Raw genomic sequence first — 57,671 nt, 5'->3', positions numbered from 1 at the left:
CCCGACAGCGGCTACAGCAGGGCCGCGTGAACGAGGACCCGATCTACTCGGTCGAGACGGCTATCGACGAACACGGCGCGTCCCCGATCCGACGCCAGATACCATCGTTCCGCACGAATGGCCGCGTCAAATCTCCGGCAGTCCCGATACCGTCCGCGATCTGTTGGACCAGATGACCGGCCAAACCGGCGTCGAGGAAGTCATCGTGCAGAACCAGTTCGCGAACCCGGAGGACGAACTCCGGTCACACGAACTGCTCGCGGACGCGGTCGGGTTGACACCGCGATAACCGTGAAACGCGGCTCACGAAAATCGGGTAAATCGCGGCTCGCCCCACTACATGTCGAATATGAATCGAAGCACGGCCCCGAGGGCGAGGGTGAGTATCCCGAGAATCGTCGCGATGGGGGGAATCGGGATGAGCAACAGGACGATACCGGCGAGGATCACCGTCGAAGAGAGTCGAACCATATCGTCGGATACCAGCGACCAGCGGATAGGAGTTGTGGCGGAACGCCTGCCCCCATCACTGCGCCGTCCATCCGCCGTCCACGGTGAGACAGCTTCCGGTGACGAACGAGGCGGCGTCGCTGGCGAGAAAGAGGACCGGTGCGGCGATTTCCTCGGGTTCCGCGAAGCGGTCGATCGGGGTTCGGTCGATGATCGACTGGCGGAGTCGGTCGTTCGCTTCGAGTCCCTCGGTGAGGTCGGTGCTGACGTAGCCCGGGGCGACGGCGTTCACTCGGACGGTCGGTGCCCAGTCGAGCGCGAGGCTTCGCGTGAGTCCGACGAGGCCGTGCTTCGACGCGACGTACGGATGCTGGCGCGGGAGGCCGACCATCCCGCCGACGCTGGCGACGTTGATGACGCTCCCGCCCGACTCGTGTAACCGTTCCGCAGCGTGTTTCGAACAGAGGAACGCACCGCGGAGGTTGACGTCCATCACCGAATCGAAGGCGTCTGCAGAGACGTCCTCCGGCTTTCCGAGCGCGTCGTCCGGATTGAACCCGGCGTTGTTCACGACGATATCGGCACCGCCGAGTTCCGACTCCACGCGGTCGAACAGTGTCGTAATGTCGTCCTCGTCGGCGACATCGACGGGCGATGCCAGCGAATCCGCGCCACGGTCTCGAACGTCCTCGACGGCGGCATCGACGGCGTCCTCACTACGGGACGTGGGGACGACGGCCGCACCGGCGTCGGCGAACGCCTGCGCGATGGCGAGTCCGATACCCCGCGTTCCGCCGGTCACGACCGCGACTTCCCCTTCCAAATCGAATAGTTCGTTCGGCATCGTGTGAAAACAGGACGACAAACCGGATTAACTTTGTGTGGAATATACGTCTCCATCGACGTTCACTCACTTCAGCGAGCGAAGACAGGGATTATCCACGACGATCTACACTTCCGAGTGGACGCCTCGACTCCCGTATTCGCAATCATCTATTTGGGATGTGTCATGTTTAGTTCTTCCTAAGTTATACAAAAAGACAAAGAAATACTCTTTTTATGCTATGGTTCAACGGTAGTACCGATAGAGAGGACCAAACCAATGAGTATCCGTGACCAACGAACGACCTCCGTATCCCTGAATCCCCTTACCGGCGAGTTTCAGCCGATAGCCTTACTCCAACTGCTTTTGATACCGCTCCTCTTCGTCGCGGTTCTTCTTCGCGTGCCGAACGCACCCGAACAGTACGGATCGTTTCATATCGACATGCTCTATCTCTACCTCGCTCCGGTTTTGTTGCTCATGTACAGTTATTACAACCGGGACCGGAACTTGTGGCTACACGTCGCACAAGTGTCCGTACTGATACTGCTGACGTTCGTCCTCCTGCGACAACACAACAAGTACATTCCGCCGGATGGGCGGACCTTCCAGGTCGCGTTCGTCTACATACTGTACGTTCTGTACCCGATTCTCGGCCATCGCTTCGTGGAGTTCGTCCGAAGTCGGGCGCTGTTCATCGGCGCGTATTCGGTGTTGCTCGGGGTGTATTTCTATCACGTCAACGAGATGAGTGCCGGGTCGACGAAGGCATCGTTCGTCGTGTACGTGGCGCTCGTCTTCGGACTGAGCCTCTTTTTCCTGCCGAGATACGTCAATCGTGACGTCTTCCTGTGGGCCGTATCGCTCATCTCCGGATTCGTCGCCTTGGTGGGTCTTCCGGCGTACGTGGTCGGGAACTACCAACTGTCGTGGCTGCAAATCCAACTGTATCACGCGACGTTCGACCTCCCGCTCTTCGGGCAAACCCATTTCCTCCAGTCGATATTCTCGAACCCGAACACCACCGGAATCGTCGCCTTCGCGGGTGCGTTCGGAGCGCTCGTGTTGGCGAGCGATTCCGTACGACAAAGGCGGTACGTCGCGGCCTCGATGGCGATACCGCTATTGGTGTTGAACGTCCTCGCCCTCGTCCTCTCTTACTCCCGGTCGTCGTGGCTCGCGTTCGGCCTGGCATCGGTCATCTACGTCGGATACCTGGCTTTCGACCGTCGGAGTCTCCCGTTCACCGTCGTCGGTTTGGGAGCGATGACGGTCCTGTTCATCGGTGGAATCTTCCTGTCGATAGTGCCGATAGACACGAACGGTCGATTCGTCCTCTGGAAAGCGGGCGTTCAGGCCGTCTACCACGCTCCATCAGCGTTCGGATACGGGGTCGTCAACACGCACGACGTCATTGCCCCGTTCATCTCCGTCGAGAGGATTCGCGGACACTCGCCGCACAACTCCTACGTCGAGATATTCCTCCAGGTCGGTGTGGTTGGCGGCCTCGCGTACCTCACACTCGTCGGGGGAAGTATCCTCGAAGGAATCGTCCGTCGGGACAGCGTCGACGTTGCGATGCTCGCGTTCGCGTTCGGATTCGCGGTCCATCAGATGTTCGAAGCATATTCGCTGTTCAACGTCGCGATTGGCTCGATACTCTCGGCGCTCGTGTTCGGCTATCTCATCTGCGGCTACCTCGACTGATCGAATTCAAACTACGACATTGTTTATCCGATACTTCTTCGAAATCCACAGCAAATTCGGATTGGCAAAAATATTAGAATAGCCGGAATATTGCGACCCACAGGAACAGGGAGACGAGTACCGAAAGTAGGAATGCGGTCCAGAAGCCAGCGAATTCTGGGAGTTCTAACTTGGGGTCTGCGATCGCCATCTATAGTATCACTTCACGTCTGTAGATCCATTTATTGTGGGGTTAACATGGACAGTCATTAAGTAGACAGACGGCACGTTCGATCCACACCGGAGTTTTAATCGAACACGTAATCAGTATATCATTGTGTATCGTCGTCGAACTAACGGGAAACGACAGAAACCGAATCGCCTATGTTCTTTGCGAAATATCCCACCGTTAATGGTCGATACCTCCCTCGTAATCGCATTTGTAACTGGTATTCTGCAGGGAATTTTCGAATGGCTGCCGATATCGAGCGAGGGCAACATCACGCTGTTCCTCCGTGCGATGGGAAAACAGCCGAAAGCGGCCGTTCAGTTTTCGCTCTTTCTGCACCTCGGAACGGCTATCGCGGCGACCGTGTACTATCGCGACGAGGTTCAACGCGTTCTCGAATCGCTTCCGACGTGGCGTCCTCGTTCGGCGTTCGATGAGCAACAAGCCGAACTGTCGTTCATCGTCGTCGCGATGCTCGCGTCGGGTATCGTCGGTATCCTCGCGTACGTAACCCTCGATGCGGTCGTCTCTGACCTCGCTGGCGGCGGATTTGTGGCGCTCATCGGCGTCCTGCTGATTGGAACTGGTATCCTGCTTCGAACCGCCGACCAGTTCGAACTGGGGAACCGGGAAACGCCAACGCTGCAGGATGCGGTGCTCGTCGGGAGTATGCAAGGCCTGTCCATCCTTCCGGGCGTTTCCCGGTCGGGGACGACCGCCGGAACGCTCCTCTTCCGGGGATACGACGGCGTGAACGCGTTTCGCCTCTCGTTTCTGCTGAGCATTCCGGCGGCGGCGGGTGCCGGGATGTTGGTCGTCCTCAAAACGGGAGCACTCCCGACCGTTTCACTGAAAGCGGCGGTCATCGCCATCGGAACCAGCGCCGTTATCGGGTATATTACCATCGACGCCCTGCTACGGGTCGTCAACGGGTGTCCTTCTGGGCCGTGTGCGTCGGTATCGGAACGCTCGCGGTCCTCGGTGGCGTGTTCCTCTTTACCCTGTGATTCTCAAATTCCGATTATCGTATATCCGAGTCCGCACACGCCGAGAATGATTCCGATGGCTATCAACGCTTCATCCCTCGTCATCGTTTCGTTGTAGTATATCGGTTCATCCAAGATAGCATTTATGTAATATTCAGATCACGATGGGTCGTCCGACGGTCCACTCGTTTCCACGTCCCTAGAAAACGAGGAGACCAATGAAGAGAACCCACAAAACGATCGACAAGGCCACTGCGAGGAGGTACCCCTTCCAGAACGGGTAACACTCCGACGACCGAGTGGTATCCACGTTCGCGTTCATGTCTTAATTACGAGGAACGGTGACGATCACTATTGTAATGATTCCTCTACGAATGTGTAGGGAAAGATTACCGAGTCCATCCGCCTCTCGTTTCGTGACGCTGACAAAACCGTCGGGAGGCGAACCGCCCAACCGTAACGAAGAATAACATATGAATATCTATCAAACTATTACCTTATTTATTATAATAGATTCAAAAATGATTACAAGCGTTAATTGGACGTAGCATTTATGACTTTGTAATACCTACGTCAGTTAAATAATGCCCTCCGGATTTCGTTATCGTTTCACGAGTATCACGGGAACGATCCTCTTCGTCTCTGCTGCGGTCATCGTCGCCAATAGCTCCTCGATACAGGGGTTCGTAACGACTACGTTCCCGATAATCGACCAGCTTCAGGCGGTACAACTGCCGCCGAGGCAGATCGGTATCGCCGGGCTTCTCACGGTCTTCGTCGTTAGGCGTGCCTTGCCCCGATGTACAAGCCGCGTCCGCGGCGAATACTCGACACCCTGTTCGTCACCGAAAAACGGCTCCTCATCGCGGTTCTCGGACTCGCGACGATAGGGTACTTCGACTATACGTACCGACTCCCGCGCTCGACGCTCATCATCGTCGCCGCGTTTCTCTGCGTTCTCCTCCCGCTTCTGTTCGTTACCATCCGCCGCCGACCGGCCATCAAAACCGACTGTCCCATCGTCATCGGGGACGACATCCGCTACATTCGGGACGTTCTCACCGTTATCAACACACCCGTGTTGGGGTACGTTTCGCCGTTGAGCGGGGCCGAAATCACGGACCGGGAACGTGAGCAAGTCGCCCCGGACGGCGGCACGGAACAACCGTTGGCGGGCGTGGAACGCCTCGGCGGACTCTCCCGGTTGGAGGACGTCCTGCTCGAAAACAGCGTCGATACCGCCATCCTGGCGTTCTCGACCACCGACCGAGCCGAGTTCTTCGGCGCGCTCGACACGTGTTACAAACACGGCGTCACCGCGAAGGCACCCCGTAGACAGATAGACAGCGTTCTCACCAAGGCGGAGGCGACGGAAGACGACGAACTCATCGAAATCGCGCTCGAACCGTGGGACTGGCAGGATTACCTCCTGAAGCGGTCGTTCGACGTGCTGTTCGCAGCCAGCAGTCTCCTCCTGTTCGCGCCGCTCCTCGGCCTCATCGCGCTGGCGGTCAAACTCGACAGTTCCGGTCCCGTGTTCTACAGCCAAGCACGAACCGCGGAGTTCGGCGGCACGTTCCAGGTGTACAAGTTCCGGAGTATGGTTACCGACGCGGAAGCCGGAACGGGGGCCAAATTAAGCGAAGAGGACAAGGGGGAAGTCGACCCTCGCGTCACGCGTGTGGGGAAAATCCTCCGACGGACTCACTTGGACGAGATTCCACAACTGTGGTCGATTCTGGCGGGAGATATGAGTGTCGTCGGTCCACGTCCGGAGCGACCTGAACTGGACTCCGACATCGAAACGGGCGTCGTCGAATGGAGAAAACGATGGTTCATCAAGCCCGGTTTGACCGGTCTCGCACAGATCAGCGATGCCACTGGACACGAACCGGCCAAGAAACTCCGATACGACATCGAGTACATCCGTCGGCAGTCGTTCTGGTTCGACGTACAAATCGTGGTTCGACAGCTATGGGGAGTGGTCAGGGACGTCGGAGACCTCGTCAGTGGCGAAGACGAACAGTAGTTCGACGACACGTCGTCACTTCTCGTGTCGTTTCCACGAGTGTTTTTCACCGGTCCTTGTCCAGTGCAGTCTTTTTCGCGTGAACTCCGCATCGGCACTGTTTGCGTGAACTCCGCACGGTTACGACGGCGTCACCCCCTTCTCGTTCGTCGCAGGTCGCTCGTCGTTCGTCGATGACTCCCCGTCCCTCCGGGCGCGGCACGCGCTCGTTTTCCGGATGGAGGAACGCACGATTCAGTGGACGAAGGAAGCGTATCTCGAAAAAGACGGGTCGAAAAGGGTTGTTGGTTATCTCGCTCGGTTCACAGTCGCCAACAGGAGGAGCGCCGCGAAGCCCGCATACACCAAGCCGGAATCGGGGCGGGTGACCGCGAGCGCGATGAACCCGACCACACCGAGGAGGGAACACAGATACACGCCGACTGTTACCGCCGCCCGGATCCTTCGGGGAATTACCTCGTCCAACAGTGTCGGCGTTCCGATTCCCCGTGTCAGCAACAGCAGTCCGAGACCGAGATAGAGGGTCGTCTGCCCGCCGGAAACCGGAAGGAGGACGATCAGACAGAGACCCATCAATACCGCAGCGGCCGCGACACCCGTCGCGAGTCGAGCGGTCGGAAGCCGGGTTGTACTCGCAGCGAATCGATCGACGACCGTGGCGTCCCGAAGTCGCGATAGCGGAACGACGTACAGCGATTCGGTGGCGACCCATCCGAGGGCCAACATCGTCGCGGAGAGGAGGAACCCGTACTCGCGCATGGTCACCCAGTCCGGGAGCACCCACGTGAGTATTTGGAACGACTTTCGATACGATTTTTCGAACGACGACAAGAAGGCCAACTCGGAATCCGCCTTCGACGGCATGACCTCGTCAAATCGGTCACGCTGGCTCGCCATGGTCGGCCCGGTCGGTTCGTCACCGTACTGGAGTCGTTCCACGTCGTAGACGGACCGTTCGACGTGATACTCCCAGACTATCTTTCGGTCCGGGGTGACCTCGATGGCTCGGTCGTTGAGCGTGTCGCCGATGAGCGTGTTTCCGTTCGGAAGTCGGTCCGCATCGCGCGGCCAGAGGAGGTCGCCTCGATACCCCCAAGTAAGCTTCCACTCGCCGTCCGACCGCTGGTACTCGACGATCCGGTTGTTCTCGCTGTCCGCGACGAGCACCGTCAGCGGGTCACGCGTGAGGACGAGCGGATTGTGTTGCTCGTAGAGAATGTCGTAATCGTCCTCGTGTCCCAGCGTCCAGTCCGTCTTCTTCGTTTTTTTATCGACCTGAATGACTCGGTCGTAGTTGCGAGGGCTGAGAACGACGACGTACCGTTGTTACCCAGCGCGATGTTGTTCAAGTGGGTCTTGCCGCCACCCGCGCTCTTCGGGTAGTGATTCGCGAATTTGTACTCCCAGGTCGTCCGGTTCGTCCGGGAATTGTAGATATACGCACGGTTGTTATACTTATCAGCGATCGCATAGCGGTGGCCACCCAGATAGTCGATATCGTGCGTATCGTGCGGCACGTCGAACTTTTCCAGTTCGGTGCCGTTACGCCAATTCATCAGTACGGCAACGCGCTGGAACTCGTTCGGGCCGGTTTGTTCACCCGCGACGAACAGAATTCGATCCCGTCCGATCGGATCGATATCCATGTATCGGCGATACTTGTCGTGCTTCCAGATGAGCCGTTTCGTATCTGTTTGGACGGCCACGAGTTTACCGGCGTGTTTGTAGACGTGCGTCGACCCTCCCTGCGTGGAAATGAACGTGACGTTCTGTGCGTTCTTCCGTAACTCCCCGTCCGTTGCGAGCGCCTTGTTCGTCGTGAGGGCCGTAAACGCAACCGGGACCAAGAGGGCGACGATCAACAGAACGGCGACGATACGAAGCGTATTTTTCGTTGAGACTGGCATCCCGTACGATCTCATGGGTATTCATTACAACACCGATTGAAGTAGTTTTCTCCAAGAAAACTGGAATTGTGTTAAACATGCGTGTCACGAGACACAATATCGGATAATTAAATTGAGACTGGAATATAGAATCGGGAGAGACGGTTCCCCCGCAATAACGGTGACGACGCTGAACGTCCGAGATTCGAAAAAAGCGTTCGTCAGTAACTGATTCCGACAGCGAAACGAACCCCGTTCGGGATCACCAGGTGAGACCCTCGTAGACGATACCCTCGCGGCGCTGAACGATACGACGGCCGTCCACGACGACCTGATCCCGCATCGAATCGAACTCGTCGTCCAACGCGGCGAACTCGTCCCAATCGGTAACGACGAGCGCCCCGTCGGCCCCATCGAGCGCCGTCCGTGCGGAATCGACGTACTCGATGTCGGGGAAGTGTTCGCGCATGTTTTCGGTCGCCACGGGGTCGTACGCCACGACTGTCGCGCCACCGTCCTGTAACCCTTCGATGATCGGAATCGCACGGGAGTTACGAACGTCGTCGGTTCCCGGCTTGAACGCGAGTCCGAGCACCGCAATCTGCTTGCCCTGAAGCGGGACGTGGTCTTCGAGCAGTTCGAGCAACCGCTTGGGCTGTTTCTCGTTCACTTCGATGGCCGCTTCGACGAGGGACGGTTCGTATCCCTTCTCGTGAGCGGCGGCGACCAACGCGGCCGTGTCCTTCGGGAAACAGCTTCCACCCCATCCGACGCCGCTGCGAAGGAATCGCTCGCCGATACGGTCGTCCAAACCGATGGCGTCCATGACCTCGTAGGCGTCGACGTCGTACTCCTTGCAGATGTTTCCGAGTTCGTTGACGAGGCTGACCTTCGTGGCGAGGAACGCGTTGTTCGCGTACTTGATCATCTCCGCCTCGCGGATGCCGGTCTCGACCACGGCGGGTTCGGACGATTCGATAAGGGGTTCGAAAACCGCCGACAACCGTTCGTTCGCACGTTCGTTCTCCGTTCCGAGAACCACTTTGTCCGGGGCGAGGAAATCATCCACCGCACTTCCCTCACGGAGGAATTCGGGGTTCATCGCCACGTCGAAGTCCTTCCCTCGGGTCTTGCCCGAGCGTCCTCGATGATGGACCCGAGTACGTCCTCGGTCGTTCCGGGAACGACGGTACTCTTGACGGGAGGACGAGGTGGTAGTCCTCTTTCGACTCCAACGCCTCGCCGAGCGAACGCGCTCCCGCCTCGATGATCGACGTGTCGATACTACCGTCCGGACGGGACGGGGTCGGTAGCGCGAGGAACGTCGCGTCGGTTTCGCGGACTGCACCGTAGTCCGTCGTCGCCGTGAGTCGGGTTCCACCGTGCTCGGCGACGAGGTCGTCCAATCCGGGTTCGTGGATGGGGGCCTGTCCCTCGTTGAGTTGTTCGACGATGTCCTCGTCGATGTCGATGTTGGTGACCGAGTGTCCGAGGTCGGCGAAACAGGCGGCGACGGTCGTTCCCACGTAGCCACTCCCGACGATGCTAAGTTTCATTAGAAGCGTTACTAATCCCTGCACCCTTGAAGCTTCGTATACGAATCAGTCTGAAAGTATTTAAGCCTGGAATCCCGCTTCAAAAGTATGAAAGCTGTAGTCCTGGCAGCTGGCAAGGGTACCCGTCTTCGACCCCTCACGAACGACAAGCCGAAGGGCTTGGTCGAGGTGAACGGCAAGCCAATCGTCACTCACTGTTTCGAGCGACTCGCCGAACTCGGCGCCGAGGAGTTCATCGTCGTCGTCGGCTATCGCAAAGAAGACATCATCAGCTACTACGACGACGAGTTCGAAGGGATTCCGATCACCTACACCCATCAGCGGGAACAGAAGGGTCTCGCCCACGCGTTGTTGACCGTCGAGGAACACATCGACGACGACTTCATGCTGATTCTGGGCGACAACATCTTCGAAGCGAACCTCGAAGACGTGGTTCGTCGGCAGCAGGAGGACCGAGCGGATGCCGCGTTCCTCACCGAAGAAGTGCCGTACGAGGACGCCAGCCGATTCGGCGTCTGTGACACCAACGACTACGGCGAAATCACGGACGTCGTGGAGAAGCCCGAAGACCCACCGTCGAACCTCGTGATGACCGGGTTCTACACGTTCACCCCGGCGATTTTCCACGCCTGCCATCTCGTACAGCCGTCGAACCGCGGCGAGTACGAGATCAGCGAGGCCATCGATTTGCTGATTCAGAGTGGTCGCACCATCGATGCGATTCGCATGGATGGATGGCGCATCGACGTCGGCTATCCCGAGGACCGCGACGAGGCGGAAAAGCGCCTCTCGGACGAAGAAGTGGTCAGTTCGTCCGCGTAGGTCGCTTCGTACCGTCGTCGCTACAGTAACCAGCCTTCGGTCCGTGGAATCGGCACCGTGACACAATTATGAAACCCATCCGACAGTAGAAACGGATTTAAAACAGGGACCTTCATACAAAGGTGAATGGTCCAAACACCAGCCTCGAAAACCGTCCTCGTCACCGGCGGTGCGGGATTCGTCGGCAGCCATCTCGTCGATGCGCTCGTTCGGGAGAACGAGGTCCGAATCCTCGATGACTTCAGCACCGGGAAGCGCTCCAACGTAAACGACGATGCGACGCTCATCGAAGGCGATATCCGCGATTCCGAGACCCTCCGACGTGCAACGGAAGATGTCGACCTGATATTCCACGAAGCGGGTGTCGTGAGCGTCCAGCAGTCCGTCGAGAATCCGATACAGGCGAACGAAGTCGAACTCGACGCGACGCTCGCGCTGCTCGAACGCGCGCGCGAACTCGACGCCCGCGTCGTCCTTGCTTCGAGTTGTGCGATTTACGGACAACCGACCGAGATTCCGGTTTCGGAGGACGAACCGTTCTCCCCCTCGTCACCCTACGGCTTGCAGAAATCCGCGCTCGACCACTACGCCCGCCTCTACGAGGAACTGTACGGGTTGGAGACCGTCGCGCTCAGGTATTTCAACATCTACGGCCCTCGCCAATCGAGCGGGGATTACAGCGGCGTCATCAGCATTTTCAAGCGCCAAGCGACGAACGGCGAACCGATCACCGTCGACGGAGACGGCGAGCAAACGCGCGATTTCGTCCACGTGGACGACGTCGTACGAGCCAACCTGCTGGCCGCGACGACCGACCACGTCGGCGAAGCGTACAACGTCGGCACCGGCGCGAGCGTCACGATAAAGGAACTCGCCGAGACGATTCGGGACGTCTCCGGGTCGTCGTCCGACGTCGTCCACACGGACCCCCGACAGGGGGACATAGAGGAGAGCAAAGCGGATATTTCGAAGGCGAGAGATAAACTCGGCTACGAACCGACGATTCCGCTGGACGAAGGGATATCGTCCTTGCTCTGAAGTCGGGGACGTGCGCTAAGCTACCGGTTTGTTTTTCTTTATTTGGTGCCGCTATCGATTCGTTCTCAACCGAAAATTCCGTGTCTCGGATGTTCTCGTATCGTTTTACCGTGTAAGCACGTTGTTCACCCGACGAATCGTCGCGGTAAGCGTTGGAGTCGATACGATAACCGTTCCCGGACTCTGGGCGCCCATGAACACATACCCGAGGAGGAGTGCGAACATTCCCGATCGTAATCCGATTCCGAACAAACTGAAGGACGCAAAGGCCTGCATGATGAGAATGGTGATTACAGCACCCCCAACCGACCACCATCCGTTGTGTCCCGCCCTCACCGACTGTGCTGCCGCATAGAGACACAGGCCGAGGTACGAGATGTATCCGACGATACCACCCATCAACGCTGCGCGGAGGTAGGAGTTGTGCGTTCCCTTTCCAACGTGCTCGGACGGGAGATGGGGTGCGAGGAGTTGCACCGTATCAACCGCTCCGTACCCACGGAGAGGATGCTGGACAACCAAGTTCGCCACCGTCTGCCAGATTTCTCCACGTCCGGTGAGGTTGATGACCGCCGTTATCGGCGTCCAGTGGATGAGAACGGCCAGTGGGAACCCGACTGCGACGACCGTAATCCCAGAGACAACGGAGAGCGTAGCCAGCTTTTCTCCTGTCACCCGGTAACAGAAATACACGGCGGCAGCGCCAGCAAGCCCAAGCCAGGCGGCGCGTGACTGCGTCACGTAGACGCCGAACGCGTTCACCGCGAGGACTGCGAGGGAGCCCTGACGGTAATCGTCTATAGTTTCCCCTAGCGACAGCGGAAGTGCTATCGTCGTAAGGAAGCTAAGCATTCTCGGATTCGCGAAGATGCTTTGCATCACGTGGACCTTGCTGCCAGCGGAACCCGGGATCAGTGCAAACGTCATCGGCCATGCGAGGACGTGTGTGCCGAGAAGACCGATATCTCCAACGAGCATCGTCGGAAGACCGATCATCACCAATAGCGCGGTGATCCGAGTAACGATGTATCTCGCGTCACGGACATGAACGAGATTGGGGATGATGAAGAGCAAACTGATCGTTCCACTGAGGTATGCACACGTTCGGATGAATTCCGTTACCGTCGGCGTGATTATGAGATCGGCGATGAAGAAAACGCTGAAAAGTAAGATAGTTCCCAGAGCGTATCGATCGTATTGGAAATTCACCATCTCATTTTTCACCGCAACAACCACGATAACAGCGATACTACCGATGACAGCTAGATAACCGACCAACGTCGGAATACCATTGACCTGCGTACTGAGGAGGGATAGAAACAATATTATTTTGATATATTTGCCTATTCCAATACTTTTTGACCTTTTCTGAGGAGGTATCGTATTTGGAGAGTTATTTGGAGTTTTGTATTTCATATTGTGTTATATATTTGGCGATGAGTTGTTTGCATTTATTCTCAAGCAGGTGCCTTAGGCCGTCCTTCATATCCGAACACTCAAGTCACTATTATAGTAGTTGAGGCCGTAATCTTCCGCAATAATATTGCAAATTATTACTATCCTACTGTGTCTATACGGTAGATCTCGTATGTGCTGACCAAAAATTTACATAAGTGGCAGCCCTCAAAGACGATCGGTTGATATTCATATATTGACATAACATTAGTAACTATGATCTCCGAATAACAACAATATATTGGTATTTAATCTATTTTATCAAGTTCTTCCGCTCACTATGGATTGTCCCGGATCACTGTCCGAAAAACGGTGATTGCGTAGGAATAATAGTCAGATCCGCTCGTGGAAGCGAGGCGGGTAGATTCGGTCCGGTAAGCGGTCAATGCAAATCCAGTCACGACTGCATAAAGAAATGAGCGAAGCCCGTATCCGAAAATCGTGCCTGCATTGAATACCTGCATGACCACAATAGCAATAAATAACGCGAAATAGGTTGCCTGGACTGGTGTTACGGCCGCCTTCCAACTCCGGATACCTGCAACGATTGTCAATCCCAAGTACGACACCCCCCCGATGAATCCCGTCATTGCGAACATCCGAAGATATGAATTGTGGATTCCACGCCCTGCGGTGCGAGAGCTTGTCATATAGGGTTGAATCAACTCTTTTGTGTTTACTGCCCCCCATCCAACGAAAGGAGAGTCACTAACTGCGCGCCACGTCGAACGCCACAGTTCGATTCTTCCGGTGAACCGAATCGATCCAAGCGGACCGACAGATGGGATAAATCCAAACTCCGATAAGAGCACTGTCGCGAGACAAGCGAGGCCCACGAGGGTACAAAGCGTCATTAAACGGCGTCCACCGACGTAGTACGCAGCAAGAATACCAAGTCCTGCTGCAAGCGAGAGAATCGCAGTCCGAGACGCAGATAAGATAGATCCGATAACAAGGAGACCAGTAATTAATGAGAACCATGCATTACGAGTACGGAAATAGTGTGCGATAGAAATAAAAGCTCCAATCACACAGACCGCACCCATCAGATTTGAACCATCTAATATTCCTGCGATTGGGTCGATTTTGCCAATAATTGGCAGGGGAGTTGGGAAATACCATCCGGGATGATGTCCTGCGATCGTGAAGTAGGTTCCTGTCGCCCAGATCACGATGGCTACAAGACACAAGACTGCCGAAATTACTGACAACACGTATTCGAATGACCTCTGATCAATAATTGTGGGGAGTACACAGACAACCAAAAAAGAGAATCCGATAAAGACCGCCGTTCGAATACCACTCCAGAAGCTCGGATTAAGTGCGAACGCTGCGATAAATGCGAGCCAGATTGCCCCCAAAAATCCAAGGGAGACACGATCTATTGATTTCCAGTCAGGGTGAGCTAAGAGATACCGAAGAATAATCCCCGCAGTGGGGATCGTTACTGCAATATATCCTATTAGCCTCGGGATTCGAACAGTATGGGTGAGCACGCTCGACACAACAAGTAGTGAGAAGAGAATGACAATTGTGTTATTAGATTCCTTTGCTCGGAGGGAGATCATTGATAGAAGATGATTTTGAGGAGAACCACATAACTTCCACGGCTTACTTCGACTGTTACATCCCTAACGTCACAACTATACCACATTAGTTTATACGTGGTACGTAATGGGTACCCTCCTGATCGCCGCTGCAGCACTAGGATTTGTTTCGCAAGCCTATCTCCTACTAAAGGAAATCAAATCAAAATCGCGTCTACAAAACGTAACAACCGGCTTGATCGCTATTTTTTGCCTCGGTATCATCGCTGTCGAGAAGTTTTCTATGGATCTAATAAAGCCATTCCTTGTCCTGATTCTATTACTTATAGTTATACTCTCCGTAGTGGGATACTGGATTCCTCAATTAAGCGAAACGCCATAGCGTATGGTGTCAATTAGATTGGACAGCTATCGGTTTCGATATCTCATGTTTAGCTCTACGAACCAGCCGAATATGCATATCTCGAACCGACACGTCAACTCCGAAGCGCTCAGCAAGCCCAACACCCGCACAAAGATACATTACCCAAATCACCATCTGACGGTGGCGGATCGCGGCACCGACGTTTCCTTCCATTAACCCGTAAAAGAGGGTGAGGAGTGCGAATGCAGCGATAAGTGGGATCGCTACCTGAGGACGTGCCTTTATCAACGTCTTCGCGCCGACAAGTCCAGCGATGAATAACCCGAGATTGAGAATCCCAACCGCCATCGGAGCTAGGTAGGTCCACGATTTGACCATCCACGGGAACGGGCTAAAAAGAAAATACGCAATTCCGATTGGAGCAAACCACGCGGCAGTGAACAGATCGCTGGGGATAATCCCGACGAGATATGCGCTTCCTCCGCGAGCCCGCTTAGCGCGTCTAGGAGCGATCGCAAAGGAAAGGATCTTTTGACCGGCGATAAGGGCAATACCGGTAGACAACGAACCGAAGAGTGCGGATGCTAGACGCTCATGTTTAAAACTGACGCCTACGTCATAATATGTTTCTATATAGGAATAGATTTTAATTCCCCATGCAATGAAAATGGCGAAGGCATAGACGAATAGATTCTCTGGTCGGAAAAGTGTGACCAGCACAAAGCACAGCATGATGAGATATCGTGGGTCACCACGGGAAGCGTCAGTCGGGACGACAAAGAGATACACGATAGCAGTGATCAGCAGCAGTACCGGACCCTCCCGTATCAAGCTAGTTTGGACTAAGAGGAATGTTGGGAAGACCGCGATGGGAAGGGTTGCATAAACTGCTGCGCGCCTGTCGTAAAGTTCCGTTGCGATCTCGTAAACAAACCAGACGGGGAGGCATCCAATGGCTGCGACGAAAAGATGCGAATATACGTCAGATGGACCGGGGAGCCAATAAAATAACGAAAGCATCGATCCCCAGTAGTGGTATACGTTCGTTAAATCTATGTGCGTGAGGGGAATCCGTCCATCGGCGATGCGGTGGGCTGTGATCCTAAACCCGACTGCGTCGTGCTTGCTATAGGTATTCAGTCCGAATAGGGACACTGGAATAGCAAAGAGACGAAAAATAAATGCGAGCAGCGTCATTTGAATTGACGTTCGGAATGGCCGCATTTTCTCAATCAGCATCTGAAGAACATTCTATGAGGGGGAATCATTAAGTCTTCCATGTATTACTCTATTGTGTTTGTGACTCCATACCATAATATTCTTCCTAAGTAACAATATCGATCAACGGTGCAAAGGAAGACTATAGCCGAATAGCTAGACGACTCCATATGTATAAGATAACCTCTCGATGGATAATTCTCACAGAAAATTCTCGCTATATTCCGGATCCGTGAGACTGGGATATTTATAGAATGCAAGTCAACGGCCAGTGATGGTTGCACTGAGCTCCCTCGTGGTGGTCGTGTTTGCTGTATCGCTACTGGGACTATTGCACACGTACTTTCTCTACCCCGCCCTCCTGTCCCTGCTGGCTGTTCGCAAGTCGAACAGCGTTCGGGATGACGCGCGGTCGGAGTGGCCGTCCGTCACGCTCGTGGTCGCGGCGTACAACGAGGAGGACGTCATCGAAGAGAAGATCGAGAACAGTTTGAAGCTAGAGTACCCCGCCGACAAGTTCCGAATCGTCGTTTTTTCGGACGAGTCGTCCGACCGAACGGACGAAATCGTCGTTCCTACGAAGACGACGGCATCGAACTGCAACGGATCGAAGGCCGAGTTGGGAAAACCGAGTGTCAGAACCAGGTCACCGCCGACGTCGAGTCGGATATCGTCGTGTACTCCGACGCGAACAGCATGTACGAACCGGACGCGATCAAGAACCTGATTCGTGGGTTCGAACCCGGCGTCGGGTGTGTCGTCGGTGAACTTCGATACCAAGACGAAGGTGGTGTCGAAGGCGAGTCCTTCTACTGGCGCTACGAACAGATCATCAAAAAGCTCGAATCGAAGGTCAACACCCTCGTGACGGGCAACGGATCGATTTACGCCGTTCGTCGATCCTCGTACGTACCACTCCCACGGGATGCGATCAGCGATTTCGCGGAACCGCTAGCCGTCATCAGCAACGATGAGAGTGTGAAGTACGCCACGGGCGCGGTAGCATGGGAGAAGACGGGAGATTCCGTCGAGAGCGAACGTTCGCGTCGTGTTCGGATCGTGACGCGGTGCTGGAACACCGTTTCCGATTATTTGAACCTGCTGAACCCCATCCGCTATCCGATGTTCTCGTTCCAACTGGTGTCACACAAGATTCTCCGCTGGCTCTCCCCGGTACTGCTGCTGTTCGTCTTCGTGTCGAACGTAGCGTTGGTGCTGCTCTCGTCGAGCGTGCTCTTTCCCGCACTCCTGTTCCTCCAAGTCCTGTTTTACCTGTTCGCGCTCGTCGGAATGGTCGGTGAGAGCACCGATGTTAGTATGCCAGTTCTCTTTCACGTTCCCTACTACTTCCTCGTCTCCAATTACGGCATGCTATTGGGTCTCTCCAACTTCCTGTTCGGGGAGAATATCATCACGTGGGAGACGGTCGAACGGAGCGCGGACTAGACAGACAATAATATTTTCCCGTTTGGATATTTTAATTCTCGTGAAATAGTATGAAGATATGCGGCTCGAATAAAGTACAGTATGCCCCCAAGCGTTGCTCTCGTCACTCTGGATACTCTCCGATTGGACGCATTCGAAGACCATTTCGATTGGCTCGACGGACTGCGGTTCTCGAACGGTTACTCCACGTCTCATTGGACGATTCCAGCACACGGATCGCTGTTTACTGGTAAATATCCGAGCGAGATAGGCGTTCACAGCAAGTCACCCTCTCTCGACTGTCCCGAGACCGTCCTCGCTGAGCGATTGGCGGACGAAGGGTACAAAACACGGATGTGGAGCGCGAACCCGAACATGATGTTTTGGGAGGGATGGGAGCGTGGATTCGACGAAGTGGTCGACCCGGGAACCCTCAATCCGAACCACACGGACGTCATCGACTGGACCGAGTTCCTCAACAGCGTGGAGACACACAGTTGGACGAAGTATCCGAAAGCGGTCTGGCACGCCATTCAAGCGGACTGTTCGACGGTTGCAGCCTTCGAGCAAGGATATCGACGAATGACGAAGTCGGATGCCGATGGCGGTGGACGGGACGTTCTGGAGCGAATTCGGGAGACCGATATCGGGAGCAAAGAATTCGCGTTCATCAACCTCATGGAAGCGCATGCACCGTATCATCCGCCCGAATCCTCGGAAGCACCGATAAACGTGGTTATCGGGGATGCGTTCGCCGATTCCGTGACGAATCCGAACGAGATTCGGAAAGCGTACGACACATCTGCCGCCTACCTATCGGAAATCTACGAGCAGATATTCGACGAGTTGATGGACGAGTTCGATTACGTGATCACCGTGTCGGACCACGGCGAGATGTTGGGCGAACAAGGGATGTGGAATCACGGCTACGGATTGTACGAGGAACTCGTTCACGTTCCAATCGTCATAAGCGGTGAAGACGTGGAATCACGCGTCGAAGACGCAACGGTTAGCCTGTTGGATGTCTACCAAACCATCGTCGAGTTGGCTGGTTGTGACGCTGATTCACGGGGACAATCGTTGCTGGATGACCTTCGCTCACGGGACTATCTGACCGAGTACCACGGATTTCTGGACCGTCACCGGGAACAGTTCGAGCGAAAGGGCGTCTCGACAGAGGTCTTCGACGAACACGACACGCCCCTGAACGGCGTCGCCACGAAGTCCGGTTTTTACGGATATCAAACGATGGACGGGTTCCAATCCCACGGTACTGCGGATCGAGACGACCCCGAAGCGCTATTGGCGGAATTACTTGATCACCGAGAGGTTCGATCGGTCGAAAACAGTTCCCTGGACGTCACTGACGATGTCCAAGAGCGATTAGAGCGACTGGGATACGCGTGAGGTAGACGATCCGTCCCCGGTCACGTCGTTGAACGTACTCTCCAGAGAACTCGTCACCTGAGCGACGGAAAACCGTGACTCGCAGTACTCCCGACTCTTCTGTCGCATCTCGTCCCGGCCGTCCTTTTCCAGCCACGTGGAGATACTTTCGGCGAGGTCGTCCGGGGACGGACTATCACAGAGGAGTTCTTCGTCGAGCGGACCGATGACTTCCGGGGTTCCGCCGACAGGCGTTCCGATCACGGGCGTTCCAGAGCTAAGCGCTTCGAGACTCGACAGTCCGAATCCCTCCAACTCCAACGTCGGCATCACGAAGTAGTTTGCTGCTTGGTAGTATTTCGGGAGTTCATCCTCCGCAACGAACCCGAGCAACCGAACGTTGTCCGTGAGTCCTTTCTCTTCGACCATCCGTTCGAGTTTGTCCTTCAGATACCCCTTCCCGCCGATCAGGAGCAGTGCGTCCGGGTGGTCCTCGACGACGGTTTCCATCGCTCGCACGAGGTTTTCCAATCCCATTCTTGCCACCAACCGGCGAACCGTCAACAGAATCGGCCGGTCGAGGGGGAGGCCCAACTCCTCGCGGGCGGGCGTCGGGTCCGGGGCGAATTCGAATCTGTCGGTGTCCACGGCCAGCGGAATCTCACGTACAGATCCGGGGTTGTCGTAGAGGTCGTACATCTCCTTCGTCATGAACTGACTCCGGGTAATCAGATCGTCGGAATTCTGAACGGCGACGTTTTCGAGCAGTTTGAACCCTTGGTTCGCCACTCGAACCAGTGGCGTTTTCCATCCGTACTTTCCCCGTTCCGCTTCGACCTCGATCTCCCGAGGAATCGGCGCGTGAAATACGTTGACGAACGGGATATCGAGCGACGACATCCGGAATCCGACGGCTTGGAAGGAATTGTGGATGTATGCGACGTCGAAGTCGTATCTCTCGTCCAAGTTTCCGATCGTTTTCGGAACCCGAGCGAACGTGAAGAGCGGATACAGTTGATAAATGGAGGAGTCTTTCGGTGGACTGTCGTATCGATACAGTTCGTAGCCGTCCCTGCTCTCGTGTTCAGGAGATTCGTCGTCCAACCGTCTACTGAGAACGACGACGTTGTGTCCTCGTTCCGAGAGCCCCTCCACCTCGGTCAGGAGGGACTTAGCGATACCACCTGTGCGATCCGGCCAGAAATAATCCGAAAGCACTAAAATATTCATGTTAGTTCGTTGTTTCTCCGATGGGAGGAGCCGTTCGGTGGAACTCGACGAGATGTCGGGGATCGATAGCGGCGATTTTTCCGTTCACGGTGGATTACTCAAACCATCCAGTCTTAGCTCTTTTGTCTTTTCACCTCCGTTTATGTTATAATAAAATATATGATGGTAATATCGGAGAGGATATCTGATTGTTACGTGTACTAGACTAAATATAATTGTTTTCAATACCACTCAAAGCATTAAACGATATATGGCATGGCTGAATAGAGACAATCATGTATAGCCCTTCTCAGCTTTGGCGGGGACTAAAGAGTCCCAACCTATTCCTCCGCGAGGCGAATCGACAATATCACCGACGACTGAACAAGCGGGAGTACAATACGGACGGAGTGGACGTGATCGACGAGGACTGGGATAACCTACTGATTCTCGACGCGTGCCGATACGATATGTTCGAGGACGGTTCGACCCTCCCTGGACGACTGGAATCCCGATACTCCCGCGGATCGACGACGGTCGAATTCCTACGAGCGAACTTCTCTGATCGAGAGATGGAGGACACCGTGTACGTGACTGCCAATCCGCAATTGTACCGGAACTACGAGGACGTGAATCCGAACTTCCATGCAGTGGAGAACATCTGGTTGGAATCCGGATGGGACGACGAGTTCCAAACTGTGCTCCCCGAAACGACGACCGAGTATGCGCTGGAAGCCGCGGAGAAGTACCCCGACAAACGCTTGATCGTCCACTATATCCAACCGCATTACCCGTTCATCACCGACGCCACGTCGTTCGATAAGGGATATCTCGACAATCCCGACTCGGACACGAGGGACTTTTGGGGCCGAAAGATGGAATCCGAGTTGGACGTCTCGAAAGGGTCGATCTGGCACGCCTACACCGGTAATCTGCTTCGCTCTCTCCCTCACGTCTCCCGACTGATGGACGCTCTCGCCGGGAAAACGGTCGTGACGGCGGACCACGGCAACATGGTGGGAGAACGCGCGTTCCCGTTCCCGATACGAGAATGGGGACACCCGCGTGGAATCTATACCGAAGAACTGGTCAAAGTCCCATGGTTAGTCCACGAGAACGGGCCTCGAAAGGAGATCACCGCTGACGGGTCGGAACAGGGGATGGAAGACGTCGACGACGATGTCGTCTCGGACCGTCTTGAGCAACTCGGATACGTGGAGTAAATCAACAGTGGGAACGCATGGCGAGTTACGACCACCGTCCGCCGAAATCGAACACACACGCCCGATGAGAACCGCTCCCGCCGGGTAGCCAGTAATATCAATCAACACCAACATGCGTAAATCACTCACTGGACTCGCATCGGTCGCGTTCGTCGGCGGTCTGTTCGGACGCGGTCTTCGCTACGCCCTCAACATCGTCATCGCGAACGGCCTCGGGACCGGGGCGCTCGGATACTTCGCCTTCGGAATGGTCGTGATGAAGGCCGGTGGCGTCCTCGCCCGGTTGGGATTGGACAATGCGGCACAGAAGTTCGTCCCGAAGTACGTCACGGACGGAGACGATAGCGCGCTCTCGGGCACCGCCCTGTTCTGTCTCGCGCTGCCGTTTCTCGTCGGCGGGGTTCTCGCCGGAGGCGTGTTTTTGCTCGACTATCGGTTCGACCATCTCTTCGGGGTGGCGCTCGAACCGACGAGCCTGTTCACCCTCGGAATCCCGTTCTTCGGGACGATGATGGTCGGAATCGCGCTGACGAAGGGATTGAAGGAGACGAAGTATCAGGTGTACATCCGCGATATCGGCCAGTCGGTCGTCGCGATACTCCTCGTCGGATTCGGCGCGTACGTCGTCCACGATCTCACCGCCGTCATCTACGGCTACGTGTTCTCGTTCGTCGTCGGTACCGCACTCGTCCTCTACTTTCTGGTGGACGAGGACGTCATCTCGTTCGCCACGCGACCGAGCGTCGACGGGAAGCGGGTGCTCGGGTTCGCCCTGCCGCTCACCTTGGCCGCGGTCATCCAGTACCTCCTCACGTGGACCGACATCCTGATGCTCGGCGTCTTTCTGCCGCCGAGCGACGTCGGCGCGTATCAGGCCGCGTATCAGACGTCCGTGCTGTTGCTCGTCGTGTTGCAGGCGGTCAACTCCATCTTCCCGTCGATGATTTCGGACCTGTACGAACGGGACCGGTGGGAACACCTCCAACAGATTTTCGAATCGATCACCAAGTGGATAACGTACATCACGGTCCTCGGGTGTCTCTTCGTCGCCATCTACGCGAAGGAAATCCTCGGACTGTTCGGCGTCTCGTCGCACGAGGCACAGATGGCGCTCATCGTACTCTGTATCGGTCAGACCGCCGCCGCGAGTACCGGTCCATCGGGATATCTACTCATCATGACGAACCACGAACGCCTCCAACTCTACAACACGACCGTCGTTGCCCTGCTGAACTTCGTACTGAACTACTTCCTCATCAACCAGTTCGGAATCGTCGGTGCGGCGCTCGCCACGACCACCTCGTTCGTCCTGTTGAACATCCTCCGGATCTCGGAGATTTACCACTTCCTCGGCGTCCAACCGTACTCCCTCAAGTACTGGAAGGGTGCCGTCGCACTCGTCTGCACGGTTCCGATCCTCGTCTTCGGAAGTCGCCTTCCGGTGCTGGAACTCGGACGGATTTTCACCGGCGGAATCATCGCGCTTCCCGTCTTCTTCGCGGTGATTTGGCTCCTCGGCTTCGAGGAGGGCGACCTTGTCGTCTTCGATAAGATTTGACCCCGCGTCGGCATCCGAACTCCTCGGTTTCCACCCTCCTCACTCTTCTCCGCTAACCGAACGATATAAGACCATACTTTACGGTGACTAAAAATAGCACTCCACAAATGCAACTTACTGATAAACGCGTCCTCGTTACCGGAGGTGCGGGATTCATCGGTTCGAACCTCGCAAACAGCCTCGCTGAAGAAAACGACGTCGTCGTCGTCGACGACGGCTACCTCGGAACGCCCGAAAACCTCGACGACGGTGTCGAATTCCACGAACGGAGCGTCCTCGAAGACGACCTTCCGACGGACGTGGACGTGGTGTTCCACATCGCCGCCCTCTCCTCGTACAAGATGCACGAGGAGAACCCGACGAAAGGCGCGCGGGTGAACGTCGAGGGCTTCGTCAATACCGTCGAACAGGCGCGGGACGACGGGTGTGACACGGTCGTGTACGCCTCCACCTCGTCCATCTACGGGAACAGGACGGAACCGTCGCCCGTCACCATGGACGTGACCGTCAACACTGGCTACGAAGCGTCCAAACTCGCGCGCGAGAAGTACGCGGAGTACTTCGCGAACCACTACGACATGAACATGGCCGGAATGCGGTTCTTTTCCGTGTACCAGGGTTACGGCGGTGCGGAAGAACACAAGGAGAACTACGCGAACGTCATCGCGCAGTTTGCCGACGACATGGCGGACGGCGAGCGCCCCGTTCTGTTCGGAGACGGGACGCAGACGCGCGACTTCACTCACGTGGACGACATCGTCCGCGGCCTCGTCCTCGCGGCGGAGAACCAACTCACCGGCGTCTACAACCTCGGAACCGGCGAGCAGGTCTCGTTCAACGACCTCGTCGAACTGCTCAACGATGCGCTCGGAACCGATATCGAACCCGAGTACGTCGAGAATCCGATCCCGGATTCGGTGTACGTCCACGATACGATGGCGGACTACTCCGAAATTCACGCGGAAACGGGCTGGGAGCCGGAAACCGATCTCGCCGAAGGGGTGCAATCCGTCTGCGAGCAGTATCGATAGCCTATCCCACCCGAATATCGATACCCGCTTGCTGAACCGGCGGAACCGCCGCGACGTTTCGGCGCGTTTCCCCCGTTTCGAATCCGATATCCGACGCTTCGTCGCAGTTGTTCTCCGTACGTTCGCGTTTGTTTCGTTTCCGAGAAGTGACCGGTCGGCGTCGTCGGGCGAAACCCTCGTTACGTCGATAAAAACGGAATGGCTGCGAACGAACGATGGCGTGGGTTGATGTACGGATTCCGTGACGCCCCCGTGAGGGAGTTCCGACTCCCGTAACATCATGAAAGCACTGAAACACACGCTCGTCGTCCTGCTCGCTACCGGCCTACTCGTCGCCGGGATGGCTGGAACGACCGTCGGACAGGCACCGTCGGCGAACGGAGCACAGACGGGAACGTTCATGCAGACCGGACAGCTTTCGGGGTCGCAACTCGATTCGATGTCCTGTAGCGAACTTGACTCGACCTACGAGCGAAGCCTGGACCGGATCAAATCGAGCGACCTACCGTCCCAGAAAAAGCAGAGCCTCGAACAGCGGGCGACGACGCTCCACAAGATGTACAGCTTCAAGAAAGGTTGTTAGACGACTCCGTTTTTCCGGATTCACACCCACCCCAGAGCGGTTAAGCGACTCCCCGCCGAGTCACCCAGTATGTGGCCGTGGGGACATCTGGCGGTGGGGTATCTGGCCTACTCGGGGGTCCGACGGATGCGGACGGACCGTCCACCGACCGGCCTCGAAGTGGTCGTGCTCGCCGTCGGAACGCAGTTTCCTGACATCGTGGACAAACCGCTCGCGTGGTGGTTCGGCGTCCTCCCGACCGGGCGGTCGCTCGCACACTCGCTGGTGACCGCGAGTCTGGTGCTCGCCGTCGCATACTGGGTCTGTCGCCGGACGAAAACCCGGAACCTCTGGGCGGCGTTCGCCGTCGGCTACCTCTCACACCCGTTCGCCGACGTGCTCCAACCCGTACTGGCGGGTCAGTACGGACAGGCCTCGTTCCTCCTGTGGCCAGCACTCTCGCTCCCGCAGGCACACCCCGTGGCACTTTCGACGGGTGGCGTGTCCAGCGACTTCGTGCTCGAACTGCCGTTCGTCGTCGCCGCCATCGCCCTGTGGCTGGCGGACGGTGCTCCCGGCGTCAACCAGTTCCTCCCGTCCACCGTGAGCCTGCACCGTGAGCAGTAGTCCGTCGACCCAAATCTTTAGTTACCTCGTCGTAGTACATCGTTCTTCCACGGACGAACGTCGCCGGGAACGAACCGTCGAGCGACGTTCACGGTGCGAAATCGACGCGACGACTCGATACGAACGGAGCCAATAATGGACAGGTCCGACCTCAGACTGCTCGTTCCACGGCGAATACGGCGCGTTCCCGCCGACCTCGCGGTCGTCGTGGCGCTCGTGTTCCTCACCGCCGTCGTGGTCCTCGCCGGACGCGGGTTCTGGACGCTCGCACGGTGGGGAATCGGCTTTTGCTTCCTGTTTTTCCTGCCGGGATACGCCGTGATTGCGGCCCTGTTTCCGGAATCCACCGGGAGCGACGACGATTCGAGCGACGGTATCATCCCACGGCGAATCGATGGCGTCGAGCGCTTCGTCCTGTCCATCGCGGCCAGTTTGGCCGTCGTCCCGCTCATCGGTTACCTCGTCAGCTATTCGCCGTGGGGACTGGACGTCGTGCCCGGCCTCGTGAGCATCGGCGGGTTCACGGTCGGTTGTGCCATCGTCGCCGCCGTTCGTCGCCGGTCGGTTCCGAAATCCGAGCGGTTCTCGGTGCCGTTCGGAACGGTCTACGAAACGGTCTCGACCGGGAGAACGTGGACGCGACCGTTGAACCTCGTTCTCGTCGTGAGCCTCCTCGTCGCCTCGGCGGGAATCGTCTATACGACGACGACGCCCCGCCCCGACGAGCGGTTCACCGAACTCTACATCGGCACGAAAAATGGGACGAACGAGACAGTCACGGACGCGTATCCGCGGAACTTCACCGCGGGGGAGTCACAATCTCTCCGAGTCGGTATCGGGAACCACGAGTACGAACGGACGAACTACACGGTCGTCGTCCTGCTACAGCGGGTGAACGGTAACGAGGGAGCGCGCGGCGGTGGGTCACGCGTCATCGCCCAACGGCAACTCGACCGGTTTCACGTCTCCGTCGCGGGCGGGAAAACGGACGTGGAAAACCGCACCATCTCGCCGACGATGACCGGCGAGCGATTGCGACTCCAGTTCCTCCTGTATCGCGGTGCGCCGCCAGCGTCACCAGCGCCGAAGAACGCCTACCGACGGACGCATCTCTGGATAAACGTCACCGGTTGATCACGCTCCTACGACGTTTTTCGACGGACGAGGGATTCGACGGCGTCCCGAACCGAACGGGTCGGCCTCCATCCCAGTTCCGCTTCGGCGGTGGACGTATCCACGGGGAATTCCGTGGCAAGCGTCTCGTTGCCGCGCGGGTTCTCGACCAGTTCGATGTCGGGGGCGGTACCCGTTTCGTCCGCGACCGTCTCCTGCACGAGTTCGGCTATTTCGTGCACCCCCATCTGTTCTCCACTCGCGATTTCGTACCCTTCCGTGCCTGTTCGTCCCGTCGCACGCTCCGCCAGCAACCGCTCCACGCTCCGGCGGTACGCGTCCCCGACGTCGTGGACGTGAACGTAATCTCGCGCTTGCGTTCCGGGTTCGTAGACGGGAATCGAGTCGCCGGAGATCGCCCGATCCACGAAGAAATTGATGACCGTCGGTTTGGAGATTCGGTTTCCGTCAACCACGTGTTCACCGTACACGTTCGATTTCAGGAAGAGGTGGGCCGGAAACGCGTCCGGAGCGAACGTCTCGACGGCACGCACCCCGATAACCTTCGTTCTGCCGTACCAGTTCATCGGCGTCCGTGGCGACTCGACGGTTATCGGGAACTCCTCCGGCGTTCCGAGCACGGCCATACTGAACGGAAAGACGAGCGCCGTTTCGTGCCGTCGGCAGAACCACGCGACGTGGTTCGTCCCCTGTACGTTGACCTCGTAGGCGAGCGTCGGATTCTCCTCGCAGTTTTGTACGCCGCTTACCGCCGCGAGGTGGACGACCACGTCGGCACCGTCGAGGGCCGTATCCACTTGTGATCTGTCCCGGACATCGACGGTCGTATCGACGCCGTTCGTATCGACGCCGTACCCGTCCCACCCGTGGTACGTGAGCGCGCGAACCTCCCATCCCGGATGGGCCGTTCGGAGCGTTTCGACCACCCGGCTCCCGACGTACCCTGCAGCGCCGGTGACCGCAACCGTCGCCGACTCGTGATTCTCGGTCATCGGCTTTCACTCGCCCCGCCGAACGAGGGTTCGAACGGTGTCCCGCATCGAATGGCTCGGTTCCCATCCCAGTTCCCGCTCCGCGGCGGAAATGTCCACCGAGACCTCCGCGACGAGCGTCTCGTCGCGCGACGGATTCTCGATCAGTTCGATGTCGGGTCCCTCTCGGTCTCGTCCGCGACCGACTCCCGAACCAATTCGGCCAGTTCCATCACCGTCCACTCCTCGTCGCTCGCTATCTCGTACTTCGAAACCCCGGTTCCCCCGTTTTCGAGGTCGGTCAACAACCGCTCGGTGCTCCGCCGATACGCTTCCGCCACGTCCATCACGTGGACGAAGTTTCGCGCTTGGGTCCCCGGTTCGTAGACCGTCAGCGGTTCGTCGGCGAACGCGCGCCCGACGAAGAAATCGACGACCATCCCGCGTGAGATACGACGGCCCCCCACCGCGTGCTCGCCGTACACGTTGGCTTTGAGGAAGAGGTGTGCGGGAAACGATCCGGCCGCGAGCGATTCGATGGTTCGTTCCCCGACCAGTTTCGTCTCGCCGTACCAGTTCATCGGCCGCCGCGTCGCGTCCACGGTTATCGGGAACTCCTCGGGGTCGCCGAGGACGGCCATACTGAACGGGAACACCAGTCCGGCACCCGAGTCGTGGCAGAACCACGCGACGTTGGTCGTCCCGTGAACGTTCGACTCCAGCGCGAACTCGGCGTCGTCCCGGCACGAGTCCACGTCGCTCGGACGGCGAGATGGATCACGACGTCCGACCCGGCCAACGCCGATTCGAGTCGCTCCCGGTGTCGAACGTCGAGATACTCCACCTCGATATCCCCGATTCGATGAACCTCGCCGCGATAGAAGTTGTCGAACGCGCGGAGTTCCCACTCGGGATGATGGTCCCGAAGCGTCGTCACGACGCGACTGCCGACGTAGCCACCCGCGCCCGTGATGCTGACCGTCGGATTCCCCTCGGAGTCCGACTTTCCGGCGTCCGCGCTCATCGTCCCACCGCGTAGTCCTCGGGGAAGTTCCGGACGGTTTCGACCACGCGGTCTATTTCGTCGTCGGTCAGGTTCGGGTGGTTCGGCAGGCCGATGACGTTCCCGGCGACCGCTTCGACGGCCGGAAGCGACTGGTCGTACTCGTGTTCGTGTTCGTTTTCCGACCACGGAAACTCACCGTTGAACCCGCGATGTTCGCGGAACACGGGTTGTTCGTACAGCGGTTTCGTGTATCGATGGCGCGTTTCGACGCCCGCCGCCCTCAATTCCCGCCAGACATCCTTTCCCGACATGTCGATATCATCCGTCTGCACCTCGAACGGTGCCCAGAAGTACGCGTGGTCCACGTATTCCCGAATCGTCGCCGGGCGGAGCCATTCCAGCCGCGAGTTCGTCGCGCAGGCGCTCCGAAATTCGAGTGCGTCGGGCGTTGAGTTCGGGCAGGCGCTCGACCTGTGCGACGCCGAGCGCGCCGTTGAGTTCGCTCATCCGATAGTTGTAGCCGAGCATCTCGTGTTCGTCCCGCGACTGCATCCCGTGACTTCGCAGCAGACGAAGCCGTTCCGCGAGGTCGGCGTCGTCGGTCGTGACGACCCCACCCTCGCCGGTCGTGATGTTCTTCGTCGCGTAGAACGAGAAACAGCCCGCGTCACCGATACTGCCCACGACGTCCCCCTTGTAGCGAGCGCCGTGTGCCTGCGCGGCGTCCTCGACCACTGCGAGGTCGTACTCCTCGGCGAGTTCGAGCAGGTCGTCCATCTCCGCCGGATGGCCGTACAGGTGGACCGGAAGCAGTGCCCGCGTTCGGTCGCTGATGTGGCGTTCCACGTCCGCCGGGTCCAGCGTGTAGATGTCACGCTCGATGTCGGCAAACACGGGCACTCCGCCTTGGTGGACTACGGCCGTCGCCGTGGAACCGAACGTCAAACTCGGCACGACGACCTCGTCACCGGGTTCCAGTCCGAGCGCGTTCAGCGTCAATTGAATCGCGGCGGTCCCGCTGTTCATCGCGACCGCGTGGTCGGTTCCGACGTAGTCGGCCCACGCTTCCTCGAAAGATGCTACGAACGGCCCTTGTAGAAACCGACCGGATTCGAGCACCTGTTCGATGTTCTCCCGTTCTTTCTCCCCCAGGATTGGCTCCGCAACCGAAATCTTCCCCCCCATTCTGCGTCAGTTGTCAACGACGATGAACATTACCCTTGCGGCGGAACAGCTATCCGGCGGTCAGTACGGTTCGAACTGCGGACGAGCCATCTCGGTACCGTCCGGATAGCGAATCGTCCACGGCGGCACGTCCTCGTCCACGTACGACAGTGCGCCCACGACGGCCCCCTCGCCGAGCGTCACGTCGGGCATGACGACCGACCCCGAACCGACGAACACCTCGTCCTCGATGCGTATCGTCCCTTGAACCCGGTCCTTTTCGTCGGCCGGGACACCGGAACTCATGTGCGAGGTGAACTTCGGGTACCCGGTCACGAGGACGCAGTTGTACGTGACGACGGAGTTCCTCCCCATGTAGAACTCTCCGCCGCCGATGAGTTTCGTCCCGGAGTGGAGACACGAGTTGTCGCCGATGTACGTCCCGTCACCGGCGTTCACCAGCACGAAGTCGTCTATCTCCACGTTCTCCCCCAGTTCGAGATTGTCGGTGTTGACGAGTCGCGCCCACTCGAACACCTTGTCACGTGATTCGATGTCGTCGGCCATCTCCGCCCGCTACGACGGTTCGTCGCTTAACGGTTTGGCAGATTCCGGATCTTTCTGTCGGGCGTGAATTTTGGAATTACCGCACCGAAATAGTTAGATAATTGTCAATGGTTATGGGCCGGTGCGTGGTTGGTGGTGAACGATGATTCCTCGGGTAGTCTATCTCGTCCTCTTCGTCGGGGTGCTCGGTGTGGGTTTTGAACGCTACCGAACCCGCTTCGAGCGATACGAACTCGGAGCGGCGCTGCTCGGCGCGTTCGTCATCCTCGTCGTCGCAGTCGCACCGCAAATCGGTACGCTCCTGCGCGGTGTGGGTGCCGCGGAACTGGTGGCCGTTCTCGCCCTAGTCGTCACGCTCGGTTTCGCCGTCCTGCTTCGGCGCAGGAGCGTCCGGACCGAGCGGAAGTTCAACTCGCTGATTCGAGAGCGGGCGATTCGGGACGTTTCCGACGACCCGGACGAGAATTCGATCTACGTCGTCATTCCGGCCTACAACGAGGCGGAAACGGTCGGCGCGGTGGTCGAATCGCTTCCCGAATCGCTCTTCGACCACGACATCGTCCCGCTCGTCGTTTCGGACGGGTCGATGGACGGCACCGCCCGCGCGGCCCGCAGCGCGGGCGCGTTGGTGGTCGAACACACGGTCAACACGGGACAGTGTGGCGCGCTGAAAACCGGCTTCGAAATCGCCAGACGACGACGGGCGGACATCGTCGTCGGGATGGACGCGGACGGTCAGCACCGCGGCGACGAGGTGGAACGCCTCGTCGCTCCCGTCCTCGCCGACGAGGCGGATTACGTCATCGGATCACGCTATCTCGGAACCGACTCCTCCGAAAACGGGCCGGTTCGTCGCGGCGGCATCTGGGCGTTCACGACGCTCATCAACGTCCTCACGAAGTCCTCCATCACCGACTCAACCAACGGCTTTCGGGCGGTCACCATCGATACCCTCGACCGGATTTCGTGGGTCGAAGAGCGCTTCTGTGCGGTAGAGTTGTTGGTCGAAGTACGGAAAAACGGGTTTCGATTGGAGGAGGTACCGGTGACTGTCGAACGGCGGCAGGCGAGCACGACGAAGAAACCGAAACTCGGGTACGGCATCGGCATCGCCCGAACGCTCGTGGGGTCGTATCTCCGATGATTTCCGGAGGAACGTGATTCATGAACGAGGAAGAACCCGACGCGAGAGAACTCGACGAGGGAAGACACAGCGACGAGCACCGCGACGAGGAGAGGGATACCGATGAATCCGCCGACGACACGGATTCGCGGTGGAGCGCCGTCGTCACGGTCCTGAAGGTGCTGGTGTCCGTCGGGTCGTTCGGGTACCTGCTGTGGAAGTTCCCCGTCGAACAGGCCTTCGAAACGATGTTCCAGATGAAAGCAATCTATCTCGTGTTGCTCGTCCCGGTCGTCGTGCTCCCCGTCTTCCTCACGTCTCGGTCGTTGCAGTTGCTGTACGAGGAGTACGAGAAGATACGGTTCCTACCGATATTCAAGGTCGATACGGTGGATTTCGTCGTCAACTCGTTTCTGCCGACGCGACTCGGGACGCTCGCCACGACGCCGCTCATCCTGAACAAGTACACAGGAATCAAACTACGGCGGGCGTTCGTCATCAAGGGCGTCCAACTGCAGATGATCGCCGCGATAAACGGCCTCGTCGCACTGGCCGGGTTGTTCCTGCTGGTTCAGTACCTCGAACGCGGACTGGCCCTCGTCTTGCTCGTCAGCGCCGGGGCGTACCTCTCGATTCCCGTCGGCGTGTTCCTGCTGGCGTGGGTCGACCTCCCGTCGTTCATCTCCGACCGCGCGCCGAAACTGTTGTCGTCGGCCGCCGAGATGCAACACGACATCCTTTCGCCGAACAAGGTCAAGTCGGCGGGGTTGCTGTTTCTGTCGTTCGTCGTGCTCTCGGGAATTCGGTTCGGCGTCATCAGCACGAGTCAGGGGTTGGAACTGTCGCCGCTGCTCTACCTGCTCATTCCGACGCTGGTGTACTCCGTCACCGTGCTCCCCATCTCGATCGGCGGCATCGGAATCACGGAGGTGACAGGGACGACGGTACTCGTGGCGTTGGGAGTTCCACCCGGGGTGGCCGCGAGCGTCGTCGTCCACGAACAGGATTTTCGCCGCCTACTTGCCGCTCGTGCTCCTCTACGTCTACGCGAATTACGTTATCCACTCGGACGTGAGCGTCTAATCCAACGGAAACGAGCGTGTACCGACGCCCTAGCGTTTTGTACCGAACCGTCGTCGTCCGTGGTATGGTTCAGTGGGGGGAGGACGGCGGTAGTGAAATCGACGGCGATAGTGACGGCGGAAACGAATTCGTGCTCGTCAATCCGGCGAAGACGCCGCGGCCGGAGACGAAGATGCTGACCCAGCAGTTGGCCGACGACGCAACCGGGTCTCCGTCGTCATCCCGAAGGAAGCCGAGGACAGGATGGAGACGGTGGACGACGCGGACTACGTGTTCTACGACGCGTGGTTCGTTCCTGGCGTCCGGTATCCGATCCCGTTGCCGTCGTTTTTCACCCAACTGTTCTCGCTGATCGGCCGGGCCGACGTGGCGTTCGTGACCAGCTACATCTACCTGCCGTGTCTCGTCACGACACTCTTCGCCGCCCTGCTCCGCACTCCCTGTATCGTCAGCGTGGACGTGCTCGTCGGTGTTCGCTGGTCGTACGGACAGTCCGTCGTCGATTCCATCGCGGCGATATACACCCACACCGTCGGACGGTGTACGTTCGCACTCAGCGACCACCTCGTCGTCCCGGGCGAGTACATGCGAACGGGACTGACGCGGTTCGCACCGGCCGAAAAGATCACCGTGATTCCGAACGGCATCGACGTGGACCATTTCACGGCCACCGAGGATGCGGCCGACGGCCGCGAGCGGAAGCGAGCGAGCGTGGGCGAACGGGAGGATGCGGGCAGGCGAGCAGGCGTGAACGAACAGGATGCGGATGGGCGAGCGAACAGGGGTGGGAACGTGGACGCAACCGAACGAAGGTGAGTGGACGAACGCACGCGGACGAACGGGTAAACCTGCTGTTCGTCGGACGGTTGGCCCCCGTGAAAAACATCCCGCTGCTCCTTCGAAGCGTGAAGCGATTACGGGACGAGACGGGTACCGACTACGACCTCACCATCGTCGGTGGCGGCGAGGAGCGCGAACGATACGAGACGCTGGCGGAGGAGTTGGAGTTGAGCGACGTCGTCCGATTCGAGGGCTTTCGGTCGAACGTCCGGGAGTACTACCGCGAGGCCGACGTGCTCGTGCTCACGTCGGTTTCGGAGGGGTTTCCGACGGTATTGATGGAAGCACAGGCCTGTGGACTGCCCGTCGTCACCACCGATGTCGGCGGCGCACGCGAAATCGTCGCCGCCGGAAGCGTCGTCTCGCGGGACGAACCGGGTGAAGTCGCCGAAGCGATCACGTCCGTCGTCACCAGCGATTCCGAGGAACTTCGATCGACGGCGAGACGACACGTCGAACAGCAGTACTCGCAGACGGAATTGTATGTTCGATACAGAGACATATTTCAAGAACAGATCGGTAGTAATTAGATAAATCGGAGCCTGAACGCGGTCTCGGGCATGGGCACAACCGATAAGTTAGTGTGAGTGGTTTGACAATCGGGAGAGAAAATATGACAACACTGAGTAGCAAGCGAGTGCTCATTACCGGTGGGTGTGGTTCGATCGGTTCGGCACTGGTTCGACGGGTGTTGCAGGATGGCCCGGAACTGGTTCGTGTCATCGACAACGACGAGGGACGACTCCACTGGATGGAGACGAAACTCGGACGTCAGTATCCACGCCAACTGAAAACGTCGTACAAGGACGTGCGTGAGTTCCACGAGATGGTGGAAGCGATGGACGGTATCGACGTCGTCTTTCACACCGCGGCGCTCAAACACGTCGGAATCGTGGAACGGGACCCGTTTCAGGCGGTCAAGACGAACGTAGAGGGAACCGAGAACGTGGTTCACGCCGCGATGGAAACGGATGTGGAAGCCGTCATCGCCGTCAGTACGGACAAGGCATCGAACCCCGTCTCGGCGATGGGCGCGACGAAGTTGCTCTCCGAACGACTGACCGTCGCAGCGAACGAGAACAGTCGAGACACCCGATTCGGCTGTGTCCGGTTCGGAAACGTGCTCGGGACACGTGGCTCGGTGGTCCCGGTGTTCATCGAACAGATTCGGGCGGGCGGACCGATCACCGTCACCGACGCCGAAATGACGCGGTTCGTCATGCGACCGGAGGACGCGGCCGAGTTCGTCGTGGAAACCTACGGAGCGACCGACGGCGGCGAAGTCGCCGTCCGCAAGATGCCCGCGTTCAAACTGGGGACGTTGGCAGATGCGCTTCGGGAGAAGTACGCGACCCAATTCGGTCATCGACCGGAGGAAATCCCGACGAGAATCGTCGGTTCCGGGCCGACCGAGCGCTACCACGAGAAACTCGTCTCGGAGGACGAGGTGAAACACGCGGTCGAGGAGGACACCCGCTTCGTCCTCTACCCGAACGAGGGATCGATGCCCGACGATGACGCGGGACGTTCGCTCGCGGGCGAGTACACGTCCGAGGACGCGCGAGAGCTCTCGAAAACGGAACTGCTGGCGATGCTCGACGGGATGGATGGAAAGCTACAGACGGTCGGAGCACCCGTGGAACGTCGGTCGTAAGTATCGACGGCGTATTTCTATCCGAGACGCCCGTTCAATCGTAGATGACGACGCCGCCGTTCGCATACACGCGGTCGCGGTGGCGGTCCAACCCGACCTCGGGATCGTACGTGAGCGACCACCTGCCTTTCATCTTGCCGTACAGTCGATACACGCGAGCCTTCTCACGGTAGGCGACGTAGTCCCTGTCGGGAAACGCCGTGTCGTTCATCAAGTTCTCGTCCGCGGCCACGTACACCCGTTGGTCGCCCGGATTTCGTAGGTTCACGGTCTCCTGTGCGTAGTACTGATCGGTGGCGATTTGTGCGGGGACGTGCGAACTGAAGCGCTTCGCGGCGACCTCCTCGGCCGTGAGATACTGTCGGTCGCTCTGCGGACTGTCGGGGACGACCAGCGGCGAAACGAGCTGTGACATCAGCAACAACACGAGGACGGCGGCCGCGAGCGTTCGTCGTCGCCGCCCGGTTGCGTATCGCGTGAGGAGGGTTATCGAGACGAGGACGCACAACAACAGTTCCACGTAGAAGTACATCCGTGACGGGTTCACTGCGGAGACGCTCACGGAACCGACTCCGGTGAGTACGATACAGACCGCGATACCGGCCAGCAGCGTCCACTCGTCGTCCGACTCCGCTTTGCGGGCCAGCAGGAGCCAAGCGATTCCGGCGAGGGGAACCAACGACAGCCCGTACGCCCGACGAAGCAGGAAGTACAGCGGCCCGGCCGCGACCGGTCTCGCCGCCTTCGGAACGGCGTGAACCGTCGTCACGGACGCGACTTGGAGTGCCAACAACAGTCGGCCGATGACGCCCGTGATGAAGTCCGTGATGACGGTGAGTTGGACGAGGACGAGCACGCCCGAGAGGAGCGTGAGGACGAACAGGGTCGAGGGCGTCGTCGCCCGACGAACCGGCCGGTCCCGCCAATCACCCGATTTGAGCAGGATGAGCGCGCCGCTGCCGACGACCGCTCCGAAGACGAGGAGCGTCGTGATCTTGTGCGTGTACACCAGCGTGACGGCGAAGAGGAACGCCAGCGCGAGGTCGCGTCCGCGCTTGTGCTGGAGATACTGCCCGAGGACGTAGAGGAACGGGAGCCACAACCCGACGGCGAGCGTCTGTGCCAGTGATCACGGCGTACATGACGGAAGTCGCACCGACCGTGACCAACAGCGCTGCGTAGATTCCGGCGCGGTCGGTCCACAGTCGGCGCGCGATGACGTAGGCGAGGAGCGGGAAGAAAATCCCGAAGACGTAGGCGTACACGTCCAAAATTCGGAGGTCCCCCACGCCCAGTATCTTCCCGGTCAGCGCACCCGACAGCAGAAACGTGGGCGCTTTCCCGTAGAACTGAAAGTCGAGCCCTGCAACCCGCCCCGTCTCCATCAGGGAGACCATGACCGTGGCGAACTTGTCTGGGTCCATCCCGAGGTAGCTACTGGGAAACGAAACGATGGAGGCGCGGTAGTACACGCCCAGAGCAACTATCGCCGCGAGAAGGGGCCGGATCGCCGGGAACGACGGCCGTGACGGGGCCCAAACCGCGTACGCGGCCAACGACAGAACGACGATTCCGACACCGGCTTGGAGGTACGGTGACAGTCGGCCGCCGAAATACGACACGAGCGTCGCCGACCAACAGCACCCAGCACGCGACGATGACGACGACTTTGAGCACGTCTCCTGGGTGACGGGCAACGGCGGAACGAGGATTCATCGACAGTCCGTTCAGTACGCGACGGAGACACTTACGAATCTATCGGCCCGCACGGGGAATTCGTGTGGGTTCGAGACGTGTTCGGATCGGAAAAATTCGGCACGACACGCACCCACCGCAAGCATTTTCGATTCATCCGGACAGTGAAACTTTCAGCGAACCTATTTGACTATCGATACGCCGATTAGGGAGACAGATGAAGATCGGACTGCTGAATCCGACGGTGCTGGTCAGACCGGACCCGCAACTGCTCGCGCCGCGGTTGGCGGCGGCGGGACACGACGTGGTGTTCTACCATCCGGAGAAGGGTCGCGGAAACCCGCCCGAGGGACCAAACATCACGGTGAAATACTATCCGGCGCGGTTCGTCCCGGAACTGCGCTACACCCTTCCGACGCCGGGATTCTATCGCCTGCTGAAGGAGGATATTCCAGACGCTGGACGAACTCGTCATCGGCGATTATCTCTACCCGGTCTGTTCGGTTGGCGCGCTTCTTGGCCGTCGATTCGGCGTCGATACCACCGTCGTCGTGAGCAACCTCGTCGGCGTCAAGTGGTTCTACGGAAATTGGTTCGTGGACTGGGTGGCGAAACTGTACACCCATTCGGTCGGGCGACTGACGTTCGCGGCCGCGGATCACGTCGTCGGACAGGGTGAGTACGTCCGCGACGGACTGGTTCGGTTCGCGTCCGAGGGAAAGACGTCGGTCATCCCGACGGGAATCGACCTCGATCACTATTCGCCGGACGCGACGGAACCGGCCGATTTCGACCGCGAGGATGTCGTCGAACTCGTCTACGTCGGTCGCCTCGACCCGGTGAAAGGCGTCGATAACCTGCTGGAAGCCGTGGCCGAACTGGACGCGAGGGAGGGGCGAACCTACCACCTCACGCTCGTCGGCGACGGCACGAAACGAGGCGACTACGAGCGGTTCGTCGCGGAACGGGGAATCGCGGGGAACGTCACGTTCGCGGGCTACCAGGACGACGTGCGTCCGTTCCTGATCGCGGCGGACGTGTTCGTCCTCGCGGTCGGCGGAGGGACCACCGGCGGTGATACGGGAGGCACAAGCGTGCGAGACGCCGGTCGTGAGCACCGACGTGGGCGGCGTCTCGGATCTGGTTCGCGGCGTCGGGTCGTTCGGCCGAACGACCCGACCGCACTCGCGGACGGTATCGAATCGTTGGCCGGGACCGACCTCGCCGAGCGGGGACGAATCGCTCGGGAGTACATGATCGACGGGTTCGATATCGAGTCGATGATGGCGGGGTACACGGCGATTCTCGACGGGGATCACTGATAGCCGAACGAACGTTAAAACGCGTTCAGAACGTGCACGGCGACGACGTACCCGAACGCCACCAGTCCCGCGAGCAGTATCCAGCGAAGTCGTAACTGCCACCGCGGCCGGACGTGTGCGGGTGACGTGAGTTCCAGCAACATCAACAGGCCGACGAACGAGACGAGGAAAAACGTCTCGACCGCGAGTAGCCCGAGAATCGACAGACAGGCCGCCGCGATGAGCATCAATCCGAGTTGCCCGTAGATGAACTGCCGTCGATGGTCGAGCGTCATCGGGACGACACTCGACGGTGGCACGTACAACTCTGTCGGCTCTCGTGGGCAATCAGGGAAACGATAAAAACGGTAATCCAGTCCAAACGGTAATTCAGTCCGACTCGGCCGAGACCGAGTCCGATTCGGCGTTCGCTTCCGTCGTCCCGTCACCCAACAGCACGTCGGGGACGAAGCGGTCCTCGTGCGATTCGATCCGGTCGCTGTGGCGAGCGAGCGTCCCCAGCACGTCCCGAACTCCCTCCTCGAACGTCTGTCGCTGGTCGCCAATGAGACTCATATAGCGGTCGTTTTCGATCTCCATCGCGTGCGTTTCGTCCTCCTCGCGCGGGTTTTCGAAGTGTTCGACGGACGTATCGAAGTCGAACTCCGCGGCGACCGAATCGATGGTTTCGGCGATTTCCACGATGCTGATGGCTCGCGTCACTTGGTTGTACACCGCGAAATCGTCGCCCCGGTCGGCAGGGTCGGCGAGCGCGAGGCGCGCGAGTCCCTCCACGGTGTCTTCGAGGCTGGCGAACGGTTTCCGTTGCTCGCCCTTCCCGTACACCGTCAGCGGGTAGCCCGCGGCCGCTTGTGCACAGAAGCGGTGGACGACGGTGCCGAAGTAGTAGTCGAAGTCGAACCGCGTCTTCAACGCGTCTGACGCCTTCGTCTCCTCGGTTTCGGTGCCGTAGATGATGGCCGTCCGAACGTCGCTGATCGGAACCCCGAACTGCTTGTGCGCAAGCCGCAGGTTGGCCGCGTCGTGCGATTTGGTCAGGTGGTACCAACTCCCCGCCATCGCCGGGAACGGAACGTCGTCGCGCTCCCCCTCGTTCTCCATCGTCGCGCCCCCCTCCGGAATCGGGAAGTCGGGCGCGCCGTAGACGCCGGTCGTCGTCGTCTCGATGAAGTGGGTGTCGGTCATCCCGTGTTCTTTCAACCCCCACAGGAGGTTTCGCGTCGATTGCAGGTTGTTGTGCTGCGTGTAGTTCGCCCGGTCGCCGTTGATCTGCGAGTAGGGTGCGGATGGCTGTGCGGCCGCGTGGACGACCGTCTCGGGTTCGTGGATGGACAGGAGTTCGTCCACGAACGAACGGTCCACGAGGTCGCCACGGACGAACGAGAGGTTCGTGATCCCCAACTGGTCGCTCGCGGCGGCCACGCGCTCCTCCGGGGTCGCGATCGGAACCGCGCTCTGGCTACCGATCTCTTCGACCAACGACGCCGCCCGCAGTTGTCGACGCTGATGACGCGCTCGTCAGTTCGGTCGGCGATTCGGAGCGCCGTCGGCCACCCGATGTAGCCGTCGCCTCCGGTGACGAGAATCGTCATCGCTCGACTCCCTTCTCGGTCTCGTCCGTCTCTTCGTTTGCTTCCGCGTCCGCCTCCGCCCGGCGGTCACTCAGATGCTCCCAGATCTCGGTACACCCGATGCCGTCCCCGATGTCACTGAGATGGTCAACGTAATCGTTCGAGTCTCTCATCAGAATGTCAGTCCACTATTCCTTTTGACTTCAACATTTCGGGCGTAATGGATCCGGAAACGTCGAAATGGAACAGTACGAAGCGCAGAAATTCGTTTCTCGATATCGATCGTCACGCAATCGAGGTATACTCGACCGGGGCGTCCTTGCGACCGTGCTAGGTACGGGGCCGATACCGGTCGTAGTTCGTCGAACCGTCAGTCCCCTGTTCGTCCATCGTTCTGCGTCCCCCCTTCGTCATCGTCGGTATCCGTTTCGTCATCGTCGGTATCCTCGTCGTGCTCGCGCGGAACGACATCGCCAACGTCGTCGAGCAGCCCCGAAACGGAGTTCGCCGAAGCCGTTTCCGAGGCGAAGACGACACGCTCGTAGTACGCAGTCAGGTCGTCCAGTACTCGATATTCGCGGTCGGAAACGGTCGCCCTCGCCTCCCGTCGGAACTCGCGCGGCGTCGCCGACGGGTCGAGGTCGTACCGACGAAGGAGGGACGTCCGAACCGTTGCGTACCCCATCTCGACCGCCGGTTCGTGTTCGCCGGACGCGAGGCGCGACCGTGCGGCGTCGAGTTCGTCCTGTACGGTTCGTTCGTCATCCGTATCCGTCTCGTCACCCACGTCCGCCTCGTCCGTCCCGTCCCGGTCCTCCGCTTCGGGAACCGATTCCTCCGTCATCGTCTCTGCCACCGTCGCCCATCCATCGCTCCCGGACCAGAACGGTTCCGAACAGGAGGACGAGCGTCAGCAGCGCCGCTCCCACCCACGGCAGTGAGACCCAGTCGAGCAACCCGGCCGAACTCGACGTTCCTTCGATTCGGGCACTCGCCCGTGCCCCGTCGAGGTTCGACGCGTTCGCGTTGAACACCGCGACGACGGTGGCGTCGTCGTCTCGTTTCACCGACGACGGGAGACGCATCGTCGTCTCGTAACTGCCGTTCGGTTTCGTCTTCGTGTGCGCGACGCGGTTGCCGTTCACCCGGAGCGCAACCACGCGACCCTTCCCCGCCGTGCTGTTGTTGGCATGCAGTCGGCCGTGAACCGCGACGCGACTGCCGTTTCGCGTCGCGTGAACCGACAGCGACGTGTTCGTCCGCTCGACGAACACGCTCCGGGACGCGTTCGAACTCGACAGCGCCCGATGTGAGAGCGCGACCGTCGCCTGGAGTCGCTGTTTCCCGGACGGAACCGCCGACGGAAGCCGTGTCTGGAATTTGAATCTCCCGCCGGGTCCCGTGGTGGCGGTGCCGATTCGCCGGTTGCCGATACTGACGACGACCGGGACGTTCCCCGCCGTCCTGTCGCCCGCACCGACGACGCCCGAGACGGTCACCGACTGTCCGAATCCCGTCCGATTCGGGATGCGTCGCAGTCGTACCCGCGAATCGACCTGCCGTATCTCGGCGTTCACGGTGTCGGTCGCGCCGAGATACGAGGACTGGTTCAACGGTCGGTACTCGACCGGAATCTTCGTCGTGTCGAGCGGAATCATCGTCGGACGATACGTTGCGCGGAACCGTCCGGCGTCGTTCGTTCGGGTGTGGATCGTTCGGTTTCCGACGTCGAGCGTGACGTTCCGGTTCGAGACGGCACTCCCGTTTTCGGTCGTCAGCACGCCGGTCAGCGTCATCGGGTCGAGAAACGAGACCGTCTTCGATGCCGCGTGGACGTCCAGTTTCGTCCGCTCGAACACCGTCTCCTCGACGTGTTCCTGTGTCCGACTGACGTTACGGGAGATAGCCGTCACCTGCCGCGACGACCGATTCAGATCGACCGGTGTCGTCCGCGAGACGTTCCGATACGTCGATTTCAGCGACACGCTGGACTGATTCGTCCGTTCGGCCAACTGATTGAGTTTGCGCGCGCGCTGTCGCGCACGCTTGGTGTTGCCGTTCTTTCGTGCTTTCCGATACTGACGGTAGGTCTTCCGATACTCCCGAACCGCGCCGATGAATTCGCGTTGGCTCTTCGCCCCGCGCCGGAACTGGTCGGTATCGTTTTCGCTCCCGTTCGAGCGCGTCGATTGCTGAACCTCGACATACTGTCCGAGTTGCTTCGAGAACCGGTCGCCGACGATGCCGCGTGCCTTCTCGTACTGCCCCCGCTTGACCCGAACCATGCTCCCGCCCAATCGCCGCGCCAGACGCGCTCTGAGCCACCGTTTTACCGCCTCGGAGTTCCCCTTCTGTCGAACCCGCTTCGGGTTTTCGTGGCGCGGAACGGTGACGTTCGTCGAGTTCGCGTTCGCATTCGAACTGTTCGCGGCGGAAACGGTAGAACCGCCGCGCTGTTCGGACTGGGCCGTGGTCGGTCCCGTGCCGACCACGGCCGACGCCACGAGGAGTGTGGCGACTAGCACGACGAACAGCGTGTTTCTCGAACTGGTCATGGAATATCGAGCGGTTTGCGGCGGCAGCGGCCAATTACCGCGACGGCTCGGCCAACGAACGGCGGCAATTCGGCCAACCAGCGGCGACGGTTCGACGGCGGGGACCGAGCCATCCGACCGCTACACTGGACGCGGAGTAAGCCGGATCGGGAGTTAAAACCGACCGACCGTTGAGCGAAGTACGGTCGAACTATCCCGTCGCGGGGTCAGTCGGACGAAGCCGTCAACTGGCGATTCCCGCCGGAAGCGGGGCAGGCTACCACCACCCGATCGAAACGGGGGATTACCGCCGAAACGATCCCTTCCTGTTAACTGCCATCGTCGGCTTTTCCCACCGATGCATGCGACTCGTCGTCACTGGGCCGTCGTCACCTTCGGACTCTCCTTTTCGGCGTTGGCGATACTTCTCGACCGACCGGCGCTCGTCTTCGGGACGGTCGGCGTCGCGTGCTGGTTGCTGTATCAGTACGCCACGTTCACCTCGGAACTCCGGCGAGTCGTGACGGAAACGTCCGTCTCACAGTCGATATCGCGCGCTCGACTCCCCACGGGAAGCGCGCTGACGGTAACGCTGGCCGTCGAGCGGCCGCATTCCTCGACGCTCGACCTGACGGTCGAATCACGGCCGCCGCTCTCGGGGCGTGGAACGACGGCGGCGAATCGAACCGTCGTCCTCGATGCGGACGAGAACAGCGGAAAAACGACGTACTCCGTCGAGTTCCCGACGGCCGGATCCGTCGCGTTCGAGAAGCCGAAACTCACCATCGACGACCGACTCGGGTTGTTCACCGCCCGCTGTGAGAACGGCGACGAACCGAGCGTTACCGTCACCCAGCGAACCCCGGACGACGTTCACGTCGGGCGAGGCGGACAGCGAGCACAGACGCGGTACGGCAGTCAGTTCGCGAAACGAAACACCAGCGGACTGCCGACGGTCGAGATTCGCGAGTACACGACCGGCGACAGCCTCCGCCGCGTCGATTGGAACGCGACGGCGCGGTTCGACTACCCGCACGTCCGCGAGTACGAGAACGACCGCCGACCGCCGACTCGCGGTCTTCATCGACTGTCGCCCGTCGGTCGGAAACGGACGGGAGGGGGAGACCCAGTTCGCGTACCTCCGTGAAGTGGCGCTCACGCTCGTCTCGGAAGCCAGCGAGCGCTCCGACGCGATGGCGCTGTACGCTGTCGGGCGCGACGGCGTGACCGTCCGGCACCCGTTCCGCTCGACGCCGACACACTACGCTTCGATCCGTGAGACGCTGTATTCGCTGTCGGTGGAGGAAAACGGCGAATTCACCCACCCGAACGCCGGATTCGTCTCATCGGCGAGGCGAAACCGGCGCGCGAACCTCCAAACGGACGATTCACGGTTCGCGGCGCGAATCCGGCCGTTCCTCTCGAATCCGGCGAGCGCGGGGGCGACCGCAAGTGTGGCAGCGGCCGACCCGCTGGACGCCGCGGTTCGAACTCGACTCGACCGCCATACGGAAAACGTTCACGTCGCCCTGCTCACGTCGGACGCCCATCGGTCCGAGGTGGAAAACTGCGTTCGTTACGCGAGCGGCCACACCGCCGGAACACGGGCATTTCTCGCGCCGCACGCGTTGTTCGATCCGAAAGGGCTCGCGGAGATAGACGAGACGTACGGGAAGTACGTCTCGTTCGAGCGATTCCGGCGGAAGATAGGGGCATATCCGCGCGTTTCGGCGTTCGAGGTCGGTCCGGGGGACCGTATCGAAACCGTCCTCTCCTCCGAACGGGAGGTGCGCGTCTGATGCTCGAATCCACGGTCAGAACGCCGTTGGGCGGCGTCGGTGTCGTCGTGACGGCGGGTGCGCTGGTGTTCGCCCAGCGGGGACTCGGATTGCTCGCCGGTCTCACGCTGTTCGCTCTCTGGGCATTCCTCCCCGCAGTGTACGCGTTCGACGCGGACAGGCCGCCGTCGTCGCCCTCTTTCCGCCACACGCGCTCGGGTGGACGGCTCTCGTCGCCGAGTTCGGATTGGCGGTCGTTCTGCTGTCGCCGTCGATACAGGCGTCGAGGAGTCGGGAACGACTGGCGGTCGTGTCGCTCGTGGCGTGCTGTCTCGCCTTGACGTGGCTCGGACTGCTCGAATTCGGGATGCTCGTGGTCGTCGCAGTGCTCGTGTTCGTGACGGGCGCGATAGCGATGATCGCAACCCAGTACGGGCGTGGTGTCGTCGGAGGTGCGTTCCGATGAGCGAGACGTCACGACGCACGGAATCCGAACCGAAGGAGTCCGACCCTTCGTCCGAAACGGACGACCGGTTTCGACTGAAAGCCGAAGTAGAAATCCTCCGCGAGGAGAACGAAAACCTGCGTCACGAGTACGCACGCGTCCGCCACGTCAGAAACCGAAACGCGGCGCTCGGTCTCGCCGCCGTCGGTCTCGTCGCCCTCGGTGGCGCGGCACTCCTGCCGTCAGTGCGGACGGTCCTACTCGTGCTCGGCGCAACGGGGCTGTTTACCGCGACGCTGGTCTACTCGCTGGAGCCGACGCGAGTGCTCCCCGTGAGCGCCAGCGAAGCCGTCTACGACGCGTTGGCCGAAAACGAATCGGCGCTCGCGTCCGAACTCGGTATGAAATCCAGCCGGTACGTTCCGACGGACGCCTCGGGAACGCCATCGGTCGTGTTGTTCGTCACGGCGAACGATGACGGCCCGTCGCTCCCGGATTCCTCCTCGCTCCTCGTGATTTCGAACGGGACGGACGGCCACGGCGTCGCGCTCTCCCCGACGGGGATGTCGCTCCTCGATTCGGTTCGGGAATCGATGCCCGACGGGTTCGGCGAGACGCCGGAGGACCTCGCCGGGAGTCTGTCGGACGCGGCCGAAGCCCTCGACGTCGTGGAAGCGGCATCGGCCACGGTCGTCGCCGACGAAAATCGCCTGACCGTCGGCGTGTCGGACTACGCGTACGGTTCCCTCGACCGATTCGACCATCCGGTCGTCTCCGTGTTCGCGGTCGGACTGGCGGCCGCGATGGACGAACCGGTTCGCGTCGAGAGCATCGAACCGTCCGACCGCGCCGACCGCGGTCATCGACTATCGGTGGGGCGAATAGGTCACTCGAAGTCGTCTTTGTCCTCGTCCTCGCGGTGACCGCCGTCGGCCGTCGCCGCGAATTCGTCCGTCGTACTGCCGGGTGGATTCGTCGCGGTTTCGATGGCCACGAGCACGTCCTCCACGGTCGTGTCGCTCAGCGCCGCATCGGCGTCGAGCACGAGTCGGTGGACGAGTACCGGACGGAGGTGGAACTTCACGTCGTCGGGAACCACGTAGGAACGACCGTGAATCGCCGCCCGCGCCTTCGCGGTCTGAAGGAACGCGATGGAGGCACGGGGCGAGCCACCGTATTCGACCGCCTCGTGGGCGCGAACCGCCTCCACCAGTCGCTGGATGTACTCCTTTATCTCGGGTGCGACGTGGACCGTCGTGACCTGCTGGCGCGCCTCGTCGATGGCGTCGGTCGTCACGACCTGTTCGACGTCGTCCGGACCCAGGTTCGGGTTCACGTCGATCCTATCGAGCAGTTCGCGCTCTTCGGCCCCGGACGGGAGTTCGACCACGATTTTCTGCTGGAAACGGTCGCGCTGGGCTTCCGGCAGTTGATAGGTCCCCTCCATGTCGATTGGGTTCTGCGTGGCGATGACCATGAACGGGTCGGGCAGCGAGAGCGTCTCCCCGTTGATGCTCACGTTGTCCTCCTCCATCGCTTCGAGGAAGGCGCTTTGGGTCTTCGGCGTCGCGCGATTGATCTCGTCGGCGACGACGAGGTTGGCGAAGATGGATCCCTCCTGAAGCGTGAACTCGCCGGTGTTCTCGCGGTAGACGTGTGTCCCGGTGATGTCGGCCGGGAGCAGATCGGGAGTCATCTGAATTCGGTTGTGCGAGAGGCCGTCGCGCCTGCAAAGAGGTTCGCGACCGTCGTCTTTGCGATACCGGGGACACCTTCGAGCAGGACGTGTCCGTCGGTCAACAGCGAAATCGTGAGATGCTCCACGAGGGTTTCCTTGCCGATGAGCACGCGGGCGATTTCAGTCCGGATGGACTCGTACAGGGCTTCGGCGTCAGTCATCGGCGTCACCTCCCTCCCGCGCGGCTTGGATATCGGCGACGAGGCGCTCGATGCGTTCGTGGGACCACGAGGGGTACCGTTTCTCGATGGCGACGACGAGTTCGTCGGTGTCGAGGGTCGGATGTGTGGGTTCCTCGGAGTCCACGCCGAATCGTTCGGACAGTCGGCGAACGGCGGGCGAAACCGTCTCAGGGTGACGGATTCCGAGTGCCACGAGCACGAGCACGCCGACGAGCGCGAGTTGGGCGGCGAGCGAGCGGCGGACGACGATGAGCGCGAGCGCGAACGGCGGCGGTCCCTCGACGTGCGTGTAATCGAAGACGGCGCGGTCGTGTGCGGCGATGAGGCCGCGAACGAACCGCTCGTTTCCGGGACGGGATAGCATCGAGTTGATGGCCACGCTCGGGTCGCCGACGACGACGACGCGACCCTTGCTGACGTTTTCGGCGGTCACCACGGGATAGCTGTCGAGGCTTTCGTCCGAGTCGAGCGTACCGTTGTCGTTGGAATCCCGATAGGCGAAGTCCGAGGTGGAGACGAGCGGGGTCGCTCCGTGCGGTCTGACGGCGGTTCCGTAGTTGAGGGTCAGTCGATGGACGTTCCGCGTGAGCGGACCGTTCGAGACGTTGGTTGCGATTGGCATGGCTGGTGAGTGGTAGTTGTGGCGTTCGTCACGGAGGACGTTTCCGTCGAATCGAGCGCGCGCGCCGAGCGACGCGAGGAGCGCGTTGCTCGTGTTCGTACGGTCGTCCATCACGACGACGGTGCCGCCGCGATGCACGAAGTTCCGTAGGGACGCGCTCGATTTCGACGAACGGGGTGCGACGACGAACACCACCGTCCGGTTCGCAGGGAGCGTGCGGTACGTCGCCGAATCGAGCACGACATTCGGACCGCCGCCCGCATCGGTTATCCACCCTCTGAGGGTGGAGGTACCGTCCACGTGGGATTGTACGCACCGAAATCGGTCGTCGATGTGACGCTGCCGACGGCAATCGTGACGAGGACGAGCGTCGCCAGGGCGAGGACGAGAACGGTCGGCGAACGAAATGGCGCTGACCGCGTCACCGTCGTCCTCGGTTCGCCGACGCTGTTCGATTTTACCCCGGTCGGGCACAGTGGCTCCCCCCGCGTCCCACGAACGAGTGCAACGCTCCGGTCATCACTGGGCATGCGACGATGTTCGTTACAAATCTATCGGCTGTCGTGACGGGTCAACGGATGATGAATTCGCTCCGTCCGGTCCCGGTCTGACTCTTGTCTTGGTAGAATATTCTCGGGTTAGTATAGATTTATAGGAATAGTAGAGTAGTACACCACTACCATAAATGGAGACATTTAAACTAGTTGTAAGTGATGATTTCCATCCAGTAACTTATTTTCAAAGACATGATAACGGTTCGAACTGGATCAGTTTGATACCGAATAATGTCGATAGGAGCGGTCTACTTCGATTCCGTGAGTTTTTCCTGATCCAACAGGGGCACTCACAGCACCAACCGGCCGCTTACTCATCCGTCGATAGCGTGTCTGTCATCGTCACTAGTTGTTGTTGGAGTACCTGAGATTCTTTTGGAATACTAGCAAAAAATCTGGATTAGCACCCAGTAAGATCCTAAATAACAAATATAGGTGGTATCATAGCAGATGCGTGAGAATTATGTCAGCGCTATTGATCGAAAGCGGGGTCGTAACCCATGGCAGTACTCGAAATGGGGAGCGTAGAAAACGAAGCAAAAACGTGTGGGGGACCAAGAGAACGGCACGCGGAACGACCAACTGCTCCGAGAGTTCTGGAGCGACCAACTGCTCCGGGAGCACCGGAGAATAATTTCTCATGTGTGGTATCATCGGGTGTACGGGCGGAACGGATCTCGTTCCGACACTGCTGAACGGGTTGGCGAAGTTGGAATATCGTGGTTACGATTCGGCAGGGGTGGCCGTCAGCAACTCCCGGATTCACGTTCTCAAGCGTGAAGGGGAACTGGACGAACTGGTCGGAGCGGTTCGAGACGAAGAAAACATCGGTGGGACCGTTGGAATCGGCCATACCCGCTGGAGCACGCACGGCAAGCCGTCGGACGAGAACGCACATCCGCATACGGACTGTGAGAACAGGGTTGCGGTCGTCCACAACGGCATCATCGAAAACAATCATTCCCTGCGCGACGAACTGCACGGGTTGGGCCACGAATTCGAGAGCGAGACTGACACTGAAGTCATTCCGCACCTCATCGGCAACTATCTCGATAGAGGGGCGACACCGAAGGAGGCGTTTCGACTCGCGGTCGAAAAACTGGAGGGGAGCTACGCCATCGCAGCGGTGTTCGAGTCGTGTGACGAAGTGATGGCGACGCGGAAGGATTCGTCGCTCGTCCTCGGCGTCGGCGACGGGGTGTACATCGCGAGCGACGTGACCGCGCTGGTCGAGCGAACCGACACCGTCGTTCATCTCCACGACGGAGAGTTCGCCTATCTCTCGGAGGACGGATACACCATCGTCGATAGAAGCGGAACCCCACAGTCGAAGACGGGGACGACGATCGAGTGGGACGCGGAAGCGATGGCCAAAGGTAACCACGACCACTACATGATAAAAGAGATTTACGAACAGTCGAGCGCGCTCCGCGAGTGTCTGCGTGACCGATTCGCCGGGGAGTTCGTCTCGCTAGACGCTGCCGCCGATTACCGATCCGTGGATTCCGTCCACCTCGTCGCCTGTGGAACCAGCTATCACGCGGCGCTCTACGGCGCGAACCTGTTGTGCGAGCGTGGGATTCCGGCACAGACCTTTCTGGCGAGCGAGTACGCGATGTCCCCGCCACCGATTCGGGACGGAACGCTCGTCGTCGGCGTCACCCAGAGCGGCGAGACGGCGGACACCCTCTCGGCGCTTCGGGTCGCCAACGAACGCGATGCGCACACGCTGGCGCTGACGAACGTCATCGGGAGCACCGCGACACGGGAATGCGACGATGCGCTGTACATCCGGTCGGGGCCCGAAATCAGCGTCGCTGCGACCAAGACGTTCGCGAGCCAACTCGTTACACTCGTACTGTTCGTCCTTCAGCTATCGGCGGACGAGTCGTCGCGCGACGAAACGCGACGACTCGTTTCGGCGCTGACCGAATTGCCCGAACGAGTACAAACAGTACTCGATACGAGCAACGCCGAGGCGGTTGCGCGTCGGTTCGTGGACAGTTCCGGCAACTTCTTCATCGGGCGAGGGATGCAGTACCCCGTCGCGTTGGAAGGCGCGCTCAAGATGAAGGAGATAACCTACGAACACGCGGAAGGGTTCGCGGCGGGTGAACTCAAACACGGTCCGCTCGCGCTGGTGACGGAGGAAACGCCGGTGTTCGTCTCGATCGTCGGGGACGACGAAATCGCCCGGAAAACCGTCTCGAACGCGGAGGAGGTAAAGGCGCGCGATGCGCCACTCGTCGTCGTCACCGATGGCCAATCGTCCGTCGAGGAGGTCGCCGACGAGATACTGTCCGTCCCGACGACGAATCCGACGCTCGCGCCGATACTCGTCAACGTCCAGTATCAACTACTCGCGTATCACACGGCACGACTCCTCGGCCGCGATATCGACAAACCGCGAAACCTCGCAAAGAGCGTCACGGTCGAGTAGCGGGCGATTCCTTCTCGACTGCCAGTCGTCCCATGAGCGACGTCGTGGCTGTTGACGCGCACAATAGTTATGCCTTCGTGGTAGAATAGTTATACGAAATGGGCGAAAGTAATCGTAAAATCGTCGCGTTCGGGCTATTGTCCGCACTGTCGAGCATTACGGTTGGCGTATCGATGGTAGGGGTTGGTTTCGCTGCGGTCGAACGATGGTGGGTCGGTATCGTCGCGGTGTTCGTCACGTTCGTCCTGACGTTCGCAGCGGACAGAAGCCGCGCCGGTCTCCGGGCGTTGGTGGCCATCGGACTCCTCGCGATGGCGCTCATCGTGACTCGAACGATTCCCATCGCCGTTCTCCCGTTCGTGATGATCGGAATGGGTGCCGGAACGGGGGTCAATCGGTTCCTATTCGGTGTCGTGCGACCGGTGCCGTCGCTCCGCCGACAGCGCGAGGAAGCCCCGGCACCCGACTGGTACCCGTTCTGAAGCACCTTTTCAATCGGAAACCACCGCTCGTTCGGTTCGCGTGCTCCGGAGCAACAGCCATCCGAGGCCGATGCCCAACGCGGCGATACCGCAGACGAGGAGCGTTTCCCCGTAGTCGAAGACGGCCGAAAGACCGACACAGAGCGGCGGGCCGACGGTCGTCCCGAGTCGGAGAACGGTGGTCCGGACGCTCATGATACTGCCGCGGAACTCGTCCGGCGCGAGTTCGTTGAGCGCCGTGTCGGTGATGGGTTCGGCGAGGCCCTGTCCGAGGCCGAACAGCAGTAGCGCCACGGCGACGACCGCGAGCGAGTCGGTGAGGGCGAGGAGGACGAGGCCGACGCCGTAACTCGTGAACCCGAGCGCGATGGATTGGAAACTGGAGAGCCACCCCAACAGCCGGTCCCCCTGCATCGCCGTGGTCCCCATCGCCACCGCCGGGAGGCCGAGCAGTAACCCGATTCCGCCCGACGAGAGTCCGTACGAGCCGTCGAGGATGAACGGAACGACGGTGAGTTGGGCACCGTACAGGAGCACGAAGATGCCGAAGATGGCGACGTACAGCACGGCGAACGGACGCATGGAGGTCGGCCCGGTGACGAACTCTCGAATCGTCCCGCCGGAGTTCGCGTCGTGACGGGGCGGTTCTTCGAGGAACGCGAGGCCGAACGGCGCGACGACGACCCCGAGCAGGAAACAGAGGAACGGAGCCGTCCACGAGAGCGTCGCGAGCGCCCCGCCGAGGAGCGGGTACCCCGCTGCACCGACCGCGAGGATTGCGGCGTTCATCCCGATGAGCGTGCGTCGTTTCTCCCCGGCGAAGCAGTCGCCGATGAGCGTGACCGTCATGGTCGCTATCGCGCTGCTGGCCGCGCCCTGTATCGCGCGGAGGAGGAGGATAGCGGTGAAGTGGCCCTTGAACAGGACGACCGCGGACCCGCTCAGGCCGAAGACGATGAGCGAGAGGGAGGATACGTTTGCGACCGATTCGGTCGGCGAGCAGTCCGATCGGAACCGTGAGAACGACGCCGGGAAGCGTGAACGCGGAGAGCAACAGACTCGCTTGCGTTTCGGAGATACCCCACGCTTCCTGGACCGCGGGGAGGGCGGGACTTATCAGGGAGACACCCATGACGGCGACGAGCGTACTGGCGAAGATGACGGCCGTCATCGGGGAGTCTCGAATAGCTTGGAGGCGTTTCATTCTTGCTAGCGAAGCGTTCGAGACGAACCGCGGAGAGCGTTTCGATACGAAAGTCGATTCGGGAAGTCGATTCGGAAATCACGAGCGCACTCTCGGACTTCACGAAGCCAGTGAAAAAATCGAGCCGTCGTAACCGCGGCGGCTATCGGGTAGTTAGCAGTAGAGCGATTCCGCGAAGTCGACGAGTTCCTCCTCGGAGAGCACGACCCGACGACCGAGTAGCCGTGTTCCCCGTCGGACCACTGGACGACTCCTCGGTCGCCGACGCTGGAGTAGCTTCCGTCGTGCCCGGCAATCGAGACGGCCTCGTCGCCGTCAACCGTGCGGGTCGCGGGCGTCTGGGAGACGGTCAACGTATCCGAACCGTTCGTGTACTCCAGGGACACGGAGCCGTTTCCGTTCGAGGTCGTCACCGTCACGTTTTCGAGCGAGTAGCCGTCGGGGACCGACGACGGTTCACGGATGGTGTAGTCCACCGCTTTCTGTGCCGCATCGACCGACGAGTACGTCGTGGTCTGCGGGAGGGTGACGTCGATGACGTGTGCGTCCTCCGGCGGCGTGAACGTGAACCGGTCGTCCGGAATCGACGCGTTGTACGTCAGGTTGGAGTACGTCATCGTCGTCGTCGTGGACTCGTTGCCAACGTTCGTCGTGATGCGCTCTTTGACCGGGAACCAGTTCTTCTGGTCGAGCCACACCGTCGCGTTACCCATCATATTCTGCATCGATTCGTTTTTCGGCTGGAGCGAGACGACGTACGTCTCGTGGCCGGAGACCGTCGCGGTTCCCTGGTAGTTCGCCTCGAACCCGTCCGAAATCCCCTGGAGGGCTTTGCTCATGTTTTGGATGAGTCCGGCGTTCTCGCCGTCGAGACGCAGGTGTCGTGCGGTGTTCGTGGTGTCGTTGTACATCCACAGGTCCGAACCGTTCGAGACCATCACGGTTCCGGCCTGCGGACCGTCCGTGTACTCGTAGCGGACGTCGTTCGGCGTTCGCTGCCAGATGTCGGCTTCGACGGTCTGATTCCCGTCCGGCCCGTCCGTCGTGATCGTGACCGTCCCGGAGACGCTATCGACGGTCGTGTTGTTGCCGAGGGCGTGCTGTTCGATCGTCGCTTCCGATGGTGTCGTATCCTCCTTTGCAGAGACTTGGTTCCCAACGCTGGCGTAGCTGCCGAACGAGACGGCAACGACGAGGGTGAGGAGACCAACTGCAAGCAGGGACTTTCGTGCAACCATGCGCCCTTATGTTATCAGTGTTCTATAAAGAAAATTTTTGAATAATGTTGAGAAATGAGTGTCAGTAACACGGTTCGACGATGGGTAAAAACGCGGAAGTCGTTCCAATCCGCGGCGATGGTTCTCCAATTTGGATAAACTAGAGACTCATAATCAATGGTCCTCAGCGAAAGCACATAAACCATTCCGTGATCACGTCGTGTTACCATAGTCTCCCTCACGGAGGGACGAGTATCCGCGAAAAAGAAACGTGTTCGATTTTGACGTGAATGTGGATGCCGGAGACGAGCAGCGACTACTCCATCCAATCGAGATACGCCGTGTTGACTTCGATGACGCCAGCTACGTTTCGGATCTCCTGTGGAATCTCCCTGCGGAACGTGTCGTCGTCGATACGCTCGACGGGACCGCTCACGCTGATCGCGCCGAGGAGTTCGTCCGTTTCCGTCACGAGCGCGGTGGCGACGCATCGGACGCCCTCGAACTGCTCCTCGTCGTCGAAGGCGATGCCGCGCGACCGAATGTCGTCGAGTTCCGCGCGAAGCGACGACTCCTCGACGATGGTCCCGTCGGTGTATCGGTGCAACGCTCCCCAGTCGAGAACCTCGTCGATTCTCGTTCCGTCCATCGCCGCGAGCATCGCCTTTCCGGCCGCCGTGCTGTGAAGGTCCTCCTGCGTTCCGAGATGAGTGTTGATGTCCGCGCGGTCGTGGCGGGTGGACTGATACAGCGTGATCCCGTACCCGTGTCGCTCGACCACGAGTCGAGCGGTTTCGCCGGTCGTCTTCGCGAGCCTGTCGACGCTCTCCTTGCCGATTTGGAAGACCGTCTCGCGCTCCCGTACCGCACCACCGTACGTGAGCGGACGAAGTCCGAGTTGGTACTCGCCGTCCGCCCGCTCCACGAAATCGTGTTCGAGAAGCGTCGCAAGATAGTGGTGCACCGTTCCCTTCGAGAGTCCGACTTCGTCGGCGAGGGCCGTCACACCCATCCGCTCGTGTTCGTCCAGCGCGTCCAACACCCGAAACGCGTTGCCGACCGATTTGATGGTCTTGCTCCCGTTCCCGTCTCGTGCCATGGGCCGACGTGGGTCGCGAAACCATAAGAATCTGCCCCAATCGTTTGATGTTATCAAAACCCCTTCGTCGCCTCGGGTTTATCGGTCGTTGTCGGCGTAGATTCTGTTTACGAGACGCTGGACGGCGAGCGCCTGCTCGACGGTGTTGGTGGTCGGCGGTTCGTCGTGTGCGACGGCGTCGATGAACGCCCGTATCTGCTCGCGATACGGGTCGTTGTGGTTCGCGGTGACGGACGTATCGAGGTAGTGGTCCACGCCGCCGCTCCGGGTCTCGAAGAATTTGAGCATCTGGGAGACGTCCGCGTCGGTGTCCCGAATGTCCGTGATGTCCAACAGCGCACCGGCCTCGGTCCCGTGAATCCGGTAGGAGTGGACCGAATCGGCGTTGACCGCCCACGCGGTTTCCATCGTCGCCGTTCGCCCGCCGTCGAACTCCAGAAACGCCGACGCCGAATCCTCGACGTCGAACATGTTCGCATCGTCGTCCTCTCCCCACATCTTGAGGTAGGCGTAGGAGTCCCGGTTCCCGAAATCGCATCGCGTCGCGGATTTCACGTCGACGATGTCCGGTTCGTCGAGGAAGTAAAACAGCAGGTCCATCACGTGGATTCCGATGTCGATGAGCGCACCGCCGCCCGCGAGTTCCTTCGACGTGTACCACGACCCCGGCCGGGGACGCCACGGCGACGCATGTACGCCGCCTGAACGTGTGTGATTTCGCCGAAAAATCCCCTCTCGATGTACCATTTGAGGATCTTACAGACGTTCAGAAACCGGCTCTGGAAGCCGACCATGCAGGTTTGTCCCGTCTCCTCGGCGGTTGCCGCGATACGTTCCGCGCTCTTCAGGGTATGGGCGAGCGGCTTTTCCGTGAACACGTCGATCCCCCGCTCCATCGCCGTCGTCGCCACGGGTTCGTGGAACTTGTTCGGCGTCGTGATGACGATCGCGTCCAAATCCTCCTCGAACAGTTCCGTGGGACTCTCGAAATGAGCGCCGTCGAACCGGCGCTCGAACCGACGTCGCGCCTCCGAACTCGTGTCGGAACCGTACACCCGCTGGTCGAAATCGACGAGGGTCTGGGCGCGGTTCAGACCGTGCGTCCCGAGGCCGACCACCCCGATATCGAGCGTGATGTCGTTGCGCATGCTCGTGGCTCCGCAGGCGACGGTATTCAGCTTTGGCTTACCCCGGTCGAAAAGTAGGCGGACGTCACACGACGAGTGATGCCCCCGATGCCGTTTCGAACTGAGGTTCCGCGAAAGTAACCGTTTTTACCCTCCTCTTCGTCGGGTACGAACATGGCCCGACCAGCCGTGCAGTTGTACTCGTTACGAGCAGTCGATGAACCGCTCCCCGAACTGATCACCAGCGCCGGAGACGCCGGATTCGAGGGCGTCGAATACGCGAACCGGATCGGCGACGCCGACACCGACGCCGTCGTGGACGCCCTCGACGGTGCGGGAATGGAATCGGTCGCCGCACACGTCGGTATCGAGGAACTGGAGGACGACCTCGAAGGGACGGTCGAATTCTACGATTCGCTCGATTGTGACCGACTCGTCGTTCCGTGGCTCGACCCCGAACATTTCGAGAGCGAGGACGCCATCGACGCGTCCGCGGATCGACTCACGTCGCTCGCGGACCGAGTCGCCGACCACGGCGTCGAACTGGGGTACCACAACCACGACCACGAGTTCGAGGAGGTCAACGGCCGTCCGGCGTTCGAACGGTTCGCCGAATCGTCCGGGGACTCGCTCGCGCTCGAAGTGGACCTCGGTTGGGCGTCGGCAGCGGGTGTCGACCCGACCGGCTTCCTCGAACGATGGGGCGACCGGATTCCGCTCGTGCACGTCTCGGACGCCGACGAGTCGCGGTCGCCGACGGAAGTCGGTGACGGGGTTCTCGACGTGGACGCCTGTGCGAGGGCGGTCGACGAAGCGGGCGTCGAGTGGGCGATTTACGAACACGACGAACCCGAGGACGCGATGGCGTCGCTCACCCACGGCGGCGACGTGCTGCAAAAGTTCTGACCGAGACCGTTCTGTTTTCGGACCGACTATCCCATCGTGAGCGTCACGTAGCCGTCGAAGTTGAGGACGACCTGCTGGGCGAAGTCGCCGAACAGCGCCTTTCCGGTCGGAGACCGGGATTTCCCGACGACGAAGGCGTGGTCGCAATCGTACTTCTCCCCGGCTTCGATGACGCGGGTTCCACGCTCCTTGTCATCGACGACGGCGATGACGGTACTGAAATCGACGTCCATACCGTCGAGAACTTCGGACGCGAACTCGGTGGCTTCGTTCGCCGCCGCCTCCGTCACGGCCCCGGTATCGTAGTTCACGTTCTCGACTTCCCCGACGGATTCGAGCGTTTCGACGTCGGCTTCGTACTCCGACTCGTCCAGAAACGCCAGAACGACCAGTTCGGCGTCGCTCGCGGCGGCGTACGTTCCCGCTTCGCGGAGGAGGTCCCTGTGCGTGTCCGTCGTATCGATGGCTACTACACCACGTTCCATACCAGCGATAGACGAATGGAAGTACATAAAACGAGAGGATAGTTGCGACTCTTAGCCCGGAAAATCGGGCAACCGACGCCGCATCAGGGGGAAATCACTATGACACTGCTCTGTGTTACGCTAGATGTTTCAATGAGTGAATACACTGTCGCTATCATCGGAACCGGACCGGACCCGGCCAATCCAACGGTCAAAGGATTCGCCATGGGCTATCGACACGCCGAAGCGTACCGAAACGACGACGACTGCCGCCTCGTCGGCTGTGCCGACATCGTCCCGGAGAACGCCGCCGCCTTCGCCGAGACGTTCGATATCCCGGAGGACGGCGTGTTCGAGGAGTACGAGGAGATGGTGGAAGCCGTGGAACCGGACATCGTCAGCATCACCGTCCCGCCAGCGATACACGAGGACATCGTCGTCGGGTGTGCCAAACGCGGCGTCGAGGCGATTCACTGCGAGAAGCCCATGGCGACCGAATGGGCCGACGCACAGCGAATGGTACAGGAGTGTTATCGGCGGGACGTCCAACTCACGTTCAACCGACAGCGCCGCTTCGGACGACCGTTCACGGAGGCGAAACGACTGCTCGACGACGGCGAAATCGGCGAGCTTCAGCGCGTCGAAATCGGCTGGGGCGACTTCTACGACACCGGCGCACACACGGTAGACCTCGCCGGGATGTTCAACGGCGACCGGTCGGCCGAATGGGTCATCGCAGGGCTCGACTACCGGGACGAGGACGTTCGGTTCGGCGTCCACCAGGAGAACCAGATGTGGGCACAGTGGCGCTACACGAACGGCGTCTACGGCCTCGCGTCCACGGAACCCGAATCGGAGTTCGTCGGCGCGGCGCTCCTCCTCCGCGGAAGCGACGGCGTCATCAGGATCGACGCCGCCGACGGCCCGATGCTCGAACTCGAACACGACGCACCCGAGCCGAAATCGACGTCGATGGCGAGACGATGCACGCCACGGGCAAGGAGGAAGGACGGTACGGGTCGAAGTTCCACGACCGCGCAGTCGCGGAAATCATCGACTCGCTCGAAACGGGACGGGAACCCACCATCAGCGGCCGAATCGGGCTCAACACCGCGGAGGTCCTGTTCGCGGGCTACGAGTCGGTCCGGAGTCGCGGTCGGGTGGACCTGCCGCTCGAAATCGACGACAACCCGCTCTCGTCGCTGGTCGAGTCGGGTGCGCTCACGCCGAAACCGCCGGTCGACGAAGACGGCGCGTAAAACAAAATCGGGCTTTTTTCGACGGCGAGGGGAACAGCGTTAGTCCGACTCGACGCCTTCGCTCGTCGATTCCAATCCGGAGTCGGCATCCGAATCGTCATTTTCCATTTCTTCGATTGGCGGACTGTTCCAGTACTCGTGGTGCTCCTCGACGCGGAAACAGGCACAGACCGACGCGTCGCCGACGTCCATCGGTTCTGGCGTCTCACGCGTGCACACCTCACGCGCCTCGGGACACCGCGTGTGGAACCGACACCCGCTCGGCGGGTTCACCGGGTCCGGAATGTCGATTTTCCGCATCGGGAAGTCGCCCGTCACCGACATGTCCATGCCCAAATCCGGCGTCGCCCAGCGCAGCACCGAGGTGTACGGGTGGTTCG

Annotated in this window: 51 protein-coding genes and 10 pseudogenes (1 of these 61 running past the window's edge); 32 read left to right on the top strand and 29 right to left on the bottom strand. The window is 59.7% G+C overall.

Features of this window, described 5'->3' with window-relative positions:
• A pseudogene (locus tag A4G99_RS01610) lies at positions 1–289 on the top strand (LLM class flavin-dependent oxidoreductase) (it extends 745 nt beyond the left edge of the window).
• 47 nt (positions 290–336) lie between these two features.
• Here A4G99_RS01610 and A4G99_RS01605 read toward each other — a convergent pair.
• On the bottom strand, positions 337–471 hold the full coding sequence (locus A4G99_RS01605; RefSeq protein ID WP_066138666.1) for a transporter: 135 nt from the start codon (positions 469–471) through the stop codon (positions 337–339).
• Between the two features lie 55 nt (positions 472–526).
• A complete protein-coding gene (locus A4G99_RS01600; RefSeq protein ID WP_066138664.1) occupies positions 527–1,294 on the bottom strand; it encodes an SDR family NAD(P)-dependent oxidoreductase in 768 nt (255 codons plus the stop codon).
• A gap of 258 nt (positions 1,295–1,552) precedes the next feature.
• Here A4G99_RS01600 and A4G99_RS01595 point away from each other — a divergent pair, with 258 nt between their 5' ends.
• From A4G99_RS01595 to A4G99_RS01585, 3 genes and pseudogenes are all read left to right on the top strand, one after another.
• A complete protein-coding gene (locus A4G99_RS01595; protein ID WP_223301557.1) occupies positions 1,553–2,980 on the top strand; it encodes an O-antigen ligase in 1,428 nt (475 codons plus the stop codon).
• A gap of 391 nt (positions 2,981–3,371) precedes the next feature.
• A pseudogene (locus tag A4G99_RS01590) lies at positions 3,372–4,195 on the top strand (undecaprenyl-diphosphate phosphatase).
• Between the two features lie 778 nt (positions 4,196–4,973).
• Complete coding sequence (locus tag A4G99_RS01585; protein ID WP_223301556.1) at positions 4,974–6,203, top strand: sugar transferase; 1,230 nt, start codon at positions 4,974–4,976, stop codon at positions 6,201–6,203.
• A 288-nt stretch (positions 6,204–6,491) separates the two neighbouring features.
• On the opposite strand, the gene A4G99_RS01580 is transcribed toward A4G99_RS01585, so the two are convergent.
• The 3 genes and pseudogenes from A4G99_RS01580 to aglM form a co-directional block, all read right to left on the bottom strand.
• Positions 6,492–7,370 carry a hypothetical protein gene (locus A4G99_RS01580; RefSeq protein ID WP_066138662.1) on the bottom strand — a complete coding sequence of 293 codons (879 nt, stop codon included), beginning with the start codon at positions 7,368–7,370 and terminating at the stop codon, positions 6,492–6,494.
• Positions 7,371–7,372: 2 nt separating this feature from the next.
• The gene (locus A4G99_RS01575) at positions 7,373–8,110 is read right to left on the bottom strand and encodes a hypothetical protein (protein WP_066138660.1); all 738 of its coding nucleotides are present in this window, start codon (positions 8,108–8,110) and stop codon (positions 7,373–7,375) included.
• 241 nt (positions 8,111–8,351) lie between these two features.
• Positions 8,352–9,645 (bottom strand): annotated as a pseudogene (aglM, locus tag A4G99_RS01570) (UDP-glucose 6-dehydrogenase AglM).
• An 87-nt stretch (positions 9,646–9,732) separates the two neighbouring features.
• On the opposite strand from aglM, the gene aglF reads away from it, so the two are divergent.
• Both aglF and A4G99_RS01560 read left to right on the top strand, forming a co-directional pair.
• A complete protein-coding gene (gene aglF / locus A4G99_RS01565; protein WP_066138658.1) occupies positions 9,733–10,467 on the top strand; it encodes a UTP--glucose-1-phosphate uridylyltransferase AglF in 735 nt (244 codons plus the stop codon).
• Positions 10,468–10,593: 126 nt separating this feature from the next.
• On the top strand, positions 10,594–11,505 hold the full coding sequence (locus A4G99_RS01560) for an NAD-dependent epimerase/dehydratase family protein (RefSeq protein ID WP_066138657.1): 912 nt from the start codon (positions 10,594–10,596) through the stop codon (positions 11,503–11,505).
• A gap of 105 nt (positions 11,506–11,610) precedes the next feature.
• Here the strand turns inward: A4G99_RS01560 and A4G99_RS01555 are convergent, their stop codons facing one another.
• From A4G99_RS01555 to A4G99_RS01540, 3 genes are all read right to left on the bottom strand, one after another.
• On the bottom strand, positions 11,611–12,921 hold the full coding sequence (locus A4G99_RS01555; protein ID WP_082837670.1) for an O-antigen ligase: 1,311 nt from the start codon (positions 12,919–12,921) through the stop codon (positions 11,611–11,613).
• A 317-nt stretch (positions 12,922–13,238) separates the two neighbouring features.
• A complete protein-coding gene (locus A4G99_RS24175; RefSeq protein ID WP_190303660.1) occupies positions 13,239–14,465 on the bottom strand; it encodes an O-antigen ligase in 1,227 nt (408 codons plus the stop codon).
• 433 nt (positions 14,466–14,898) lie between these two features.
• Positions 14,899–16,068 (bottom strand): glycosyltransferase family 39 protein, encoded by a 1,170-nt coding sequence (locus A4G99_RS01540; RefSeq protein WP_066138648.1) that lies wholly within the window; start codon positions 16,066–16,068, stop codon positions 14,899–14,901.
• 295 nt (positions 16,069–16,363) lie between these two features.
• Here A4G99_RS01540 and A4G99_RS26505 point away from each other — a divergent pair, with 295 nt between their 5' ends.
• The 3 genes from A4G99_RS26505 (at position 16,364) to A4G99_RS01530 (ending at position 18,921) form a co-directional block, all read left to right on the top strand.
• Positions 16,364–16,816 carry a glycosyltransferase gene (locus tag A4G99_RS26505; RefSeq protein ID WP_223301555.1) on the top strand — a complete coding sequence of 151 codons (453 nt, stop codon included), beginning with the start codon at positions 16,364–16,366 and terminating at the stop codon, positions 16,814–16,816.
• Entirely contained in the window at positions 16,786–17,535 is a 750-nt protein-coding gene (locus A4G99_RS01535; RefSeq protein WP_255358962.1) for a hypothetical protein, read from the top strand. Before A4G99_RS26505 ends, A4G99_RS01535 begins: the two co-directional genes overlap by 31 nt.
• Before the next feature lie 123 nt (positions 17,536–17,658).
• The gene (locus tag A4G99_RS01530; RefSeq protein ID WP_190303659.1) at positions 17,659–18,921 is read left to right on the top strand and encodes a sulfatase-like hydrolase/transferase; all 1,263 of its coding nucleotides are present in this window, start codon (positions 17,659–17,661) and stop codon (positions 18,919–18,921) included.
• Here the strand turns inward: A4G99_RS01530 and A4G99_RS01525 are convergent.
• Complete coding sequence (locus A4G99_RS01525; RefSeq protein ID WP_082837667.1) at positions 18,898–20,130, bottom strand: glycosyltransferase family 4 protein; 1,233 nt, start codon at positions 20,128–20,130, stop codon at positions 18,898–18,900. The two genes, A4G99_RS01530 and A4G99_RS01525, sit on opposite strands and share 24 nt — an antisense overlap.
• Before the next feature lie 275 nt (positions 20,131–20,405).
• Here A4G99_RS01525 and A4G99_RS01520 point away from each other — a divergent pair, with 275 nt between their 5' ends.
• From A4G99_RS01520 to A4G99_RS01490, 6 genes are all read left to right on the top strand, one after another.
• Positions 20,406–21,332 (top strand): hypothetical protein, encoded by a 927-nt coding sequence (locus A4G99_RS01520; protein ID WP_066138641.1) that lies wholly within the window; start codon positions 20,406–20,408, stop codon positions 21,330–21,332.
• A gap of 112 nt (positions 21,333–21,444) precedes the next feature.
• Entirely contained in the window at positions 21,445–22,890 is a 1,446-nt protein-coding gene (locus A4G99_RS01515; RefSeq protein WP_066138636.1) for a flippase, read from the top strand.
• Between the two features lie 107 nt (positions 22,891–22,997).
• Complete coding sequence (locus A4G99_RS01510) at positions 22,998–23,921, top strand: NAD-dependent epimerase/dehydratase family protein (RefSeq protein WP_066138632.1); 924 nt, start codon at positions 22,998–23,000, stop codon at positions 23,919–23,921.
• Between the two features lie 280 nt (positions 23,922–24,201).
• Entirely contained in the window at positions 24,202–24,504 is a 303-nt protein-coding gene (locus A4G99_RS01500; RefSeq protein WP_066138625.1) for a hypothetical protein, read from the top strand.
• 69 nt (positions 24,505–24,573) lie between these two features.
• A complete protein-coding gene (locus A4G99_RS01495; RefSeq protein ID WP_066138622.1) occupies positions 24,574–25,110 on the top strand; it encodes a metal-dependent hydrolase in 537 nt (178 codons plus the stop codon).
• Between the two features lie 135 nt (positions 25,111–25,245).
• Positions 25,246–26,244, top strand: a complete 999-nt coding sequence (locus tag A4G99_RS01490; protein ID WP_066138619.1) for a DUF1616 domain-containing protein — start codon at positions 25,246–25,248, stop codon at positions 26,242–26,244.
• Between the two features lie 8 nt (positions 26,245–26,252).
• Here the strand turns inward: A4G99_RS01490 and A4G99_RS01485 are convergent, their stop codons facing one another.
• The 5 genes and pseudogenes from A4G99_RS01485 to A4G99_RS01465 form a co-directional block, all read right to left on the bottom strand.
• A complete protein-coding gene (locus tag A4G99_RS01485) occupies positions 26,253–27,236 on the bottom strand; it encodes an NAD(P)-dependent oxidoreductase (protein WP_066138614.1) in 984 nt (327 codons plus the stop codon).
• Between the two features lie 6 nt (positions 27,237–27,242).
• A pseudogene (locus A4G99_RS01480) lies at positions 27,243–28,239 on the bottom strand (NAD-dependent epimerase/dehydratase family protein).
• The gene (locus tag A4G99_RS28395; RefSeq protein ID WP_255358960.1) at positions 28,236–28,532 is read right to left on the bottom strand and encodes a DegT/DnrJ/EryC1/StrS family aminotransferase; all 297 of its coding nucleotides are present in this window, start codon (positions 28,530–28,532) and stop codon (positions 28,236–28,238) included. Before A4G99_RS28395 ends, A4G99_RS01480 begins: the two are co-directional and overlap by 4 nt.
• Before the next feature lie 7 nt (positions 28,533–28,539).
• Positions 28,540–29,406: a DegT/DnrJ/EryC1/StrS aminotransferase family protein gene (locus A4G99_RS01470; RefSeq protein WP_066138607.1), complete on the bottom strand. Its 867-nt coding sequence runs from the start codon at positions 29,404–29,406 to the stop codon at positions 28,540–28,542.
• A gap of 60 nt (positions 29,407–29,466) precedes the next feature.
• Positions 29,467–29,952 (bottom strand): DapH/DapD/GlmU-related protein, encoded by a 486-nt coding sequence (locus A4G99_RS01465; RefSeq protein WP_066138604.1) that lies wholly within the window; start codon positions 29,950–29,952, stop codon positions 29,467–29,469.
• 142 nt (positions 29,953–30,094) lie between these two features.
• On the opposite strand from A4G99_RS01465, the gene A4G99_RS01460 reads away from it, so the two are divergent.
• The 5 genes from A4G99_RS01460 (at position 30,095) to A4G99_RS01440 (ending at position 34,652) form a co-directional block, all read left to right on the top strand.
• On the top strand, positions 30,095–31,096 hold the full coding sequence (locus A4G99_RS01460; protein ID WP_066138601.1) for a glycosyltransferase: 1,002 nt from the start codon (positions 30,095–30,097) through the stop codon (positions 31,094–31,096).
• A 20-nt stretch (positions 31,097–31,116) separates the two neighbouring features.
• The gene (locus A4G99_RS01455) at positions 31,117–32,337 is read left to right on the top strand and encodes a lysylphosphatidylglycerol synthase transmembrane domain-containing protein (RefSeq protein WP_223301554.1); all 1,221 of its coding nucleotides are present in this window, start codon (positions 31,117–31,119) and stop codon (positions 32,335–32,337) included.
• Positions 32,285–32,974 carry a glycosyltransferase family 4 protein gene (locus A4G99_RS01450; RefSeq protein ID WP_082837665.1) on the top strand — a complete coding sequence of 230 codons (690 nt, stop codon included), beginning with the start codon at positions 32,285–32,287 and terminating at the stop codon, positions 32,972–32,974. Before A4G99_RS01455 ends, A4G99_RS01450 begins: the two co-directional genes overlap by 53 nt.
• Positions 32,971–33,528: a glycosyltransferase gene (locus tag A4G99_RS01445; RefSeq protein WP_066138595.1), complete on the top strand. Its 558-nt coding sequence runs from the start codon at positions 32,971–32,973 to the stop codon at positions 33,526–33,528. Before A4G99_RS01450 ends, A4G99_RS01445 begins: the two co-directional genes overlap by 4 nt.
• An 83-nt stretch (positions 33,529–33,611) precedes the next feature.
• Positions 33,612–34,652: an SDR family NAD(P)-dependent oxidoreductase gene (locus A4G99_RS01440; RefSeq protein WP_082837664.1), complete on the top strand. Its 1,041-nt coding sequence runs from the start codon at positions 33,612–33,614 to the stop codon at positions 34,650–34,652.
• 34 nt (positions 34,653–34,686) lie between these two features.
• Here A4G99_RS01440 and A4G99_RS26500 read toward each other — a convergent pair whose 3' ends face one another.
• Positions 34,687–35,754, bottom strand: coding sequence for a hypothetical protein (locus A4G99_RS26500; RefSeq protein WP_223301553.1), 1,068 nt, complete (start codon positions 35,752–35,754; stop codon positions 34,687–34,689).
• Positions 35,755–36,564: 810 nt separating this feature from the next.
• Here A4G99_RS26500 and A4G99_RS26495 point away from each other — a divergent pair.
• Together A4G99_RS26495 and A4G99_RS29670 are read left to right on the top strand one after the other, a co-directional pair.
• Entirely contained in the window at positions 36,565–37,026 is a 462-nt protein-coding gene (locus A4G99_RS26495) for a hypothetical protein (protein WP_223301552.1), read from the top strand.
• A pseudogene (locus A4G99_RS29670) lies at positions 36,944–37,604 on the top strand (glycosyltransferase). Before A4G99_RS26495 ends, A4G99_RS29670 begins: the two are co-directional and overlap by 83 nt.
• Before the next feature lie 79 nt (positions 37,605–37,683).
• Here the strand turns inward: A4G99_RS29670 and A4G99_RS01425 are convergent.
• The 5 genes and pseudogenes from A4G99_RS01425 to A4G99_RS01410 form a co-directional block, all read right to left on the bottom strand.
• Positions 37,684–37,944: a hypothetical protein gene (locus A4G99_RS01425; protein ID WP_066138592.1), complete on the bottom strand. Its 261-nt coding sequence runs from the start codon at positions 37,942–37,944 to the stop codon at positions 37,684–37,686.
• A gap of 94 nt (positions 37,945–38,038) precedes the next feature.
• Positions 38,039–39,261: pseudogene (locus A4G99_RS01420) on the bottom strand (NAD-dependent epimerase/dehydratase family protein).
• Positions 39,258–39,413 carry a hypothetical protein gene (locus A4G99_RS25595; protein ID WP_190303658.1) on the bottom strand — a complete coding sequence of 52 codons (156 nt, stop codon included), beginning with the start codon at positions 39,411–39,413 and terminating at the stop codon, positions 39,258–39,260. The pseudogene A4G99_RS01420 and the gene A4G99_RS25595 overlap by 4 nt, the downstream one beginning before the upstream one ends.
• 197 nt (positions 39,414–39,610) lie before the next feature.
• A complete protein-coding gene (locus A4G99_RS26485) occupies positions 39,611–40,084 on the bottom strand; it encodes a DUF4129 domain-containing protein (RefSeq protein WP_066138589.1) in 474 nt (157 codons plus the stop codon).
• A complete protein-coding gene (locus A4G99_RS01410) occupies positions 40,020–41,795 on the bottom strand; it encodes a hypothetical protein (protein ID WP_066138586.1) in 1,776 nt (591 codons plus the stop codon). The genes A4G99_RS26485 and A4G99_RS01410 overlap by 65 nt, the downstream gene beginning before the upstream one ends.
• A 337-nt stretch (positions 41,796–42,132) precedes the next feature.
• Between A4G99_RS01410 and A4G99_RS26480 the strand changes: the two genes are divergently transcribed.
• Genes A4G99_RS26480 through A4G99_RS01395 form a run of 5 tightly spaced genes read left to right on the top strand, consistent with a single transcriptional unit; the run spans position 42,133 to position 44,920 of the window.
• Positions 42,133–42,921, top strand: coding sequence for a DUF58 domain-containing protein (locus A4G99_RS26480; protein WP_223301551.1), 789 nt, complete (start codon positions 42,133–42,135; stop codon positions 42,919–42,921).
• A gap of 1 nt (position 42,922) precedes the next feature.
• Positions 42,923–43,573, top strand: coding sequence for a hypothetical protein (locus A4G99_RS26475; RefSeq protein WP_223301550.1), 651 nt, complete (start codon positions 42,923–42,925; stop codon positions 43,571–43,573).
• Complete coding sequence (locus tag A4G99_RS01400; protein WP_223301549.1) at positions 43,573–43,893, top strand: hypothetical protein; 321 nt, start codon at positions 43,573–43,575, stop codon at positions 43,891–43,893. Before A4G99_RS26475 ends, A4G99_RS01400 begins: the two co-directional genes overlap by 1 nt.
• The gene (locus A4G99_RS28390; RefSeq protein ID WP_255358959.1) at positions 43,890–44,018 is read left to right on the top strand and encodes a hypothetical protein; all 129 of its coding nucleotides are present in this window, start codon (positions 43,890–43,892) and stop codon (positions 44,016–44,018) included. Before A4G99_RS01400 ends, A4G99_RS28390 begins: the two co-directional genes overlap by 4 nt.
• Positions 44,015–44,920 carry a hypothetical protein gene (locus A4G99_RS01395; RefSeq protein WP_223301548.1) on the top strand — a complete coding sequence of 302 codons (906 nt, stop codon included), beginning with the start codon at positions 44,015–44,017 and terminating at the stop codon, positions 44,918–44,920. The genes A4G99_RS28390 and A4G99_RS01395 overlap by 4 nt, the downstream gene beginning before the upstream one ends.
• On the opposite strand, the pseudogene A4G99_RS01390 reads toward A4G99_RS01395, so the two are convergent.
• A pseudogene (locus tag A4G99_RS01390) lies at positions 44,884–45,896 on the bottom strand (AAA family ATPase). The gene A4G99_RS01395 and the pseudogene A4G99_RS01390 overlap by 37 nt on opposite strands.
• Entirely contained in the window at positions 45,889–46,839 is a 951-nt protein-coding gene (locus A4G99_RS01385) for a DUF4350 domain-containing protein (protein ID WP_223301547.1), read from the bottom strand. Before A4G99_RS01385 ends, A4G99_RS01390 begins: the two are co-directional and overlap by 8 nt.
• Between A4G99_RS01385 and A4G99_RS26470 the strand changes: the two genes are divergently transcribed.
• The 3 genes from A4G99_RS26470 to A4G99_RS01375 all read left to right on the top strand — a co-directional run bounded on the left by A4G99_RS26470 (position 46,840) and on the right by A4G99_RS01375 (position 50,015).
• Complete coding sequence (locus A4G99_RS26470) at positions 46,840–47,106, top strand: hypothetical protein (protein ID WP_223301546.1); 267 nt, start codon at positions 46,840–46,842, stop codon at positions 47,104–47,106.
• A gap of 627 nt (positions 47,107–47,733) precedes the next feature.
• Positions 47,734–49,533, top strand: a complete 1,800-nt coding sequence (glmS, locus tag A4G99_RS01380) for a glutamine--fructose-6-phosphate transaminase (isomerizing) (protein WP_066138583.1) — start codon at positions 47,734–47,736, stop codon at positions 49,531–49,533.
• A gap of 173 nt (positions 49,534–49,706) precedes the next feature.
• Positions 49,707–50,015, top strand: a complete 309-nt coding sequence (locus tag A4G99_RS01375; RefSeq protein ID WP_150123001.1) for a hypothetical protein — start codon at positions 49,707–49,709, stop codon at positions 50,013–50,015.
• Positions 50,016–50,024: 9 nt separating this feature from the next.
• Here A4G99_RS01375 and A4G99_RS01370 read toward each other — a convergent pair.
• The 5 genes and pseudogenes from A4G99_RS01370 to A4G99_RS28385 form a co-directional block, all read right to left on the bottom strand.
• Positions 50,025–51,219: pseudogene (locus A4G99_RS01370) on the bottom strand (MFS transporter).
• A 5-nt stretch (positions 51,220–51,224) separates the two neighbouring features.
• The gene (locus A4G99_RS01365; protein WP_223301545.1) at positions 51,225–52,457 is read right to left on the bottom strand and encodes an outer membrane lipoprotein carrier protein LolA; all 1,233 of its coding nucleotides are present in this window, start codon (positions 52,455–52,457) and stop codon (positions 51,225–51,227) included.
• A gap of 295 nt (positions 52,458–52,752) precedes the next feature.
• Complete coding sequence (locus tag A4G99_RS01360) at positions 52,753–53,535, bottom strand: IclR family transcriptional regulator (RefSeq protein ID WP_066138577.1); 783 nt, start codon at positions 53,533–53,535, stop codon at positions 52,753–52,755.
• 78 nt (positions 53,536–53,613) lie between these two features.
• Entirely contained in the window at positions 53,614–54,282 is a 669-nt protein-coding gene (locus A4G99_RS26465) for a Gfo/Idh/MocA family protein (RefSeq protein WP_255358958.1), read from the bottom strand.
• 95 nt (positions 54,283–54,377) lie between these two features.
• Positions 54,378–54,683, bottom strand: a pseudogene (locus A4G99_RS28385) (Gfo/Idh/MocA family oxidoreductase); the annotation flags it as partial.
• A 153-nt stretch (positions 54,684–54,836) separates the two neighbouring features.
• On the opposite strand from A4G99_RS28385, the gene A4G99_RS01350 reads away from it, so the two are divergent.
• Positions 54,837–55,568 carry a sugar phosphate isomerase/epimerase gene (locus tag A4G99_RS01350; RefSeq protein WP_066138574.1) on the top strand — a complete coding sequence of 244 codons (732 nt, stop codon included), beginning with the start codon at positions 54,837–54,839 and terminating at the stop codon, positions 55,566–55,568.
• A gap of 26 nt (positions 55,569–55,594) precedes the next feature.
• Here A4G99_RS01350 and A4G99_RS01345 read toward each other — a convergent pair whose 3' ends face one another.
• Positions 55,595–56,053, bottom strand: a complete 459-nt coding sequence (locus A4G99_RS01345; RefSeq protein WP_066138571.1) for a universal stress protein — start codon at positions 56,051–56,053, stop codon at positions 55,595–55,597.
• A gap of 132 nt (positions 56,054–56,185) precedes the next feature.
• Here A4G99_RS01345 and A4G99_RS01340 point away from each other — a divergent pair.
• Positions 56,186–57,291, top strand: a pseudogene (locus A4G99_RS01340) (Gfo/Idh/MocA family protein).
• A 39-nt stretch (positions 57,292–57,330) separates the two neighbouring features.
• On the opposite strand, the gene A4G99_RS01335 reads toward A4G99_RS01340, so the two are convergent.
• The coding region (locus A4G99_RS01335) for an oligopeptide/dipeptide ABC transporter ATP-binding protein (RefSeq protein WP_342764437.1) at positions 57,331–57,671 on the bottom strand (341 nt) is incomplete at its 5' end.

Source organism: Haladaptatus sp. R4 (assembly GCF_001625445.1).
GTDB lineage: Archaea > Halobacteriota > Halobacteria > Halobacteriales > Haladaptataceae > Haladaptatus.
This window is presented reverse-complemented; position numbering and strand designations above follow the sequence as displayed.

Coding starts and splice junctions, on each gene's coding strand:
- A4G99_RS01605 (WP_066138666.1), bottom strand. CDS start 471: ATGGTTCGACTCTCTTCGACGGTGATCCTCGCCGGTATCGTCCTGTTG.
- A4G99_RS01600 (WP_066138664.1), bottom strand. CDS start 1,294: ATGCCGAACGAACTATTCGATTTGGAAGGGGAAGTCGCGGTCGTGACC.
- A4G99_RS01595 (WP_223301557.1), top strand. CDS start 1,553: ATGAGTATCCGTGACCAACGAACGACCTCCGTATCCCTGAATCCCCTT.
- A4G99_RS01585 (WP_223301556.1), top strand. CDS start 4,974: ATGTACAAGCCGCGTCCGCGGCGAATACTCGACACCCTGTTCGTCACC.
- A4G99_RS01575 (WP_066138660.1), bottom strand. CDS start 8,110: ATGCCAGTCTCAACGAAAAATACGCTTCGTATCGTCGCCGTTCTGTTG.
- aglF (WP_066138658.1), top strand. CDS start 9,733: ATGAAAGCTGTAGTCCTGGCAGCTGGCAAGGGTACCCGTCTTCGACCC.
- A4G99_RS01560 (WP_066138657.1), top strand. CDS start 10,594: ATGGTCCAAACACCAGCCTCGAAAACCGTCCTCGTCACCGGCGGTGCG.
- A4G99_RS01555 (WP_082837670.1), bottom strand. CDS start 12,921: ATGAAATACAAAACTCCAAATAACTCTCCAAATACGATACCTCCTCAG.
- A4G99_RS01540 (WP_066138648.1), bottom strand. CDS start 16,068: ATGACGCTGCTCGCATTTATTTTTCGTCTCTTTGCTATTCCAGTGTCC.
- A4G99_RS26505 (WP_223301555.1), top strand. CDS start 16,364: ATGGTTGCACTGAGCTCCCTCGTGGTGGTCGTGTTTGCTGTATCGCTA.
- A4G99_RS01535 (WP_255358962.1), top strand. CDS start 16,786: ATGTACGAACCGGACGCGATCAAGAACCTGATTCGTGGGTTCGAACCC.
- A4G99_RS01525 (WP_082837667.1), bottom strand. CDS start 20,130: ATGAATATTTTAGTGCTTTCGGATTATTTCTGGCCGGATCGCACAGGT.
- A4G99_RS01520 (WP_066138641.1), top strand. CDS start 20,406: ATGTATAGCCCTTCTCAGCTTTGGCGGGGACTAAAGAGTCCCAACCTA.
- A4G99_RS01515 (WP_066138636.1), top strand. CDS start 21,445: ATGCGTAAATCACTCACTGGACTCGCATCGGTCGCGTTCGTCGGCGGT.
- A4G99_RS01510 (WP_066138632.1), top strand. CDS start 22,998: ATGCAACTTACTGATAAACGCGTCCTCGTTACCGGAGGTGCGGGATTC.
- A4G99_RS01500 (WP_066138625.1), top strand. CDS start 24,202: ATGAAAGCACTGAAACACACGCTCGTCGTCCTGCTCGCTACCGGCCTA.
- A4G99_RS01495 (WP_066138622.1), top strand. CDS start 24,574: ATGTGGCCGTGGGGACATCTGGCGGTGGGGTATCTGGCCTACTCGGGG.
- A4G99_RS01490 (WP_066138619.1), top strand. CDS start 25,246: ATGGACAGGTCCGACCTCAGACTGCTCGTTCCACGGCGAATACGGCGC.
- A4G99_RS01485 (WP_066138614.1), bottom strand. CDS start 27,236: ATGACCGAGAATCACGAGTCGGCGACGGTTGCGGTCACCGGCGCTGCA.
- A4G99_RS28395 (WP_255358960.1), bottom strand. CDS start 28,532: ATGTCGGGAAAGGATGTCTGGCGGGAATTGAGGGCGGCGGGCGTCGAA.
- A4G99_RS01470 (WP_066138607.1), bottom strand. CDS start 29,406: ATGGGGGGGAAGATTTCGGTTGCGGAGCCAATCCTGGGGGAGAAAGAA.
- A4G99_RS01465 (WP_066138604.1), bottom strand. CDS start 29,952: ATGGCCGACGACATCGAATCACGTGACAAGGTGTTCGAGTGGGCGCGA.
- A4G99_RS01460 (WP_066138601.1), top strand. CDS start 30,095: ATGATTCCTCGGGTAGTCTATCTCGTCCTCTTCGTCGGGGTGCTCGGT.
- A4G99_RS01455 (WP_223301554.1), top strand. CDS start 31,117: ATGAACGAGGAAGAACCCGACGCGAGAGAACTCGACGAGGGAAGACAC.
- A4G99_RS01440 (WP_082837664.1), top strand. CDS start 33,612: ATGACAACACTGAGTAGCAAGCGAGTGCTCATTACCGGTGGGTGTGGT.
- A4G99_RS26495 (WP_223301552.1), top strand. CDS start 36,565: ATGAAGATCGGACTGCTGAATCCGACGGTGCTGGTCAGACCGGACCCG.
- A4G99_RS01425 (WP_066138592.1), bottom strand. CDS start 37,944: ATGACGCTCGACCATCGACGGCAGTTCATCTACGGGCAACTCGGATTG.
- A4G99_RS25595 (WP_190303658.1), bottom strand. CDS start 39,413: ATGAGAGACTCGAACGATTACGTTGACCATCTCAGTGACATCGGGGAC.
- A4G99_RS26485 (WP_066138589.1), bottom strand. CDS start 40,084: ATGACGGAGGAATCGGTTCCCGAAGCGGAGGACCGGGACGGGACGGAC.
- A4G99_RS01410 (WP_066138586.1), bottom strand. CDS start 41,795: ATGACCAGTTCGAGAAACACGCTGTTCGTCGTGCTAGTCGCCACACTC.
- A4G99_RS26480 (WP_223301551.1), top strand. CDS start 42,133: ATGCATGCGACTCGTCGTCACTGGGCCGTCGTCACCTTCGGACTCTCC.
- A4G99_RS01400 (WP_223301549.1), top strand. CDS start 43,573: ATGCTCGAATCCACGGTCAGAACGCCGTTGGGCGGCGTCGGTGTCGTC.
- A4G99_RS01395 (WP_223301548.1), top strand. CDS start 44,015: ATGAGCGAGACGTCACGACGCACGGAATCCGAACCGAAGGAGTCCGAC.
- glmS (WP_066138583.1), top strand. CDS start 47,734: ATGTGTGGTATCATCGGGTGTACGGGCGGAACGGATCTCGTTCCGACA.
- A4G99_RS01375 (WP_150123001.1), top strand. CDS start 49,707: ATGGTAGGGGTTGGTTTCGCTGCGGTCGAACGATGGTGGGTCGGTATC.
- A4G99_RS01365 (WP_223301545.1), bottom strand. CDS start 52,457: ATGGTTGCACGAAAGTCCCTGCTTGCAGTTGGTCTCCTCACCCTCGTC.
- A4G99_RS01360 (WP_066138577.1), bottom strand. CDS start 53,535: ATGGCACGAGACGGGAACGGGAGCAAGACCATCAAATCGGTCGGCAAC.
- A4G99_RS26465 (WP_255358958.1), bottom strand. CDS start 54,282: ATGGTACATCGAGAGGGGATTTTTCGGCGAAATCACACACGTTCAGGC.
- A4G99_RS01350 (WP_066138574.1), top strand. CDS start 54,837: ATGGCCCGACCAGCCGTGCAGTTGTACTCGTTACGAGCAGTCGATGAA.
- A4G99_RS01345 (WP_066138571.1), bottom strand. CDS start 56,053: ATGGAACGTGGTGTAGTAGCCATCGATACGACGGACACGCACAGGGAC.